Genomic DNA, 55,124 nt, shown 5'->3' on the forward strand with positions numbered 1-55,124 from the left:
TTGGAATTCCTCCCGATCCGTATATATATGCCAATATTTTAATCAATACCTATACTGTACAGGTAAACTATACCAAGAGAAAGCCTACTACTGTAAATCCGAATAAGCTTGATTTCTATCATATGATAGGGAATTCTACTTTACCAGCAGCGCAAGGTCTTGGTATTACTTCTGAGGATAGTTATACTATTTCTAAGGATCAGCCTTGGATTAGTATTTCAAGGGTTAGCGGTACTGGTAATACAAATGTGATTATAGGTGTTAATGTTCAAGCGCTTGTTCCTGGTACTTATAATGGTAATGTTCGGGTTCAGGATTCACTCACTACCTTTACTATACCCGTAAGTTTGGTGGTTGNGAGGATTTTTTGTTTGCTACCCCTAGTGAAATACGCTTGGAGCATACGCGGTATGGTTTTTTATCTTCACCAAGGAGTGTTTCTGTAAACGCATCAGGATCTTTTTCGATAGAAGCTACTTCTAGTTGGATGAATGTTAGTAGAAGCTCCGGAAATCAAAACACACTCAGTTTTGATGTAGAATTAAATGACAATGTAAATGCTTTGGGTATTGGAGTTTTTGTGTCTGAAGTAGTGCTTGTTCTGGGTAGTATTACAAAGAAAGTAAAGGTAGAAGTTGACATCACCCCATTTATAGAAGACCTTTTTGATCCTGATAAACTGTATTTTACAGATGATGAAAATACAATTAGGTTGGTGTCTAGTGCAGAAAAAACTCAGCTGTCGGTTATTGTCAAAGCATCCAACCAAAGTCAGTCCTATAGATTTAAATATGGCATCCCCTTTTTTAAAGGGATTAGTAGGACTCGCGTTGGAGGAGAGATACGAAAAATTATAGGCAAACTACCTAAAAACGACTTGGGAGAATTGATATCAAAAGCCTATATACCCTACACACCTTCATTTACAGACTTGGATATTACAGAGAATAAGATATTCAGTGACGAAATACTAAGGGGAGTACCCTTAAAAGACATTAGATTTATCAAAGGTATAACTCCTCCAGACGCCAAATTGACGAATCTTCCAGAGAAAATCTATATAACCAAAAAAGGAATCCTTTCTTTTTCGTTTTTNTACAATTAGTGGAGCCATTGAAAAAACTATTTCGGTTCAGTTAGAAAGGAACGACCTGTATTCGGTGTTAATTCCTTTGTCAGATTTGGAAGGATTATCAACTGGAGATGAATTTACCATGTCGGTTTCTGGTGTAGAGACCAATATCCAGATCAAACCGTCGGGTATAGATCATTGTATTGTCTTTTGGGAAAATATATGGGGATGTTGGGATACCTTCGAATGTACTGGACAAATACGATCTAGGAATAAGTACAGTTATACCTCAGATGAATATCGGTTAAACCGAAATAGTTTGATAAAGGAAATCTTGGAGATCGATACGATTGGAGAATTCACTATCGATACAGGATGGGTGTATAGTCAGGAGGAAGTACAGTATTTAGAATCAATGTTCATTTCTAGAAACATATGGTTACTTATCGATGGTAGGTTTATCCAGGTCAATACTAAAACCAGTTCCTTCGATCCTTATTTGACACGAAGGTTTAAAAAGTCGTTCAAACTAACCTTTGAAAAAACAATTCGATGATAGCATTTATAACTGATGATTGGCAGCTTGACCTGACAAGTCATAAACTCACTTTTATAGAAGAGAGCTCTTTGTTTTATAATTATTTTGTCAGTGGGTATTCTTTACCATTCTCTATAAAAATCTCCGATGAATTAGCATTAGAACTTGGATTTATTGATGAAGATAATATAACCGATTATAAGACTCGGTATGAGGGGTTTTTACAGCAAGATGGTAATTTCAGTGTAGCTATTTTGGAGTTAGATCAGTACGATGGGGAAAGGTTGTCCGGATCCTTTGTCTATGGGAATCAAACCTTACCTATATTAGATACAAAGTTATCCGATTTGCCTTGGCCAGTAATTAGTACTGATAATATAGAAAACCATGCAAAAAGTATAATTAATAAAGGGTTTCCCGAGGTTGGGTATAATTTCCCTATGATTATTGATACCGAATTCGATCAGAATACCAATTATGAAAAATTCGAGGGGATCTTTAATAGTTTTGATGGAACCAATTATGTACGAAATAACAAAACCATTGAGGATGGCGAAGAGATTATCTATAACAGGAATGTGATCACACCTTATCCATATATTCAGGAAATATTAAAAGTAGGATTTGAACATGCTGGATTGTCTTATGCAGGTGATTTTTTTAGTGATCCTATTAATAGTAAGCTTATTTGGGATACAGGGATGTTTTTAGAACAAACGTTTTCTCCGTTACCTCCCAGTTTTAGATTTGAACTAGCAAACCTTAACACACAAGTGGGTAACAATGTTGTATCGACCTATAAAAAGACATTGAATATTAACACTATAGGTAGTTATACTATAAAAGCTTATCTGAATTTTCCTAGTCATATAAAGGTGGAAAACTTTAAGATTGTAATGAAAGGAAAAACTATATACACAAACACTATAGGGAGATTGGATAAACTCATAAGTCTTAATATTGAAGAGATTACGGACTATGGCTTGTTAGAGTTACAGATGTNTATAAAAAGACATTGAATATTAACACTGTAGGTAGTTATACTATAAAAGCTTATCTGAATTTTCCTAGTCATATAAAGGTGGAAAACTTTAAGATTGTAATGAAAGGAAAAACTATATACACAAACACTATAGGGAGATTGGATAAACTCATAAGTCTTAACATTGAAGAGATTACGGACTATGGCCTGTTGGAATTACAGATGTCTTTGGTTAGATTTAATGTAACTGATTCTATAGAAGATATTTCACCTTATCATAATTTTACATTTTGGGCTAATGATGGTAGGTTAAATGTGTTTCCGGATTCCTTTAGTATTGCTGATGTTTTACCAGATATGACCTTTTCTGCTTTCCTGAACAAATTAAAAAATTGGTTAAACCTTGATATCGATTTTAAACATGATACGGTTACTATTGATTATGTAGAAGAAAAATTTGTGGAAACTTCTTTTAGGGATGAATCCCATTTAGAGGCTGATAGATATATTAAGAAATCAAACCAAAATAAAGCTTATGAACTAAAGGATTCAAAAGAAACTATATATATCACTAAGGATGGAGTGGTTAGTAACATATCCGAATACAAAAGCGAAAATGTAAATACCATTGATACTGGGGTAGATGTAATGAAAATTGAAAAGAAGAATTCTTTATTTACAGCCCGTAGGCGTGAAGGTTCTGATTTTAGAATTTTATTATATGATGGTTTAAAAAATGGTTTGCCTGTTACTGTGAGTGCAATTAATGAAATTGATTTTTCTATCGAAAATGTATACGAAAGATTATGGAAGAACTGGCTTAGATTTCGTGTTACTTCAGAGACGATAAAAGATAAATTTAGTTGTGACATTTATGAAAATCTAACCACAGAACTGGGAAGATATAAATACAACAAAACGCAACTCGTTAAGAAAATCAGTAAACGAAGGGTTAAGGAAAACAGGTGGGAGGTTAGTATTGAGAGTGAGACTCTAGGGTAATGGCTAATAGGATATGAGAACCTATGTTTTTATTATTTCCCAATGAGCTTTGTCTTTTACTTTCTGGGGAAACTTATCTTTGTAAACCGTGTCCATATCGTTACGCTCATGTCCCATTATTTCTCTAATGATATCTACGTCGATTCCTTTGAATTTTCCGATTGTTGCAAATGTATGTCGTGGCGATCTTGTTAAAATGGGATCATTTTTTGGTAGGGTTTCTAATTCGTATTTTTCAAAAACTCTCCTTAAATTTTCCCTGTGCTTTTGATAAAATACTCGATATCTTTTTTTATCCTTGTTCCACGGGAATAAAAATTCGGAATCTTCGGATTTATACTTATCAATTATATCTTGAGCTTTTTTAAAAATTTTGACGTCGAATTCCTCTGCTTTATCTCCAAGTTTAATCCTTTTAAAAAATGCTCTTTGTTTATTTATTTGATTTTTTTGTAAATAATATATGTCAATTAAATATTGGCCTCCAAGATAGAATTGCAATAAGGTTAAATCTATTGCTCTCTGATGAGTTTTAAACTTAGTATCAATTTTTTCTAGTTTTAAAATTGTTTTAGTATCTAAATAAACATTCTTAGCTCTACGACGTGAATGGGGAAGGTCTTTTACAACTCCCTCAAAGGGTCTTAAGTTCGGTATTGCATTAATACGACAGCATGAATTATACATGGTCTTTAACATTCCTATGTACGTTTTTATGCCAGAATTAGAAAACTTGTTGGATTTTCTGTATTCTTTGTATTTTTCTATTAATGAAGTGTTGATCTCATCTATATTACATGATCCTTTAAATATCTTGAAGTCATTTAGTACGCTTTGATAAACATAAGCGGTCCCATCTCTATTGATTGAATTTAAGTGGTCAATTTTCTTTTGACAAAAGTCAATGAAATTTATTTTTTTTTGGTCATTTTCATTAACTAGCAATGTAATAGCTTCTTTGACGTCATTTAGATTCATGAAATTAGAAGTTTGTGACTTAGCTTTGATCATGGATATTGTGACATATAAATTGTCATAATCTGGATGAGTTGGTAATGGAAATTTTTTATTATCATCCCAATCTTCTGGTATTGAAATTCCAATTTGTTTTCTATTTCGTTTACCTTTATGGCTTACATTAACTATTATAGGGTAAGTTCTAGATTTCTTGCGATCAGATGTATGTAGCCTTATTGTCGCTTTCATGAATACTTGCAATTTACTTGCAAATTTATGTAAAAAATAGCTTGTTTTTGACTATATTTGTGAAAACAACTACATATTAATAATTCGTTCTTCGAGTGAAGCCTTGTATTGTTAGTGTTTTCTGAATTGTTTGAATGCTGTAAAAGATTTATAGTATCTTAACGTAACATTAAAAAGTAAATTTTTTTAATGATTTTGTTATCAGTGTTTTAATCGGTTGTTTCAGAGAATACTTGCAAAATACTTGCAAAACTTGAATTCTAACTCTTAAAACAATGAAAAAGCAATTTATCAAAATTCTACTTAAATTAACCTTAATATTATCAGTTTTATTTATCTGCTCTTGTTCAGCACAACAAGAAGAAGAAATTGATCCAATATTAGAAGAATTGAAGATATCAGACTGTGATTATAGTTTGATATCCGGAACTGAAATTGTGAAGTCTAAAATTAAATTTCTATCCTCAACACAAATTTTTGATAGTGAAAACAAACAAGGAGTAGTTAGTGTCTTTTATGAGATTGAATATGATGGACAAGATTATAATTTAAATTTTCATACCGAGTCAAACATATTCGATAACTATTTAGGGTTTAGGAATTCTGATATTTCTAACCACGAAGTAGAGATTGGATTTTATTTCGAAGGTGTAGAAAAAATAATGATAGCCATAGCTAACAAAGTTGATCTGATTGAAAGCAAAAATTTAATTAAACCAGATTCTTTTATTGGATATACTTTTAGCATAGAAAATGTAAATCATGATTTACTAGAGAGTTTAAATGATAAAAAGCTTATTAAATTCTCAATTCATGAAGATATGTTTGGTATTTATTCTTCTTACCGCAAGGATGTGTCTAAAGAGATAAAATGCTTAACATATGCAAATAGATAAAAAAATGTATTTATGACGATTTACCAATCATCATCTTTTGAATTTATGTTCTCGATATTTTGTATAATCTCGGGTAATTTTTTGTTTATTTTTTTTATCCACCCCCTTTTGAATGACCCAGAACCTTCTAGAGGTGTGGTTCCGTTTTTATCTTTTAGCTTGAAGTTAGTTAAAACCAAGCGATATTTATTTGGTTTAAAATCGATCTTTACTTTATAAAAAATCTCAACTAAGGCAAAACCCATTACAAGGTGATTAGTAACACCAATACCCGAAATATTATTTTTGGATTCTGTGATTTCTGTTAGGTTTATTTTTTGAAATCTATTGTAAAACTGTTCAGCGATTTTTTCGTCCGTATGATTAACTACTTTTGAGAATTGAAAAAAATTGTTTTTTTCATTTAATTGTAATTTTTGCGAATAAATACTAATTGAAAATAGTAAAATTGATAGGCTAAGAGTAATTTTCATGTTAAATTAATTATTGTTGGTAGGGTAAAGATAATTTTTTAATAGAAAATTTTTAGTCGGTAGGTTATTATTTTTTTTACTTTTTTTTACAAGTATTTAACACTTAGTTATGAATTTATTACTAAATTTGAATAGTCCTACCTAGTTAAGATATTAGGGTTTACTTATGAATTTAAATATCTTAGAGCTTTAATATATTGCGGGTTTCCGTAGCAAAATGTAACAAATTTTCGATTAAATTTTGTGGTTTTTCCGCAGACGAGTAAAGGCAATTAATCTATATTTTTGTTAAAATTAAATATTGCAAACCACCACTATATGATATCAAGCTACTTATGAATTATGATCATTGACTATTTAATTTAAAAACTTGATTTTTTTGCGGTTTTTAGAGCTTATTTTTGTAAGAACCCTAAAAATTAATCAAGATGAAAAAAATAGCATTATTTTCTGTAGTAGTTTTAACATTATCATTTGTTAGTTGTGAAAATTCTAATATAAATGAAGAAACATCAGATTTGGAAGAATTGGAAATTTTTAATGTTGATCCAGACAAAATTCAGAGACCAGGTAGTCAAGGATGAAACGAGAAATAATGAAAATATAGGAGTAAAGATTTTTGCTTCATTTTTGGTAATCTTATCTGGGTTTATATTATTCGCAGATAAGGTTTCCAATTTTGGTTTGACTAATTCCTATGCTTTTCAAGATGTTCAAACTTTTATTTGGATTATTACCCAAACTTTATCTCCGTTAATTTTATGTCTTGGTGGTCTGCTGAGACCTTACAAGCTGTCTTATACCGCTCCTGTCTATATATATTTCATACAACTTTATTGGGTGTTTAACGCCAGTAAATTAGGTTTGGATGATGTGTTACTTCATGTATATGCTTTAGGTTTTACAATTATAGTTTTTATAGTTGTGTTACTTATTTCACTTTTATTTTCTTTTATCAAGTCTATGGATAGATTGCGAATTCATAACTTAACCACATCCCTTAGGAATTATATTGTTTTTATGTATAAAGATGCGGAGGAAAAGGATTTAATTCGTCCTGAAAAAAGTACAGATTTTAGAAGGATAAGATTGGAATTAACAGATAAGGCTATAGAAAATGAGTGATAGAAAATCAGATAAAATTGAAAAACTTAGAAAAGCAGCTTTTTTCCCTGAAGAGTTCATAGAGGGTTATGAAAAGGATTATGATGATTTTGCAAAAGAAGAAAGGCAGGAAAAGTCTATGTTAGAAAATAAATTTAGATCAAGATTGTTTGAGTTGTTTAATAATGGGTATAACCCTAAACATATTGAAAATATTATTTTAACACAGCTCGCACAAGAAGTTGAGTTAAAAACTATTTAGAAATTGTTTTTTCCCATTCTTGTCTAAATTTTTCTACAATGCTTGGTGTCATTTCATAGGCTTTTTTTGTTGCTATATTTTCAATTTTTTCTTTGAATAGCGGTTCTTCAATTAATTTTTCCCAATGCCTTAAACACTCTTCAGATAATTTATGAAGGCTTATTTTACCTTCTTGTTTGTTTTTTCTTAGCTTTTCTCCGATTCCTTCTTTGATCCAGGTTTTATTATATCCCCATTTTAAGGAGATTACTTCAATATAAATATCTCCAACATTTGCTTTTCCTCTTAGATTTCTAACAGTTGCTTCCGTTACGCCAATGGCATTACCAAACTCTTGGTTGCTTAACCCTAATTCGTTAACTATTGTATTTATTCGAAAATTTATGTTTTCCATATAACTAATGTTGTTAAAATATTCGATTAATTCGAAAATATTTTGATTAATTCGAAAAATATTCGATATTTGTTTCGTAATCACGAACAAACAATGCAAATATATACAAAGTTGTACAAATGAAGATACAGGATACTTTAAAACGGGTTTATGACGAACTACCACGAGAATTTAAAACCAGACCATCACAGATTTGTGATGTTAGTCCCGCTTATTTTAATAGAATCGTAAATGGCGAACCAAAGGGTAAAGATATTTATGTAGAGGCATTAGATGCGGTTATCCAAACAGGAGAAGAGTTTAAGGAGTGGGCAATAGATAAAGCAGATAGAATTATTAACTGTAAATCAAATGAAGAGTAGTATGAAAAAGAAAAAAATACTAGACAGAGATGCACAGGTAACAATGGGTGAGATCGAAGAGTTTTTTAGGGAAAACGATCTAATTGTTGCTCCAAGAGCAGAATTACAAACCGAGATTACAAAAAAGCAAACTGCATACTTGCGTAAGAAGTTTTTATCAATTCGCGAGGTGATGGATGGGAAGTTTTTTCCGCAAGTAAAAACTAGACAAACCATTGATAATTGGCTTAAAAAGGGCAAGCTTAAAGAAGGCCAGGATTGGTTCTTTGACAAAAAAGGCCGTAAAGTAATTCTTACTTCTTATTTAAAAAAAGAAATAAACATTTAAAACCCAAAATATGATTTTCGCAATTACAATAATGACACTAATACTAATAGGTCTTATGATTTTGGCCTTTCAAAAAGATCAATTTTATAAAAACGCAAAATTTTAAATATGGCAAAAGTAGAAACATTACAATCGCAATTAAACAGGGCAAAAGCCCAACTTGACCAGTTATGTACTTCTTATCATTTTACAGAAAGAGATGTGCAGGATCTTGCGCCACAAATGGCTTTAAAAATTAGAACGCTTCAAAAACAGTATAACCATGCAATTACAACTNTAATGACATTAATACTAATAGGCCTTATGATTTTGGTCTATCAAAAAGAACAATATCATAAAAACGTAAAATTCTAATTATGGAAACAATAGAAGATTTACAATCGCAATTAAACAGGGCAAAAGCCCAACTTGACCAGTTATGTACTTCTTATCATTTTACAGAAAGAGATGTGCAGGATCTTGCGCCACAAATGGCTTTAAAAATTAGAACGCTTCAAAAACAGTATAACCATGCAATTACAACTGGAGCTAAAAATACAGAAGTTGCAGAGGCGCTACCAGTCACTTAAACACTAATCAAAATAACATTAAGATGAAACGAAAGAAAAGTCACCAAGAAAAAAGTGTAATTCCTAAAGGAAAAGACGAAATGCTTAATGATTTTTTTGATTCGATGGATAGGACATTGAATCGAGTTCTTGTTTGGGTAATTGTTCTTTCTCTTTTGCAAGGGGTTTTTGCTTTTTTTCTGCATAAGTATCAAAAGACGAAACATGAATCAGAATTGATATTAAAACATTCACAAAAGTAGTTATGGTAATTATGATGTATATTTTTATTTTCCATTTAGCTTCAAACTTTTTTAGCTTGTTATCATACTCGAGATTTTCATCTTTAAGCATTTCCCGTTTTTGGTTTTTTGCTTGTTCTGATGATATATATTCCTGGTATTTAATCCATGAACCATATTCAGATAGTATATCTAAAGATTTATCAGAAAGTTTGTGTTTTGATTTACCAGACTGTACAAACAGTTCTTTTGAGATTAATAGATCTTTTGCTTTATACCTTTCATTACTGTCAAAATTGAATTCTCGTGTTAGAAAATCGGCAAGAAGTATTGAAGGATATTTAGAAGCGTATTCTAAGGTTTTTTCAATTTGTTCGTTGGTCATTTTATATTGTTTTAAGCATATAAAAATACTAAAACATATGGCAAAAAAAATTCATAAATATTATGCTACAACTAGAGCTAAAAATACAGAGGTTGCAGAGGAGGTACCAGTTATTAGTTCATAGGCCTCTTATTTTTCAAGAAGGTACTGAAGCTTTAGAAAAGGAACTTACACAGGCTATTGAATTATTGAATAGAGTAACGGAGATAAAGCAGGAGAAGAAACAACACAAACTAACAGTAGGAGAATTGCACAAAATTTTAAATGAAAATTATGAAAGACCAATTTAACGAAGATATAGATCCTTTGATTAAAGTTTATAAGCCTATCGAAAGACAGGAGATAATGCTTAGTAAAGCAGGATATAAAGTTGAGAAAGGCACTTTAATATACGATTCTAAACAATTCATCGAGGTGTATGATCCAAATGAGGATATTGTAGATGGGCTTTTAAGAAAAGTGGTTTTTATATTTGATGGTACTGGGACTATTTTTGAAAAACTTACCGTAACGGAAACCCCACTTAAGCCTGATTACACAAAAGAAAAAAAGATATTTTAAGATGGAAACAGTAGGTATAAAAATAGCATTTCAATTGATTGATCTTTTATGTTACTGCATTTTCTTTAAAGTAATTCTGGATCCAGTAATAGATTCATTATGTATTACAGGATCTATGAGGATTAAAACAGCGATTTTCTTATTTATAGTCATCTCGGGAGTTTCTGTCATCTTAAAATCTATTGATTTTTATAACGCTCTGGACGGTGTAACCTAGTCCTTTTTTAAACCTTACACATACTGTCATTTAGCACTACCTAATTCTGTTGGGCAAGATTTCTATTATCTAAAAACTAATTATAATGAGCAATAAATATGCATTTGCTGAAGCAATACTGGAGCAAACCAATGGTGGTCTGAATATTATCTTAGATTATTATTCTGATGCGAAGGAAGCTTCTTCTGGTAAACACAAAAAATTCAAAAGACGCGCGAACGAAAAAACAGCTTCAACCACCTTAAAAAAGGGAGACAACAATGTTTGGTTAGTTTGTGACTGGGGAGAATGGGATAAGCCTAAAAATGCTATTGGTGTTTGCATGTTTGAGGACAATCTTTCTTATGGGGAAGCCTGTAAAAAACTTGCTAAATTATATCATGTACAATATCAGGGGACTAAACATACTGCAAAACCTACATTTAAAAAGCGCCCTTTAAAAGCCAAGGAAAAAGAGGGCGAGTATTATTTTAAGTACAAAAAGAAAATTTCAGATTCAGCTTTAAAAATAATAGGTCCATTAATGACCAATGANGTGTTTGCATGTTTGAAGACAATCTTTCTTATGGGGAAGCCTGTAAAAAACTTGCTAAATTATATCATGTACAATATCAGGGGACTAAACATACTGCAAAACCTACATTTAAAAAGCGCCCTTTAAAAGCCAAGGAAAAAGAGGGCGAGTATTATTTTAAGTACAAAAAGAAAATTTCAGATTCAGCTTTAAAAATAATAGGTCCATTAATGACCAATGAAGTTGCAGAACGCTTCAATCTAAAATCTGTTGAATATTTCGCTTATGTGAAAAAAGAAGAAGTTGTTGAGACTTATGCAACAGATGACTATCCAATTTTTGTATTTGATTTTGGGGATTGGCAAAAGATATATCAGCCAAAATCCGCAGATAAATCCTATAGGTTTAGATATGCAGGAGGTCGTCCTGAAAACTTTCTGTTTGGATTATCAGATGCTAAAGCAGGTCATACATCACTTTTAAATGAGGAAGCGAAGAAAGATATCGATGATACTACAAGGAAATCTAATATTAAATTAGATCAGGTGGTTTTATGTAGTGGAGAGCGTGATGCTTTAAATATGGCTTCATTTGGTTATTACGTTGTTTGGAAGAATTCTGAGACTGCAATCCTCACCAAGCAACAATATAAGACATTAAAGGGATTAACAGAGGATCTATGTAATTTACCAGATATTGATTTCACAGGGGTTAAACAAGCCGTTAATTTGGGTCTGCAATATCTGGATATCAAAACGATTTGGCTACCTCAGTATTTATTAAAATCAAGGGACTGGAGGGGTAATCCAAAAAAAGACTTTAAAGATTTCATTGACCTTAAATTTAATTCAGAAAGACCAGGTTCTTTTAAAACGATTCTTAAAAAGTTAGTAGAGAATGCCCTACCCATGAAGTTTTGGGATGAAGTACCTAAATATGACGCTAAAGGGAATTATAAAGGCACAGAGTATTCTTATAATATAGTTCATGGAGAACATTTCTTAAAACACCAGGGATTTTATAGACTGGAGACTCCTAATGAAAAGGATGAATACAGGTATATCCATATAGATGGTAATGTTGTAAAAAAGGTCACCCCTAACAAGATTCAATATTATGTCAACTCTTTTTTGGAAGATCGGCAGATGAATATACCCTTAAGGAATATGGTTAAAAAAACACCATATCTAAATGAGAGTTATTTGTCTAAGCTTCCTTATATGGATATTGATTTTGTTGATTGTGACAGGAATACACAGTATTGGTTTTTTACTAAGTATGTTGCTGAAATAACAGCAGATACTGTTAAAATTCATAAGAAGGGTACAATAGACAAAATGGTATGGGAGGAGAAAGTAATTGATTTCCCAAAGGAGCTGTCACAAAGAAAATTTGAAGAAGCTTTTAATTCTCCACAGTTTAAAATTGAACTAGACAAAGGAGAAGAAGGGGATAATCACGATATCCAAATTTTAAAAAAGGACAGTAAATTTTTAAACTACTTAATTAACGTTAGTCGTATTCATTGGCGTAAAGATTTAGAAGATAGTTTTAAAGGGAAAAACCCAGAATTAGAAAAGGATTATTTCAAAAAACATCAATTCGATATTTCAGCCCCAAATCTTAATGAGGATGAAATCCACGAGCAAAAACTTCACTTGATTAATAAGATTTTTACCCTTGGCTATATGCTACATAAGTATAAAGACAAAAGCCGGGCTTGGCTAGCTTTAGGTATTGATAATAAGTTATCAGATATAGGGGAGAGTCATGGAGGATCAGGTAAGACCTTTATGTATGAGAGTGTAAACCAAATTATGTTAAACTCTTTTACAATACCAGGAAGAAAAAAGGAGGTTGTAGAATCAGAATTTATATATGGGGGTGTTACTAAGGATACTGATAATATTTTCATCGATGATGTTTTACCTGGATATGATTATGGTCGTATCTATACGGATGTATCCGGTCCTATGAGAGTTAATAACAAAGGAGTAAATGCATTCACATTGACTTTCCCTGAATCCCCAAAGATGAGTGCAACTTCTAATTTTACACCAAGGGATTATAACCACCCGTCTACAAAAAGAAGGCTTGTACTTACAGTACATAGCGATTACTATCATTTGAAAAAAAATAATGAATATAAACAAACAAGAACTATTGCTCACGATTTTGGTGGTATGCAAATGTTTATAGATTTCACAGAGCAGGATTATATGGATTTTTATGCATTTATGGCTCAGTGTGTATCCTTCTTTTTATCTACTAATAGAAAAATAGATCCACCAATGAATAATGTAATGAAACGAAACTCCATGGCCATAATGGGAGATCTGTTTAGGGAATGGGCTGAAGTATATTTTAGTCCGGAAAATGGTTTGTTAGATGCAGTTATAAGCAGAAACATAGCTTATGTAGCCTATAAAGATCATGGTGGCAAGAAGGGTCCTAAATCATTTAGAGATTCTGTAGAAGCTTTTTGCGAGTTTAAAGAATACATATTTGATCCGATCGAGGAACATATCCCAAGAAGTAGCGATGGTCGAATAATAAAAAAGATTGATGGCAAAACTCACGAATGTTTTTATATCAAGACAAGACTGGAGCCAATAAATCCAAAAGATTTTGAAGAACCTAATCATCCAGATTATGAAGGTGATACTCCGTACTAATACTATAGAAGTACAACGCCTGACCAGTAAGCTATTAAAACACGGAATTCGTGTGTTTATTGAGCATGTAGGTGGCAGGCCACGTGACCCTCAGTTTGTTATTTCCTTCGATAGGTTGATTGTACCAGGAGTATGGGGAAATAAACATTCGTTTGACAAAAAAGTGTACAAAGAAGAAACTGAAGATGCCTATGTGAAAACTGTTGAGCATTTATACCAAAAGGAAATTGTAGAACAGCGAAATAGAGATAGAAATGCGATTGAAAAAGATAAAAACCTTAAAAGGATGTAAGATTTATCACAATGGAAACCATGTCAAAACGGTTCCTGCCAAGTATTCCAATGTTATAACATTAAAACATATTATAAATCCAATTAAGAAGAGGCTGACAGCAGAAGAACGATTTAGATTAGAGGTTTCTCTTTTTGAGTTTACTCTTTCTTGTAAGGAAAAATATGTATATGACCTTATAAAGCGATCCATTCCACAAGCTGTTCAAAAGGTAGTGAATTATGAAGGTGTAATTCGTTTTGTATTGATTTATAAAAATAGCAAACGCATAAGAATTAGTAAATCCTTATACGATTTGTGTTCAAACAAATTAGAAGTTAACTATTCGAATTATTAAACCATTATACTATGAGACCTAGACCCACAATTATTTTTGGAAAAACCAAACCAGATCAAAAAGGAACGGGTAAATCTTTTTTAGCCAATAACTTTATGATGCTATATAACAATCCATTTTATATAAATGGTAGACGTGAGTATGATCCATTTTACTTTGATGGTCTTGATAGTACAAACGATGTGATTTATGTAGATGATGTTTCTAAGGATAACTTTAAGAGCATCAGTTCTCTACTTTTTAAACCTACAATAGTTGTAAAAAGGTTGGGAGGATGGCCTTTTGAAATTGATACACCCAAAATAGTGATAACCTTGGATGTTGATTATGGGTTTATCAAATCTTTGGATCCTCAAACCTATAAAGGATGTTCTTTTATTCAATGCTCAATCGAACGAGTTGAAGGAAGTACACTTTTTATAACTGATAAAATTTGCTTGTAAGATGAAAACACCAGTAGAGAATTTTCTTAATTCCATATATGCTGTTACCATACCAATGCTGCTTTTGATTCTTGCATTTTCAATAAAATTATCAGCATTGTTTTATACAGTTTTTGAGATACCTGTACTAGAATTAAAATTAGCTGCATCAATACTTTTAGCTGTTGCAGTGTCCTTGACGTTGTTGTCTGTAAGTGTAAATGCAAAGTTATTTGAAACTGATGCTTTCCCAATTGTATTTGCTATCTGTTCAGGAGTAATGTTATTGTTTGTTTTTAAGGTAATTAGTGTGGATGTTCTGCATTGGTCAGAATATGTAAAGCGAGGGTTTCTGTCCGCGTTTCTAGCGACAGTAGAATATGTGTATTCTAAACTGTTTGTAAAGAAATATCAGGAACATAAATTCAATGAAAGTCATCCGTTGGCAGATGAAAGACTAAATAAGGCTAGAGAAAGTCTAAAAAAGTCTGTGTTAGACTTAAATCAGACTAAACAAGACTTAGAAAGGTATAAAGCAGAACTAAAATGTCCTAAATGCCAAAAACAGCACGATACTTTTTCCAGAAGAAAGAACTGCAATCATAAAATTTTGGAGTTAACAGCACATTAAATCAAAGTAGAATTTAAAGAACCAATACCAGAATAAAATATTAACCCTTAAAACCTAAGTAATGAAAAAAGAAAACTACATCGAGAAAGACAAAACTATTACAACAGCATTTGTATTAATAACGGGGATTGGAATTATAGGACTCTTAGCAATTGCTTTTGATAATGTAAATGTTCTGTGGACGCTTAATATCGTTCCTAGCTGTGTTCAAATTATTAACAGAAAAAATAATTAATAGTACAACCGGAAGCTGAAAAGGTTACTTAGAGTAGGCAATATTTAACAAACAAACAAAATGAAAACTAAATTAAAAATTCTAACAGTTTTATCATTGCTTTTATTTTCATCATGCTACGATTTCAACAGAAAGCAAAATGAGCTAGATGCTGAGAGTAATGGAAAGGCAATTTTATTGGAAGCTGAATCTTCTAAAAAAGCAATGATTGAAGAGGCTAAGGCTAAAAATGAAGCTGCAACTTTGGAGGCAGAGGCAAAAATAAAGATTGCTAAAGCTGAAGCTCAAGCAGAGGTTGAACGAGCCAAAGGGGTTGCTGAAGCAAACAAGATCATAGGTGCTTCTTTAAAGGGAAATGATGCATACCTACGTTACTTATGGATTACCGGCTTGAAGGATGGTAAAGGGGAAAGAATTTATATACCTACAGAAGCAGGGTTACCAATTTTAGAGGCAAAATAAGATGAAAGCAACAGTATTTATCGTAATTGGAATACCTATAGCGGTCTTTATATACTTTGGTGTAATGGTAATTATAAGAGAATATTTCAAGAAATAAAAGCAAACAACATGAGTGGCCTAACCTACGAAATACAGAATAGAAAACTGCAATCATACAAGCACACTTTTGATTACAATTTTTGCAAACGAAAGTACAATGAGTATGCTCGAATGACTATAGAAGAATTCAAAGAGTGTTTGAAGGATCGTAATAAGCTAGGAGAGATAGGACATTTGACCGCATTCATACTTTGGGTAAAGAATAAGGAAAGACATGAATACAGGGATGCTTTAGGAGATCAAGGAATAATTCACTTGTTGTTTCATTGTGCAGAGAACAAACACCATGCGGATATACATGCAGAGTATATACATGAATTATTTAAAGAGGATATAAAATTAGTATAAACCAAACATTAAATATGGAAACATTAGAAATCAAAAAAGAAGCAGCATTAAAAGCTCATGAAAATGCATCAAGTAAAGGAAGAGAGCTCCTTGAAAATTTACTAGGAAAGAAGACTTTTCTAAAACAGGTAACTGAGCGTATCAAAACTATAAATGATATATTGGAAGATAACGGTATCACTCAGAAAGAACTCGATACAATGTTTGCCAATGCTCCTGAACATTTAAAATATCAGTACATAGGAGAATTATTATGTAAATCTTTAAATGAAGGATGGTTACCTGATTGGGATAATGGTGAATATGATAAATATTATCCTTGGTTTAAAATGAGTTCTTCGGGGTTTCGGTGCGACGACTACGATAGCTGGGGTACGTTTTCGCTTGTCGGCTCTCGCCTTTGCTTTAAATCTTCAGAATTAGCAAGATATGCCGGGGAACAATTTACTGATGTATATAGAAAATTTATGATAATCGAATAAAACAAAAACCAATGAAAAATTACCAAGATTTAAAAACGTTTGAAGGAGCTTGCAAAGTTGAAGGANTAACTGAGCGTATCAAAACTATAAATGATATATTGGAAGATAACGGTATCACTCAGAAAGAACTCGATACAATGTTTGCCAATGCTCCTGAACATTTAAAATATCAGTACATAGGAGAATTATTATGTAAATCTTTAAATGAAGGATGGTTACCTGATTGGGATAATGGTGAATATGATAAATATTATCCTTGGTTTAAAATGAGTTCTTCGGGGTTTCGGTACGACGACTACGATGGCTGGCATTCGTATTCGCTTGTCGGCTCTCGCCTTTGCTTTAAATCTTCAGAATTAGCAAGATATGCCGGGGAACAATTTACTGATGTATATAGAAAATTTATGATAATCGAATAAAACAAAAACCAATGAAAAATTACCAAGATTTAAAAACGTTTGAAGGAGCTTGCAAAGTTGAAGGATTAGATCCTAAAAAAGTGATTCCTGATTTCTCTTGTTACCCAGAAAAAGACAGAAAATCAATGATTGCACATGCAAAACTCGTGATCATAGTTAGAGCTGCTAACAGGCTAGCCAATGATGGTAAAGAATGGATGCCAGATTTCAGTAACTATAATGAAACAAAATATGAAGCTTGGTTTGATTTAGAGGAGGGTTCTTCGGGGTTTCGGTGCGCCGACTGCGTTCTCTGGGCTACGTATTCGTGTGTCGGCTCTCGCCTTTGCTTTATTTCAAGACAAGTATGTGAGTATGTAGCTAATGAATTTATCGAATTATACAAAGAATATTTCTTATAGAATTAAAGGTTGTGTGATGTGTTGAGCGGAGTTCTTCAGGGTTTCAGTACAACGACTACGATAACTGGAATACGNAGACAGAAAATCAATGATTGCACATGCAAAACTCGTGATCATAGTTAGAGCTGCTAACAGGCTAGCCAATGATGGTAAAGAATGGATGCCAGATTTCAGTAACTATAATGAAACAAAATATGAAGCTTGGTTTGATTTAGAGGAGGGTTCGTCGGGGTTTCGGTACGACGTCTTCGGTGTCTGGGCTACGTATTCGCTTGTCGGCTCTCGCCTTTGCTTTATTTCAAGACAAGTATGTGAGTATGTAGCTAATGAATTTATCGAATTATACAAAGAATATTTCTTATAGAATTAAAGGTTGTGTGATGTGTTGAGCGGAGTTCTTCAGGGTTTCAGTACAACGACTACGATAACTGGAATACGAATTCGAATGTCAGCTCTCACCTATGTAAAATATTAACATCACAAACCGTGCAAACATTGCAAAAAAATACAAACCATTGAAGGCGTTGGTACAAGAATGGAAAGCGACTTTTTTAAAGCAAAGAAATTTAGAAATGAAAGATTACGATAAATACATTGTTGCATTTTCAGGAGGTAAGGACTCAATAGCATGCTTTTTAAATCTATTAGATCAAGGAATACCAAAAGAAAAGATTGAGTTATGGCATCATTTAGTTGATGGAGCAAACGATATATTATTTGATTGGGAAGTGACTGAGGATTATTGTAGGCAATTCGCTAAACATTTCGGAGTTGAAATATTTTTTTCTTGGAAAGAAGGTGGCTTCAGAAAAGAAATGAACAGACAAGATTCATTAACATCTCCCACACATTTTGAAGTTCCTTTTACTGAGTATGATAATGAAACTGATTATTTGACTAATGATTTTGATTATCCTATTAGAAAAGTAGGAGGAACCAGAGGAAAGAAATCAACCAGAAGAAAGTTTCCTCAGATTGGAGCAGATTTAAAAACCAGGTGGTGTAGTGCTTATTTGAAAATAGACATATGCGCAACAGCAATAAGAAATCAAAAAAGGTTTAATGGTAAAAGCACTTTATTAATATCTGGTGAGCGAGGTGAAGAATCGGCAGCTAGAGCAAAGTATAATGTGCTTGAATCGGATAGAGCGGATTTGAGAAATGGGAAATGCCAGAGGTTAGTTGATAGAGCCAGACCAATAAGAGACTGGAAAGAAAATCAAGTATGGGAAATCATAGAAAGATATGGTGTAGTAGTTCACCCTTGTTATTATTTGGGTTTCAGTCGTTGCTCTTGTAAGTTCTGCATATTCGGAAATGCAGACCAATTTAAAACAGCTTTCTACATATCTCCAAACGAAGGAAAACAATTGATTGCCTATGAAAATAACTTCGGTTATACAATGAAAAGAAGTGAAACATTAGAACAATTTATTGAAAAAGGGGAAGTGTATAATAGTGTTAATAATGTGAATAAAGTATGGGCTACAAGTAAAATTTATTTAGGTGCTATAATTACAAAAAATTGGGTTTTACCTTCTGGAGCATATGGCGAAAGTTGTGGACCATCTTAGAAAAACAAATTAAATAAAACACTAAACAATTATAATTATGGAACATAATGTAATTTTAAAATTGAACAAAATAGTTTTCTGGTGGTATTATAAAAGAGTTCCAAAGTTTTTTCACAAATGGACTATTTTAAAAAGCATTAGATTGTTAGTCGATAATTATGAGCATCAAGAATTTGTTATAAAGGGCAATCGGGAAGTTATTTCAAATGCAATTAAAACTGAAAGAGATATGCAAAAACAGATATTTAATTTAAAAATGAAGTTGCAAGGTGTCTCTCAGGAAAAGATCGATCCTTTGAACAAGATGTTCGGAACTGATTTAAAAGGAATATCTAAGGAAGAAAGAGAAAATTAACCAATATTAATTTATATAAATAGTTATGGAGGAGTTTACAGGAACATATTACATATGTGATGAATGTTCACATATTTATGATTATGATGATTTATGCCCAGATTGCGGTAGTGGTTTTGTTACAGATTTAAATGCTAATGAAGTCAAGCAAAGAGCCTTAAATGAACCGGTAAGTGAGTACAGAAGATTACATGATATGCTCCTTAAACACGATGATTTATAAAGCATCAGCTAGTTATGAAATCAATAGGACAAGTAAAACAGGATTATATACCATTTGTTGAAGAATGGGAAAAAGAAGTTATGAAACTTCCGAAAAAAGTAATTGTAAGCCTTTTGCGGGATGCATTAAAAAATAAAGAATTAGACCTATGAAATTAACAGGAGAAGCAAAGAAAGAAAAATATAAAAACAGTTTAGTATGAATTTTGACAAAGAAATAGAGGATTTTGCCACACGATTTAGACTTGTTAAGGCAATGAACGAAGATGATATGGATACATTGAAATTCAGATTAAAAATGTTTGCAAATAATGTTAGACGCAAATCACAAAACGAAATATATAATAACATAAAGAAATGATGAGGAAAGCAATTGTAGTTATCTTAATTACTTTAATACTAAGCTCAATCTTATATTTATCATTAGGACATAGGTTATGCCTAAAAGACAATATTCTACCCATTGGGGCTAAAGTATATGACGAATATGAAGATTATAACTAAACTTTAAAACAAAATACTAAACAATAAGCGCCAAGAAATTATGTGTAAATTGTTAATTTTTCTTTAATTTATGATATTGTTATTTGATAAAAATGTTATACTTGTTAGAGTTAGCCATCATAAGGTTACTATAATTTATTGACCAACATTTAATACACAAATACTATATGAAATATCGAATACTATCAGATACATCAGAAAAAAAGCTAGAAGATAAAGTAAATACTTTTTTGGATGATGATTGGTTACCCGTAGGAGGAGTATCAGTATTGTTTTATGGAACCGAGCAGGGAGTTAGATATTCCCAATCTATTGTTAAGAGGAAATGAAGAAATTACAAAGCCAGTGGAATATAAAGAACTAGTTTTTTAGCGTACCTCATGCCACATCCAAAGCCCTGAGTTATCATTAAAATAATATAGAATATCATCACATTCAAAATTCTTATATCTATCAATTAGTTCTGTAAATATTTTTTTGGACGCTCGTTCACTTCTTTTACCAGAATATTTCTTAATACCATTAAAATAGGAGTATACTTTATTTTTAAGATATGCATACTTCTTCCCTGAATCATTTACTTTAATGTAAGACAGACCACAATACGCACGGTTTATCTTCTTTTCGATAAACTCTGGATTGACATCTATAGCGTTTTGAGATTTATTTAACATGTTATTAGGGATATTTCCCAAAATTAGGAATAATTCCAATTAACTTGAAATTATGTTAATAAGTTATTTCTGTATTGTTTTTGTGTATAAACCATATTTGTTTTGTGTAAATGACGATTAATCAGTATCTTTGAATTATAGTAATTAGAACATTGATTGTTCTCGGCAGGCTCTCCGGCTTAAATTAATTGGGGATGTTCAAACCCTAGTTTCAATAAGGGTCACGCACTCAACCAGAGTGTTTCAGTATTCAATATTATTTTATTGGGAGCTATTGTTATACAAAAGTATAAGGATAAAACCATTCCTCAATTATTAAAGGAAGCCAGAAAGGTATGTCATGCTTATATTAAAGCAAGAGACAGACAAGGGAATTATGCTACATGTATAAGTTGTCAAAACACATTTCTAGCAGATATTATGCAAGCCGGACATTACTTCAAGTCTGAGCTTTATTCCTGTGTACGATTTAATGAGCTTAATATAAATCTTCAATGTGAGCACTGCAACTGTTTTGAAGAGGGTAATCTAGTCATGTACGAACCTAATTTAATCAATAAGATAGGGATAGAAGCTTTCACAGATTTACAGGATACAGTTGAAGCGTATAGAAGATCTTTTTTTAAATGGGACAGATCCTCTTTGATAGATATCATAGACTATTATTCAACCAAATTAAAAGAAGTATCATGACAAAAAAACCTTTTAACAACATAAGTGAGTTTTTAATCATTGCAATATTGATAATGCTCTTAATAGAATTAATAATAGTACTTAGATCTGTTTGGTTAGGGTTAACTCCATTTGGAATTAGATTATTCATAACTCTTTTTGTTTTGATTGTAGTCTCAGTTTATGGTGTTAAGATAATTGAATATAAAGGAACCGATAAGGATTAAATAAATATGAACTGGATAAAAGAATTAATTGATTACCTAACAAATAGCTTTAAGTTCTGGGAAGTTATTAGTCCATGGGAGAGTGGATTAAGAATTAGACTAGGAAAACACATTAAGAAAATAGATTCGGGAATACACTTTAAGATTCCTTTCATTGATTCTATATATGTTCAAACTATTCGAATGAGGGTTGTAAGCTTAAGTCCTCAAACAATCACTACCAAGGACAATAAAACATTAACAATAAGTGCAGCCGTAGGGTACTCAATTGATTCAGTAGAGAAACTATACAATACACTTCATCAACCGCAAGTAACAATTGTAAATATCATAAAAGGAGAGATTTCAAAATACATATCTGAGAATGTATTATGGGATTGTACTCAAGAAAAAATAAATGAAGCAATATCTGATAGTTTAAAAATAGATCAATTTGGACTGAAATATCACTATGTAAAAATAATGAGCTATGCAGTTGTAAGGACATTTAGATTAATTCAGGATCAAGAATGGAACGATGAAGATATAACAATGGATAAAAGAGATTAATTATGCCAGCACCTAAAGGAAATCAGTTTTGGAAAAATGTAGACCCAGATAAAATAGGTAGACCACGTACATATGAAAACAAAGAAGAAATGATTCAAAGGATATCAGAGTATTTTAATTCATACATACCTGATGATACTGGCATAGCTAATCCTGTATTAGGTTTTAAACCAACGGTAACTGGTTTAGCCTTGTTTTTAGGTTTTGAAAATAGACAAAGTCTCTATGATTATAGAGATAATTATAAAGACTTCTCTGGCATAATAAAAAAAGCATTGACATATATAGAAATGAATTACGAAATGCTTTTGGAGTCTAAAGCATCTACAGGAGCAATATTCGCATTAAAGAATATGGGTTGGAGAGATAAAACAGAACTAAGTCATGAAGGAGGAGATCCAAAGAAACCATTACAAATAATAGGAATGAATGTCATTGACTCTAAATCTTGATGTACATGGTAACCAAAAGCAATTAGAATGTTGTAGGTATTGGAGTGATGATACCACAACAGATATAGTATACGGAGGTAGTAAAGGCTCTGGTAAGAGTTACCTCGGATGTTCTTTGATATTTAGTGATGCTTTAACCTATCCAGGTACACATTATTTCATTGCTAGGAAAAAGCTTAACGATTTAAGAAAATTTACCAAACCTTCTATTAAAGAAGTTTTTAAGCATTGGGGAATTGATGAAAGGTATTACAGGTTTGATGGCAATGATAATTTTTTCGAATTACATAATGGATCAATAGTTTATTTGTTAGAAGCAAAATATTTGCCAAGTGATAAAGAGTATGCAAGATTTGGTTCAATGCAAATGACAAGAGGTTGGATTGAGGAAGCGGGAGAATTTGAGGAAGACGCTAAGAATAATCTTGCTGCTTCTATTGGAAGATGGAAAAATGATGAGTATGGTTTAACAGGTAAGCTTTTACAGACATGTAACCCTGCTAAGAATTATTTGTATCGAGATTATTACAAGAAGTTTAAAGCAAATGTACTGGAAGAATGGAAGAAGTTCATACAAGCTCTACCACAGGATAATAAAAGACTTGCAAAGGGCTACTTAGACAACCTGAGAAGGATCTTAAACAAAAACCAAAGGGAAAGGTTGTTAAATGGGAATTGGGAGGCAGACGATGATCCAACGGCAATGTGTGATTATGATAACATTCTTTCAATTTTTGAGAATGATCATGTAGCAACTACCGGAAAGAAATATATCACTTGTGATGTAGCGAGGTTTGGGTCTGATAAAGCAAGGATAGGTGTATGGGATGGATGGGATTTAATTGAGGTTCATTCTTTTGATATTTCTAAAACCACAGAAATACAAGATTGTATAAAGGCAATGAGAGTGAAGCACGGAATACCTAAAATATATTCTATTGCTGATCAAGATGGAGTTGGAGGAGGAGTAGTTGACAACTGTAAGATATTAGGATTCACAAACAATTCAAGCCCTGTTGCTGTTAAAGGACAATCTGAGAATTATAAAAACCTTCAGGTACAATGCCTTTATATGTTAGCCAAGATGATTAACACATTTGAGTTTAATATATCGTGTGAATTATCAGGAAAAGACAAGGATGATATTATAGAAGAATTGGAACAGTTAAAAACGAATAACAAAGATTTAAATAAGCTTGATGTGATTTCCAAGGAAACAATTAAAAGTAATATAGGACGCTCTCCAGATTGGCGTGATATGTTTTTAATGAGAGCATATTTTGATTTACCGAGGAATATAGGGAGAACTAAAAGAGCAGCTTTATTATGACAGTGAAAGAGTTTTTAATGTTGGATGATATGAAGGAGTTAGAAAAGGTGAAAGCTATAAGAAAGTATGTAAAGCCTTCTAATAAGATTGGTAAGAAAGAAGGAAAGGAGCTTCTAAAAATAGCTTATAAAGATGTTAATAGAGTAAAGGATTTATATAAACAAAACAAGATTATTGAGCTAATCTATTTTTTAACAGATTGTGATGAGGATTATTTAATGTCTAGAGATTACAAGGAGTTTATCTATTTCTTAAGGTACGTTGATGATGAATTAAGTATGATACTCAAACTTGAAAATAAATTAAATAAAGCAGATGAAGGAGATGAATTATTAGTAATGAGATTAGAGCAAGCAGGGGCTAATGATTTAAATCAATTCGGAACATTAAATGCAATAGATAGCTTGGCGAATGGTGACTTACTGAAATGGAAATTGATAGAGGAGATGCCTTATGAAATGGTATATACAAAGTTGTTAATGAACAAAATACAGTCAAGAGTTCAAAGAAAGTATCAGGAAATAATGATTGAAGAACATAAATCAAATGGTAAAAACTAAAAAATTTAAAGTGTCACACACCTTGCTAAAAGAATCTTTTGAGATTGAAGGAACAGCTTATTTCATAGTGCCCGGTACAGGTGATTTGTTAATAGCTAATGGCACAAATAAGCGTAGGTATAGAAATGCAATAGGGAGTTTTAAAGTAGAAATAGTATGACAGATGTAGTTGGATTTTTTGAAACTAAAATTGATGAGGCCAATGTCTCGTTAAAGTGTGGTCGTTGTTGGGAATTTCATTATGGACGTAAAGACTATACTAATTTAATCAGGAAGAATTCAACGGATGATTGTTGTAATTACTTTTTGTTGGAATGGTTTAAGGTTAAGCAAATAAAAGAGTTTGATAAAGATTTCGGTACATCTGAGTTAAGCCATGATCTTATAAGTTTCAGAGCATTCTGCGGTGTGGATTCTGATTTCACTAGGCAAATGTATAGTGAAGTAGATAAGAATGATATTGAAGGCAGTAAGTGGAATGTATATATGAAACCTCTAATGGAGTGTTTAGAAGGTTTACTAGATGATAAGTTTTGTAGTACCATTTTCCCCGCTGGATTCTTAGATATCTCATATGAGCCAAAATACAATTATAAAGATCAAACTTTAGACGGGTTTGAAATAGTAGGAATGATAAGAAAGGATTATAAGTAATGGGATTTACATTTTTTAAGAATTTAGAACAAGGGAAGGTTGTTTGGTTAGATGCTGAAAGTATCTCTTATGATGATGAAAAGATAACTTGTTTTGATAGTGATCTAGAACTTATAGCTGTCTTTGACAAATCGTGGAATTGTTTTAAGGATGAAAGTAATTCATTTAAATAGATAGAAAAAGAATAATGCTAAGTCTAGAGCCCAAAATAAGAGAAATACTTGAAGAACTTGAACAAGAGTTCAAAGACAAACATGAATCTCTAGGGATGAAAGCTACCGGTGATTGGCTTGATTCATTTGATATTCAAAGTAGAATATCTGGAGGAACCATTTTAGCTAATGAATATACCGAGCAACTCGTTCAAGGAAGGAGTCCAGGTAAAATGCCACCGATTGACCCTATTGAAAAATGGGTTAATGTCAAGCTTGGAATATCAGGAAAAGAAGCCAGAGGTGTTGCCTTTGCTGTGGCTACAAAAATTAAGAATTCTGGTACAGATTGGTATCAACAAGGAGGTTCTGATTTAGTTGATGACGTGTTTACAGATCAAAGAAGACAGAAAATAATTGATGATTTAGGAACAGAGATAGGCGCGCAGGTAGCAGATAATCTAAGACGTGAAATAATAAAAGTATTCTCATGATTATAAAACAAAGTTTAGAGGCTAACATAATAGCAGCTCACATACCTAACAAAATAATATTCTCGAATGTTATAGGGAATTTGGTGTTTGACTGGACGATGGTTATGAAAACTTCTAGGTCAGGGCAATTTAAGTATAGTCCTGATCTAGATGGGGAAGTGACTGTGAACTTATTGGATATTACAAAGTTAATTTATGAGAGTATAGATAATTTCACTGACCCATTTGATTATACCACAACTACATTATTCAAAGAATCAGACGGCTATCACTACTCTAAGCTTAATATGACTTTCGAAGATGCAACCGAAACTCCGATAAATGTAAATGATATCGCTGTAGTAAATGGTGTGTTTCAGACGAAAGAATGTAGGATATATCCAGAATCAGTTGATGTTGAAATAGGGGAACCGCCAGTGGATGACGACCTATTGTTAAATTTTGATTTAAATGAAGTTGTAGTATGAGTTTACCAATATGGGAAGGATACCCACATACAACCACGGTTCTAAGAGCAAATGGATTAGAGAGAGTATTGGATTATGATCCGGTATTAAACCCAGTTCCTGATATGACTTACGCAACTGAGTTTAGAAAGCAGTGTTCAGGAGTATATGTAAAATGGTTAAATAGATATGGAGCTTATAAATATTGGTTATTTAGTAATGTGTTAAAAGAAAGTATTAAAACCAAGTCATTAGGAACTATTCAAAATGATTGGGATAATAGAATAATTGCATTTTCTGAAAAACATGAAATAGGAAAACAAAGCACTTTGAGTGTAGAAATATATGACAGGATAGAGTACAAATATATGCGTAAAGTTAAGGATGTATTAGAAAGTCCAGAGGTTTATATGTATATGGATCAGTTACCAGTAATTGACAGCGAACTATCAACTAGATATTGTGGTTGGATCAAAGTAATTGTTAAACAAGGGAACTATTCTCTAATAAATACTAAAAATAATACTGAGGAAATAAGACTAAAGATAGAATTGCCAAAATCTTATGTACAGACATTGATATGACAGAGATATTTTTTAATAATTATAAGCTTGATCTCGGTACATCTGTAGTTACAGAAAACCGTCAAATCAATTCTTTCTTTGATTTAAAGGATAGGCAAACTAATTATACCAACAAATTCAATTTACCCGAGACACCACGTAATAGAATTGCCATGGAGATGTTTGGGGCTATTGGTGAGACTTCAGATATACCTCAAAAAATTAATAATGTAAATGTATTTAGAAATGGTATTCCTACTATTCAGAATGGTAAAGGAATAGTAAAAAAAAGAAAGTATGGTAAAGGGTATGATCTAAATATTCAGTTTGGGAATTATTCTATTTATGATGCAATCGAGAACAAAGACTTATCGGATCTTGATTTTTCTTCAATAAATCATACATTCACAAGAGATACTATTGTTAATTCATGGAATAATACTTGGGAGAATGGATATATCTATACTATAGGTGACTTTGGTTTTGTGAACTCAAATAATAATGGTTCTCCAATCGATGCAAGGTATCAGGTGCCTTCTGTTTTCTTTAAGTGGATATGGGACAAGATATTTGAAGAATCGGGTTATACGTATACTTATGACGGGGATATAAACATTTTTGAAATAGAAGATTTCACAACTAGGGTTCATACCATAACTAATCCTAAAGAAAATATATTAGGACAAGTAACCAATTTCAAAGACCTATTATCCGGAATTTCTCAAAAGAGTTTTATTAAATCTGTTATCCAAGATTTTGGGTTAATGATGGATAAAGAAGATTTATCCTCTGAGTATAGATTTATTCTGGTTCAAGAATTTCTTTCATTCGATCAACCAACAGTTGATTTAAGCAGAAAATTTAATTCGGCATCCAGTGTTGATGCCAATCTAAAAGGATATGCAAAAGAAAATGTTTTAAAATACAATTATGATAACTCGGAAGATGAATTCTCCGATGGGGTTTTTGAGGTAAATAATGAAACATTAAAAGATCGTAAGACAATGTTCACTAGTCCTTTTAAAGTTCCTGAGCAATCAAGTATTAATGTTAATAGCTATAATCTGTTCACGTTTTCTCACTTCAATGCAACTAGAAACGATGATGGAACCATTAAGGAAGTAAAGTCCAAAAAAACAAAAGCATATGTGCACAACACAGTAAGAGCAAGTGGTCAAATTAGATATGATTTCGATGATGGATCACAGAAAACAGTTTTAACAAATGCGGCATATGCAGCATTTGTAGGCTTGACATATTCCGAGATTATATCTAAATGGTATAGCAACTTTGTAAATCTCTTGCAAAAACCTCGATTGTATGAAGCAACCATGACTTTTAATTCAATAGACTTGATACAGTTCGATTTCTTTAAGCAGGTATATATAAAACAATTAGGAGCTTATTTCTATATGAATAAAATAAAAGGATTTAAACCTGGAAAAGTCACGAAATGTGAACTTATAAAAATTAACAAGCCTGATAAACTAGGTGAATTCAGTGATGACTTTAATGAAGATTTTAATATTTAGATAATGGCAAAACAAGGGAGATCGGGGTTAAATGGATTAGTTAATTCACTAGTCCCAGACAATTTAATAAAATTTATTACAGCTTTCAGAATGAGAAATGTCCTAAAAGATTACAGGGATTCTCATTTCAATTTGACCGATGATGATATGTATGATGTAAACTTTAATAACCTAGGCACGGGGTTGACTTCTACAAACGCGGGTGATGCTATAATTGAGATCAATAATAAGGTTAGGCCATTTTTAGGAGGAGGGACTATTAGATTTGGAGATATTGGAGGGGAACCAAACGGAACTCCTATAGCAATTTTAGATGGAACTTTTACACAATGCACTGCCATTCAAGATGCAGGAGTCGACATAGGATCAATTTATGAAGTTCGAATGGAGGATATAGGAACTGATCAATATCAGGTACTTCCAACGATTATATACAATGGAAATTTTAACAACAAGGTCTATTTTGGAACTACTGGAGTTAAAACTGCGACTAAGTTTAACTTTTTTATGGGGGAAGCAAGGGCAACTGGAATTTCTCAAAATGTAGATCTAGAGTTGATCCTAATTAAAAAGTTTGGATAATGGCAAAAAAGATAAATCTTGTTGATTTTGAAATTGAAGGTATCGATAAAATAATATCAGATACAGGTGATTTGATTTCTGAGCAGAATAGGCTTAAGAAGTCTAATGCTGATTTAAAGAAAAACACCGAAGGACTTACCAATGCTACTGATGCTCAACGACAACGATATGTTCAGAACCAAATTGAAATTAAAAGGTTAAGTTCTGAAATAAGAACTAATAATAAAATTGTAGAAGCTCAAACTTCAGCACAGAAACTATTAGGTGATGCCTTGAATAGAAATGTTGATACAGAAGCTAAGGCGAGAGCTAGTAATGCTGAATTAATATCTATACGGAAAACTCTAAATAGGAATACGGAAGAGGGAAGAGAACAAATAGATAAGATCAATAAAAAGCTTGATGAGAATAATAAAATCATAAAAGAAAATGTATCTGAATATGAGCAACAAAAAATAGGAATTGGTGATTATACCAGTGCCATTAAAGATGCTTTCGGTCAAACAGCTGGATTTAATAAAATTCTAGGTACTCTTCAACAAACATTTAAAACACTAGCTCCATTAGGTCAGGCCATTAAATCAGATTTTAATTCATTAGCTGCAAGTTATCGACAAGGAGCGGCAGAAGCTCGGGCTCTGTCTGGAACACAAAGATTAGTTGCTCAATCTACCAACATTGTAAATACAGCATTAAAAGCTTTTAAAATTGCACTTATAAGTACAGGGATAGGCGCCATACTTGTTGCCGTAGGTGCTCTTATTGCTTTTTTAACTTCTACTCAGGAAGGGATCGACAAAGTAAATAGTGTTCTTATTCCATTAAGAGTAATTTTTGAATCATTAGTAGGGTTATTACAGAAAGTTGGGAAAGCATTATTTGAAGCATTCTCGAATCCTAAAGAAGTTCTTACAGATCTACTAGATTTTATAAAGAACCAGGTTATAAACCGATTTCAAGGATTAGCTAAAATAGTAAAAGGAGCACTCACATTTGATTTAAGCTCGATTAAGGAAGGTATAGCTCAAACTGAAAAAGCTAATAAGGTAATAATTGACGGAATAAAAGGAGCTGCTGATGCAGTTAGTAACACTGTAAAAGATGCTATATCAAGAGGTAAGCAAATTGCAGAATTAACGAAACAAATTGAAAATGCAGAGGTAAGAATAATCGGGGTAAGAGCTAATCTGAATGATCAGCTAAAACAACAGGAACAGATTGCTAAGGATATTACTTTATCTACAACCGAGAGGTTAGAGGCTACTGAGGAAGCCAGAAGACTAGCCAAAGCCATACAAGATGAAGAGAACAAAATTCTAGAACTCAAGATTCAGCAATTAGAATTAGAACAAAAATCAAATGATACAAGCCGTGAAGAACAAAAAGAACTAGAAGAACTAAGAGCCCAATTGGTACGTAATCAAACTCAGGAAAGACAAACAGAACTTAGATTTTTAGGAGCTAGAAACGCGATTTTAAAAGAACAAGAAGCGGCTAGGCAAAAAGCAATTGATAAAGCGATTAAGCAAAACCAAAATGAATTAAAACTATTCATAGCTACAGAAGGTAAGCGAGCTGAAAGTCTTCAAGAAAGACTAAAAGTTGCTGAGAAGATTGCAGAGGACGAGCTTGCTATTTCTAGAAGAAAACTAGAAACTGGTAGATTAAGCCAAATAGAATTTGAACTTGAAGTCTTAAGAATCAAAGAAGAGTTTCTAGAAAGACAGACCGAAGCAACAATAGAGAATCTGGAACAAGAACTTGAATTGTTTGAAGCGCAAAACCAATCTAGAATTGAACAAGGAGAACGGTTAACAGATGCTTTAGTTGAACAAGAGATTGAAAGGTTAAATGCTATTTATGAAGCAGAACAGGAAATACTAAAAGAACAAAGAGAAGCCGATCTTATTAGCGAGTTAGAATTTCTTACCGCTAAACAAGAATTAAAAAACAATTTCGATGCAGAGCAAGAAGAAATTAAATCTGATTTAGAAAACCAAAAAATAGAGGAGAGGTTAGCTAAGGAAGCTTTAGAATTTGAAGAAAGAATATTAAGTCTCGAGGAACGTAACGCCACTGAATTCGAATTACAACAAGCAAACTTAGAAAGACAACAAGAACTTGAACTTGCTAAAGCTAACAAAGAAATTCAAAACCAAGAATTACTTGAGAAAGCAAAAAGCAATATTGAAAGAAAGTATGCACTTAAAAATGCAGAAATTGAAGGAGCGCTTTCTAAAGCAAAGATCGATGCAAGGTTACAAGTTCTAAGTGCTGTAGGTCAGATTTTTGGAAAAGAAAGCGCTATAGGAAAAGCTACTGCGATTGCTGAAACAACCATAACTACTTTTCAATCAGCTACAAATGCATTTAATTCGTTAGCAGGAATCCCAGTAGTCGGTCCTACATTAGGAGCTGTTGCTGCCGGTGCTGCTGTGGCATCTGGATTAGCAAATGTGGCTAAAATTGTTGGTATAAATATTGGGGGTGCAGATGTTGCCGGAGGGCTTAGTTCATTATCTTCTGGAGTTCAAGCTGTAGGTGCAACTATTCCTAAAGGAGAGCAAGGAGGTTTACTAAAAGGAGCAAGACATTCTCAAGGAGGAATATTAATCGAGGCCGAAGATGGTGAAATGATAATGAAAAGGGAGGCGGTTAGTATGTTTTTACCACAGCTCCAACAAATGCAAATTGCGGCAGGTGGTAATCCTGGATTATTAGGACAACCTTTTGCACGTAATGGAGGGATTACTTCAAGATCGTTAACAAGAGAGTCTAATAACCTACAATCAACACAACAGTTAATAGAGGATAACATTCAAAACATTAAAGTTACCAATGTTGCAGAGGATACTATTGGAGTTTTTAATGATGGGATAGAAGTACAAAATCAAGCAGACTTATAATGAATAGGATAAAATCGGGAATCAAAAATATTGATAAGGTGGCTAAAGCTGTTACCAAGAGAGTTTTAAACATTGATTCAACAGAAGCGGAACGGAGACTTTCAATTTGTAATACATGTATGCATAGTATACCAGACAAAGTATTCGGAGGAGAGATGTGTGGAGCAAAAGATGAGAATGGAGAAATTTGTCTTTGCCCTATTAAGAATCTTATTTATTCAGACAAAATTTGTGTTTTAAAAAAATGGTGAAATACGATTTCATAAAAAAACTAGAAAGAGAAGGTATATTGAAAACCGCATTGAATATGGGTGTAGTGAGCTGTACTATTAATGCTCACAAAATAATATATGAGATGTACTTAAAAAATAAACAGTCAATTAAAAGCAAAATTTTATGCTATCAATTGACTGCTGAAGATTGTAAAGTAAGTAAAGAAACTGTTAAACGAGTGGTAACAGATTTCAGTAGAAGTATTTAGCTTTTTGGAACTAGGCGATATTCTAAAGTCACGAGTTTAAGTTCGCCTTTTACTTCTTTTCTAGTATTAATTTCTATTTCAAAACTACAAGATGAATTTGCAGATATATTAGCACAATCACCTTCTGTAAAATGTGAAACATAACCAACTGGATCACCTGGAAAACCTTCTTCTATAATATCTCCTTCCAATACTGAATCGTGTCCATGAAATCTATATTCAATTCCTTGAATATCATTATTTGAATTATTAAATATCGTTAAGCCTACAACTAAGGTGTTGTAGCTAAGATCAGGATTCTCAATAACTTTAAAAATTGGTTTGGATAATGTTATGGGTTCTACCCCTGAATCATCATCACTAGAACAACTAAATAAAATTAAAGCAAATAATAAAGTAAAGAATGGTTTCATGTTATTTTGGTTTTAAGTTTATAAAAAAAACATTTTTATTATTGAATTCAATGTGCTTTTACACATTGGACTGTGAAAATTTAAATCTCAAAGAGTGTAAATATGATAAAAAACTATCATATAAACAAATTATATTGATAAAATATTATCATTTAACTATTATTTGTATGATAATAAATTATCATATACCTTTGAAGAGTGGAACGAGTACAGCAAATAGCTAAGCTAAAAGGTAAGACCATGAATGATATTGCCAATCATATTGGTATTGCTCATCGTAGTTTATATTCTCGACTAAAATCTCCTAAACTCACAACATTGATACAAATAGCAGATTTTTTAAATGTGGATGTGATAGAACTTATAGAGCCAACTTCTGATTATGCACACTTTTATTCAGATGGAGAATGGTTAGGTGTAAGAAAGAAATAAAGCTTATAACATTTCGTTTAATTCATGCTCAAACTTTTGGTATTCATTACTATTATGAAGTTTCCTAAGTAGATACTGTTTTCTTAATTCTACAAAAATAGATTTCAATAGGTAATAAATTGACTTCATAAAGTAAATAAGTCCTTTACACAAAAAATATATCCCAATAAGGGCTATGATTCCACCTATTATCATGTTTCAAAGATAGAAAAAAAAGGTCAAATTACTGACCCATATTGTAAGACAATTGTAAATAATTTTGGGGTATGAGTATTGGAACAATCTACATAGTAGGAGATATTGGAAATCTAGATGGCAAGGGGATTACACTTGAAAGTGTAATAGCTCAAGTTAATGCTAATAAAGATGCTCCGGAATACTTAGTTAAAATTAAATCATTAGGAGGTAGCGTTGAAGTTGGGTTTGATATCCACAATTATCTTAAGTCTTTAGACAAACCTGTTACTACTCTTGCAATAGGTGAAGTTGCTAGCATTGCTTCTGTAATTTTTATGGCAGGTACTAAACGTATTATGCTACCAAATTCACATTTATTAATTCACAATCCTTGGTTACAACCACAAGGAGGTTATGAGGCTGATCACCTAATTACATTAGGAAATGATTTAAAGAAAACCGAAAGTGAATTAGTTGATTTCTATGCTAAACAAACAGGAAATACAAAAGAAGCGATCTCTCCACTTATGAGAGATGAAACCACTATAGACCCTAAAAGAGCAAAGGAATTAGGGTTTGCTACTGAAGTATTAGAAGTAAAAGCAGAGCCCTTTGCATATTTAACTCACAACAAAAAACAAAAAATGAATACTAAAAAAAAGAAATCATTTATTTCTCAGTTCATGGATGCTTTGAAAGATGAAGAAGTGTTAAACCTCGTAATCAAAACTGCAGATGGTTCAGATTTAGATTTTCCTGAGTTAGAAGATGGGGACACTATAATGTTAGGTGCTAAGGCTACTATTGATGGAGAAGATGCACAAGGGGAATATTTAATGGCTACAGGTCAAACTTTTGTGTTTGAGTCGGGAGAATTAACTGAAATCAAAGAGGAAGAAATGGAAGAAGAGGCGAGCTTTGATCCTGAAAAATTCAAACAAGAAGTGATTGAAGCGGTTTCAACAATTTTCAATAAGAAGATTGAAAAAGTTGAGGAAGAAAATAAATCTCTCAAAGAAACTATTGAGAAGAGAGAGAAAGTATTTGCGTCATTGAAGGCCTTGGCATCTAAGGAAGATGCAGATAAGAAGGGACAAGGGAAAAAGCCAGGTGAACATAAAAATAAAAAGCCCGTAAATGTTCTGGCTAACGGGATTGCTAACAGAAAAAATAAATAATTATGGCATTTAATATAGATGTACAGGTATTATTAGACTCAATTAATAAATTAAGTGATGCTGATAAGGTTTCATTTAATGAAATTATCTTTAAGGAATACATTCAAAGTGGTGATATTACGGAGTATCATGATATTATTACAGGTGTAAAGTGTAATTCACCGATCCCTTTTGGAGATTCAGAACAACCTTGGGATTTTATGCACAATGCAGCTCGTAGGGCTTCTGCCTGTGATAGCATCACTACTGAAGTTGGAGTTACTTTGTCTAAAAAGACATGGAATACAGCAGTATATACCAATGCAATTGAATTCTGTTATAAAGACATTGATTGCAAGCTTAAAGACTTCATGAACTCGGAGCGATGCAGTGACCCAGATCCTAACGGGACTCTATACTTAGATTTTTTAGTTGATTTAGTTGGACAAAATATTAGAAACTCTCATTGGACGAAAACTTATTTCTCCGGTATAACTTCAACTCATCCAGCTCTTAACGGGCATGATGGATTATTTGTTCAATACGTTGCTATTTCAAACTCTAGGCCTGAGCAAAGAATTACTATTGATGAAAATGCAGGCGCAACCTATGCCGATCAGAAACTTGGCTACACAACAGGGTATGATACTTATAACGCTATCCATGAGGCAATGGAGGACAGCGAAACGCTTAGAGAAAAAGGTGATACACCTATTAAATCCACTAGAGAACTTGCTACAAACTATTTAAGATGGTTACGTAAAGAAAAACAAGTTAATTGTTGTGAGCGTGATCCTCAAACGAATGTTTACACTCTTGAAGGATTAAATATTTATGGACGTCCAATAAAGGTAGTTAATGAATGGGATAAAATAATTAAAGCTGTTGATGGGGAGGGGAATCCAATTTTCCCAGAACTTAATAATGGAACTAGATACACGAATCCTCATAGAGCGGTTTGTACTTATAAATCTAATGAGCCAATAGGAACCTGTGATTCTGGTGAACTCTCTAACCTCGATATTGTATATAATCCGTATGACAAAAAAACGAAGGTAGAATCAGAGTATGATTTTGATGTAAAAGTTCTTAGGGATACGGACTTCATTTTAGCAATGTAAAAAAGGAGATATGTTAGATTGTAGCGAATTATGCGGTAAAATAGTAGCAGAACAAGTTATAGATTGTAATTCTATAATTGTAAAAGGAATTGAACAAGCTGTTCTGTTAATCAACCGCTGTGATATTGATAATTATTCTGTAGTGAAATCAGACACGGAGCACAAAGCAACTGCTATTAATTTAAAACCTGGTACTACAGGTTATTTAATTAAGGGGTTGAACGGAAAAAGCTTATTCAACGCATCTCACTCTATAAATGTGAATGACGATGCTCCAGACGATTGGAATCATACAGTGGCATTGAGAGGATGGAATCTTACTGAAGCCAATTTAGTTTATATAAGAAACCTTGGTAGAGGTGCAGATTTAGTTGCAATCACTTTGGATAAAACTGCTTCAGACGACTTAAATAAATACAAGGTATATGGCTTAGAAAACGGTTTGAAAATCGGTGAGTATTCGCAAAATACAGGTGAAAATAAAGGAGCATTTATCTATACATTGGCTAGTAAAGCTCCAGATTTCGAAACAGATCCTCCAGTAGTATGGTTGGAAGCTGATTTACCAGCTACGGATGCTAAATATCTAAACAAGTTAGCCGTAGCCGTAACTCCATAAATATGGAAAAACAAGAAATAATAAGATACTCGGCAAATCAAGTTAGGCAAAGCCCTGAGCTTTTTGCCGAGTTTCTTCGTCTATATGAGATAGAATTTGGGGTAAAACCAAATTGTGCGGGCTGTGCTTTTTCCAGCACCTTTTCAAAATGGAAAAAATCGTTTAATAAAATAATTCAAATGAAAAAACACGATAACACATTTAAGTTGAACCCAAAATATACTCAATTGTATGTTCCTGGTAATGGTGAGGTGATAACTTCTAATAGTGAAGATTCTTTAGTGATTGAATTTCTTACTCAAGAAGATGGTAAATATTTTGAATCTAGAAAATTGACTTTTTTCGAAGAGTTGCCTGAAGGTTTAACTGAGGAAGGGGAAATATTGGAAATCGAATCCTCAGAGGAGTTTTCTATTAGAATCAATGCTTTGATTGATAGTTATTATGAAGAAAACAGTGCTAGGATTCAGGAGCTTACTCTTGATGATCTTGAAACCTTTGAGATTTCAGACCTAGATACAGGTGAATTTGGTGATTTGATAACTGTTTATAATGATAACAAAATCCTTCTTGAGTCTGAATTTGTAGCTGTAAAATCGAATTTAAAATCTCAGGAAGAGAACCGATTAGAAGAAGCAGCGGCACGAGAAGCTGAAGCTGCTAAACAACAAGAAGAAGAACGTATTGCTGCAGCGAAGCAGTTAGAAATAGAAGAGGAAGAACGGAAAGCTGAAGAAGAGCGATTAGCAGAAGAATCTAAAAAATCTGAGGATCAAACCAAAGAAGTTAAGGCAGTCGAAGAGCCTAGTACAGAATTGAAAGTTGTAAAACCAAAAAAATCGACAAAAAACACCAACGTTAAAAAGAAGTAATAATTGGCAAGAGCTAAAATAATAGAGTTGTTTACACGTCTTTTTCCAGTAATGGAGAAAGACAACTCTATTTATTATAACGGGGAAGATAATAACTACCCTGAACGTATAGAAAGGTTAATTAATAACTCGGTTACCGCTAAGTTAGCAGCCAATAAGATGGCTGACTTTATTATTGGAAAAGGTTTTGAAGGTGATATCAACAAAGCAGTAATAAATACAAAAGGAGATACTTTTTATACCATTTTAAAAAAGATAGCAAGGTCAATAGCTTATCAAAAATCGTTCTTTCTACATATCAATTATAATATTGAAGGAGAACCAAATTATTTAGACGTAATTCCAGTAAAGAAAGGTAGAATTTCTAAAGAGGATGATTTTTTAAATAAAGGCAAAATTTGGGTTGCTAATAAATGGGAAATAACTAAGGGGTTTCCTAAGAAATCAAAAGAAAAAAAGAAATGGTATTACCCTTACAATCCAAATTTGGCAGTAATTAATGCTCAAAGAAATAAAGATTTTTATAAGTATAGTGATAATAAAAAGTTAGTTCTTACCACAAAGGAAAAGGTTGATTTAAAGATAGAAGGGTATAGAGGGCAAGTACTATTTGTAAATTTAGAGGATGAAAACATTTATGCAAATGCTTACATAGATCCTGCATATGAAGATGCAGATACCGAATACAGGATTTCAACATTCAGGAATGACAATATCCGAAATGGATTTATAGGCGCCACCGTAGCTACAGTTGCAGTTGATCCAGATGAAGATGAAGCAAAAATTACAGATGAGCAACTTAAATCATTATTAGGTGCTGAAAACTCTTCAAATATCTTAAAAGTAGAGGCTGAGGTTGATTCTAATGGAAAACTTAAAGAGGTCGTAAAATTTGAAACTGTAAAATCTGAGGTTGATACTAAGAGGTTTCAATATGATGAGCAAAAAACAGAGGAAAGACAATTAAACTGTTTTAATAATATCCCTAAGATATTGGTTAAGAATAGTGATTCATCCTTATTTGGAACTAGTGGGGAAGCTCTCAAAGTTGCACAGGAAATTTATAACCAAGAAACCGAAGAAGAAAGAAAAACTATAGAACAAACTTTAAATAAAATATTTAAAGGAGTTTATCCAGAATTCAAAATAAAAACAATTATCGATGGATCTACTGGTACAGAAGTCTGATTTTCAAAATATCACTCAAATAGCACATCATTGTGATTTTGAAGTGTTGGAGCAATATATCTTGGAGCGTCAGAATTTAGATTTAGTTAAGCTTTTAGGGAATTCTTTTTATGTTGATGTCATTGAAAATAGAGAGAATGTTGAGTACAAAGATTTGCTTGACGGCTCCAAATTTACAATAGAATGTGGAGGAAAAACTAAAACCCTAATTCACTTTGGGTTAAAGCGAGTGCTAATACATTATGCTTATGCAGCTTATATATATAGAAAGTCATTTGTAGATACACCATTTTCGGTGGTAGTGAAGCAAAGCGAAGATAGTATTCCGGTTTCTCCATCTGATTTGAAAGTAGTGCATGATGAAAATAGAAAGATGGCATATAGTTATTGGAAAATGACTCTAGAATATTTGTGTGCTAATGAAGACGAGTTTTCAAATTTTGATGAAACTTTATGTTCTGGTTGTACTGCTTGCAAGTGTAGTTGTGGTGGGAATGGATGTTCAAAGTGTAAAGGAGGTAAAACAGATGGTACAAGGAGAAACAAAGTTAAAGTAATCAAGAAGGATGACTAAGATAACATACGACAATAAAGTAGGAGTCAAACCAAAAACTGTAAGGAAAAATCAGGTTTGGGATGATGACATGAACGAGATCAAAGCGGTTGTCAACCAAAATGATGATAACGCTTTGTATCAAGGAGTGAATACATTAAAAAAATCTACTAAAATTCAGGTTACTCCAGACTTTGCAGTAAATATTAATGATGGAAAAGCAACATCTTTAATAGTTGGGGATGAACTAATACAAATAAATGGTAATATTAGAATTATACCAGATGGATTAATTCCTATGCCTGGAAATGCATTAGTTTATACTAATGCAGATGGAACTATTGGGCAAGCTGCTATGACAGGAGGAATGTCAGCTTATCAAGAATCATTTTTAGCAACTGATGCACAAACAAAAATAACACTATCAAGGAATATAGAATCGGCAATTCTAATTTTAAGTGTAGCGGGTGTTTCATTATCTCCTTCAGTAGATTATACGGTATTAAATAATGAGATTTCATTTAGCACACCTCTGGAGGTTGGAGAGAATGTTCTAGTAACATATTTTTTAAATTCAGGAACTGGCAGTGGGGGAAGCGGAGGAGCTGATACAAATATTACGTATAATGTTGATACAAGACAAATTTCATCAAGTACAGGAACAGGTTTTGTATTCCCTTTATCGAATAAAGACAATGCAGGTCTAATGCCAAATGGTTTCTATGAGGAATATACATTCTTTGGTTCATTACTTGATGTGGGTGGAGGTGCAACATATACTATTGGAGGCTCAAATGAGGGGCGAGCCATTAGAATAGGAAAGAAGGTTTCTTTTACCATGATCTTAACCGGAATAAATACGGTCGGAACCCCATCTAGTCAATTGCAAATAGAAGGTTTCCCTGAAACTTCAGTTATCAATGAGGTTCCTGATCAAGCAGGGATTGATGTTACTATTTTTTCAGGTTCAAATATTAACTTTTATTCTTTATCAGGAAATATGTCAAATGTATTTCCAGGGGGCGGTTCAAAGAGAAGGGTAGGCCTTGTTGGTCAGACATCTTTTGATAATTCTATAAGTTTAATTTCAGGAGTGACTTTTACCAATGGTGTAATTGGACTTTCTGGTTTTTACTTCATACCATAAAATTAAAAATAAATGACAAAAATAACCAAAAGATGGATCATTGAAGAACCAAAAAACACACCCGTAAATCCAATTGTTAATGGATACACCATAATGAATGCACTACCAGAAACTACAGCTTTTGCTGTTGGACATATTTTTTTTGGTATGAATGGCGATGAATTTGTAATGGGTCAGGTAATAGCATTACCCTTTGATATTAATGACAAAACTAAAGTGAAAATACACCTAAATAATATATAATGAAGAAAATAATTTTTATAGTAACTTTTTTAATGATATGTATTGGTTTTGCTCAAAAACCTATGGTTGATGTGATACGATTTGAAACGAGCTCTACAACTCCATCAGCCCCTAGTGCCGGATGGCTATATATGGATGATTCATATGGATTAAATATTTATAATGGTACAACATGGAATCCTTTAGGAGGTTTATCAGGAATTAACATCACTGATGGGACTAATACTTTAAATGGAGTATCTACTATTAATTTCACAGGCGCTACTATTTCTGGTACTTCACCGAATGGAATGGTAACTATTTCAGGAGGAGGAGGTTCTGGCACTGGACTGGAACTAAAAACAGAAAATGGAAATGATTTTTGGACATTAGTTGGAAGAGACCCCGCTAATTATGGTGATAGAGGTGCTTTTGCGATTGATTTTTCTTTTAGTAACAACCCTTCGACAACAAAAGGAGCTACGGGAGTAGGATCCGTTGCTTTTGGTACAAGTGATTCACCTGGTTTATTATCATTCGCGGCTAATGGAGATAATAATTCAGGAGGAGATTATTCAGCTTCTTTTAATTCTGATACAGATTCATCAGGTTATGCTAGTTTTTCGGCCGGAGAAGGGACTTCAGCACCTTCATATGCTGAGTTTTCTATAGGCTCTTTTCCGATTGTATATACTCCAATATCTACAACTGCTATTGAATCCACAGATAGGATTTTTAATGTGGCAAATGGAACGTCTTCAAATCCGAAAAATGCTTTTACCATTTTCAAAAATGGATCTGTAATTTTATATCCTGTTTCTAAATCTTCAATTACAAATGCTCAATCTGGAATGATTATTTTTGATTCTGATGAAGCAAATAAAATGAAATACTATGACGGTACGAACTGGAGAGAGATAACAACAACAGTTGATTAAATAATTAAAACCTACTTCATGAATACAATATTATTTATTATAAAGAAATTCATTTATAAAAATCTACTAAGTATACATAGCGGAACTGTATTAGCTAAGGTTAAATCAACTTTTTATTTATCTTTAATTACTTCACCATTTGGGTTTCTTGGAGAAAAGATAATGGAATGGTTTTCTATTAATTTTGTTTATGTACTGTTCGTGATGGGGGCTATAATAGTTGATCATATTCTCGGATCATATATTCACGCATTTGTAAAACGAGATTTCTCAATGAAAGAAAACATCAAGGGATTTGTTCTGAAATGTTTGCTTGTTATTGCTGTTGGGTATCTAATAGAAGGTTTTAAGCATATTCTAGGTGGTGGTAATTTTATCACGGATTATTTTAGTGTAATTAGTAGATTAATGGTTTTTGTATACCCAGCAGGTTCTGCTTTAATGAATTGTTCTATCATTACTAACGGAAAATTCCCTCCTACATCTTGGATCAGCAAAATAACCAAGTTCAATAAAGATATGAACCTTGATGCCTTTAAAAATGCAAAAGGATAAATCTAAGCGTGTTATTCTTTTAAGGCATTGGAGCGATGGTAATCAAACAACTGGTTCTTTACTTGTGGTTAATGAAGAAGGTCAACCGATATTTGGATCATTGTGTATAGAACGTGGTGATCGAAATAACAAGAAAAATGTTAGTAGAATTCCTTCAGGAACTTATCCTTTAGTACTTGAGTATTCACCAAAATTCGAAATGAACCTTTGGGAAATAAAAAATGTTCCCAATCGATCAGAATGTAAAATACATTCGGCTAATTTTTGGGATCAACTTAATGGTTGTATTGCCCCAGGTATTAATCTAACTGATATTGACAAAGACGGGTATTACGATGTAACTTATAGTTCGAATACTACCAAGATGTTTCATAAGGCCCTTAAAAATTTAAAAGAAACTACTATTACCATAATTGATGAGATAGTATATTAAATTTTCATTTTTTTTGATTAGTGAAAATCATATCTAACACCTTTTGGTGCTCTTTGTCAATTACTTCATAAGGTAGTTTTCTTTGATATTTATAGGTAACTCCTTCAGGTTTGTGGCCCTGAATTTGCATAATTACCAATGTATCAATTAATAATTCGCCTGCAAGTGAACGGTAAATATATCTTGGAGATTTAGTTCTAATACGTTCTTTAAATTCAAGCTTATCAGACACTCGATTTAAGATTTTCCCAATATTATTTCTAAACTCAATATAATGGCCTGATGCTAAGTCAGGAATGAAGGAAAATACGTTCTCTTGAGTTTTGTCTCCATATTTGTCAATAACATATAAAGCAAAATCGGATAGCATATTGTCAACTAATGATCCTCCTTTTGGTTTATTCCTGTTTTTATATCTTCTGAATGAGATTCTATTTCTGTCGATATCTTTCCATTTTAAATACGCAATATCAGCAAAATCAAATCCACCTATCGCAATTTGAAAAAGCCACAATTCTACTGCTCTTATACAGGATAAAGCATTTTTTTTGGTTATCCCTTTATTATTAGACAATTTAACCCCTTCAGAAACAAATAATTTATAACTATCTATAAATTGGAATAACTTTTTAATATCGTCAATTGGGATATTTATTACCTCTTTTGTTGTTTCATTATTGATCAGGCCTAGAAATGGATTATCTTTTTTTATGTTTAAAGATTCTCTTTTCTGAGCTTCTTTATAGACTGCACGAATTTTTTTAAGATAAAAGTTAACACCCCCAGCTCCTTGTTTTGTGTTCATTTTTTTAAATCTTATGAATTTTTGAAGCCATTCATAATCAATATTGTTTATCAGAATATCATCTTCTTCTGTATAGGTAAGAAAGTATTTAACCTGTATTTTAGTTTCTTCGTATGCTTTTATGGATTTGGATAAGTCCTTAAGTTCTTTTATACGAATATCAAAAAACTCTAGTAGTTTTATTCCTGAATCATTTTGTATTTGTTGTATACGCTGTTTGAGTAAGAATATTTCTAATTCAGGATTATTGTCAAGGCCTTTTTGAATAACCTCAATAGAGGAATCAAGATCTAATTTTAATTTATTACAGTACTCAACTTCTTTTTCTAGGTTAGTCAACCTATTTGCTATTTCGGAATCTATTTTTAGTGTTTTACTATTCTGATATTTTTTTAATCCAATATATTTGTATCTACGTTTTGAGTAAACTTCAATCTTAATAGCATATCCCTTAGAAGTTTTCCTTTTAGTTTCTACAATTATATTGGCTTCTATCATACTTTAAAAGTGTCGAACATTTGTCTAACAAATCTAGTATTTTTTGGTATAAATTGGTTAGAAATGGACAAAATACTTAAGATTTATTGTCGAAAGAAACTGTCTAAAAACAAGGAAACCTACTGAAAATCAGTAGGTTTTGCCTTGTGAGCCCGATAGGATTCGAACCTATGACCGCCTCCTTAGAAGGGAGGTGCTCTATCCAGCTGAGCTACGAGCCCGTAACTCTGTAAAAGTCGGGGTGGCAGGATTCGAACCTGCGACCTCCGCGTCCCAAACGCGGCGCGATAACCGGGCTACGCTACACCCCGAAAATAAAAGTGCGGAGAGACCGGGACTCGAACCCGGGCGACACTTGCGCGTCGACAGATTAGCAATCTGCTCCATTACCACTCTGGCACCTCTCCTTATTCTTTTATGAACGTCGCATTATTGTTTCAAATGCGGATGCAAATGTAGCTTTTATGAATCTACAATGCAACATTTTTTTACCATATTTTTCTATTTGATTATTGCACGTTTTTAAAAAGTTGAAAATCAGTTTTTTCAGAAGAAATAAATTAGCTTACATTTTGATTTACGAGTTGAAGAATCCTTAAATACTTCTTTTATATATTTGTAAACTATTGACCTATACATTATGTTATGAATATGAACAAAAACAATATAGGAATGAATATGAAATGCTTTTTGGTATTTTTAGTATTTGTTTCTTCATATACTTTTGCCCAAAAGCCTATTCTTTTAGAAGATTTTACATTTAAATTAGGAGAGAAGTATAAAAGAATACGAAGTCTTAATACGTATCATGTAGCTTCTGGTAATCGGCTTGCCTCTATTAAAAAGGGACGTAATTCGATGACAATACAACGATATTCTCTTGATAACCTAAAAGAAGATGTAAAGAAACGACAAGTTGTAGAAGATAAAGGTGATTTTGAAACTGTGATGGAATTGGGAGGGAAAGCAGTTGTGTTTTATTCTATTAATGACAAAGCATATGCTCAAAAAGTTTCACTTACTGGTATAGTGGTAGAAAAACCAATCCAACTTGTAAATGATAGAGAAAATATTAATAGAGATTTTGGTTTTAAGAGCACATATGGGTTTGATGCCGGAGGAAGGATAAATAAGTTTGCTTTTAAAAAGTCTGCAGATGGTAAAAACCTCTTGGTCTTATTTCGTATAGAAACAGGCTCGAATAAAGCTGATAAAATAGGAATTGCTGTGTATAGTGATGCTTTAAATCTTCTTTGGAAAAGAAAAGTAACATTACCTTATCCCTCTAACAGAATCCAAAATGAAGATTTTGCTATAGGTAATGATGGACATTTTTATATGACTGCTTCAATTTTTAATGCAGAATCAGATGATAAAGATAAATTAGAAAACACATATCATACAGAAGTTTTTAAAATCACTCAGGATGGAAGCGAGGTTATTAAAAGTAAACTTGATATTTCTGGAAAATCAATAACTGATGCGGCTATAGAAGTAGATGACTCCGGGAAAATAAAAATCTCTGGTTTCTATGCGAATAGAGGTAATAAAAATGAGATTTCGGGTGTTTTTTCTGCGACACTGACTGATAATGGGACCGTAGGGTCTGTTATAAAGTCTGACATCCCTGAGGAAAATTTACAAGCTCTAATACTTAAAAGAGAAGAAAGGATAAATGAAGGAACTCAAAAAGACAATGATATGAAAGATCTTGAAAACCTTAGAGTTAATGATGTTGTTTTTAATGCAGATGGGAGTACAGTTTTATTTGGAGAACAACGCTTTGTAGAATCTTTTACAACATCGAGTTCGTCGGGATCAAGAACTACGTATAGATATTATTATAGAGATATTTTTGCTTTCAAACTCGATTCTAATGGTAGTATGATATGGATGCATAAATTACCAAAATATCAAATGGGAACAGTGAGTAAAAGGAGTATGTCATATAAGAACTTTATGCACGGAGGAAAACATTATTTATTCTATATTGACGATTTTACTAATCTAAAACGTTCATTTGATGAAACTCCAACACGATATTTTGATGGGAAGAAAGAGTTTATTTATCTAACATCTTATGTTATCGATGATACTACTGGAGAGACTACTAAAGAAGCTATCTTAACAGGAAGTGATGTTAGAAATTCTAGATTAGATGTTTTAGAAATTACTAAAGCTGCTACTTTGCCTAATAAAGATATGATTCTTGAAGCGTATGATGGGAAAAAGAATAATTTATTAGTCAAAATATCGATAGCAAAATAATAAGTAGACTACTTTTTGGTTATACCTTCGAACAAGTGTTTTTTTCTTTTTATAATACTATATAGTTAATGAAAATTATTTCCGCATTATTCCTGTTTTTCTTTATGACTACTGATGTCATTCGTATTGAAGATATACGAGATTCTTACAAAACCTGTACTGTTTCTAAAGAGAAAGCAGATCAGTTTTATGAATTGACAGAGAAAGCACTACAAAATGACGGTGCTATTTATCAGGGATATCATGGAGCCGCCTTAGCATTAAAAGCTTCTTTTTCCTGGAACCCTTTTAATAAGTTGTCTTATTTTAATAAATCAAAGAAAGTAATCGATAAATCAATTGAATTAGAACCTGATAATATAGAACTAAGAATGATTAGGTTAAGTATACAATCTAATGCGCCCAAATTAGCAGGATACTATAAGAATATTGAAGAAGATAGGGACTTTATGTTGGCTAATATTGATAAAGTTAATAATGAAGGTTTAAAAGCGTATTTAAAAGGTTTTATTGAGCATTCTGATGTCTTTTCAAACTCTAATTAGTCGCGTGATACTTTTTTACAATGAATCATGATTTTTTTATTTGTATGATCTGTGGTGAAAAATAAATAATCATCACCTCCATCTTTAATTTTTAACTTTTTTCTCAATAAAGCCACACTTTCTGGAAAGTTCCGCGTAGTTACATTAGCTTTTGTAATTCCTGATTTTGCTATTACTTTTTTCTGATAGAGATATACAATAAGAATTTCAAAACTCCTTCCGGGAAAATCGATGATTTTTTCAGAAGTATAAAGATGAGAGTGATTATGAAGCTTTTTTAATCCCAATGTATTGCCAATAATTAGAAAACCACCACTTTTTAGAATAGCGGCATTGGGTTCATAAAGATAAGATTTAGGAGCGCTTAGGTTTAATGGTTGTTTGATCTCTTCATTCTGAAAAAAAGAAAACTCTTGGTTGCCAGATTTTTGAATATTAACGGTGATCATTCCAATTTCACCAGTATAACCCTTATTTAGAATCCATATCAATTCCTTAACTTCATTATCTACAGCCACAATATGAATTTCCTTAACATATTGTAATGCTTTAATTCCGGTATGAATATCTAATAGCGGCGAGGTTTTTATCATGATATTAGAACTCTTGCCAAATAAAAGTTCTAAGTTATTAGGTACATTAGGAAGACAATCTTCAAGAAAAAATACTTTTCCTTTACTATCATGTCGTCTTGAAGGATCAATATATATCCAATCTACAGTACTCTGATTTTTAAGAATTTCTAATCCATCTCCATGTATAGTAGTAATATTATTTACCTCTAATATCTTAAAGTTATGTGTAGTGATTTCACTTAATGAAGCATTGAGTTCACAGTGAATTACTTTTTTAATTCTTTTTGCGAAATAATAATCATCGACTCCAAACCCGCCGGTAAGGTCAATCAGAGTTTTTCCCGAAATGAGGTTACTTTTATATAGTGCTGTGGCTTCAGAAGAAGTTTGTTCGAGGTTTAAGGTTGGGGGATAATATATTCCACTTTTGGTATGCCACAAAGGTAATTTTCTTTTGGTCTTACGATTTCCTTGAATTTGCTGTGCTAATTCTTGGATGGTAATATCTTTAAATGGACTTCCGCTTAAAATTAGTATACTTAAATCAATAGAACTATTGGATTTCTCCAGGATAAACTCTTGAACCTCTTTATGTAAAATTTTAGTATTCAATGCTTTTTACTTCTGACTGCGATTTACAAATCCTTGGTCAATGTTTTTACAATCTTATATTCTGAAAGGAATTCTTTGGCAATTACTTTTATAGCAGTATAAAATGGAACCGCAACAATAAGTCCTCCTATTCCAAAAAGCAGTCCAAAAATAAGAATGGCTAAAAAGATTTCCAGAGGATGAGATTTTACACTATTTCCAAAAATTAATGGTTGATTAAGGAAATTATCTATCAATTGAATAATGAGGTATCCTATGAGAATGTAAGTCAGTTTAGGTAAGATTATGGTTTGAAAATCTAATCCCAGATTACTGGTAATCGCCAAAATGAGTACAAATATGCCTCCGAATAAGGGACCTATGTATGGAATTAAATTAAAAATAGCTGCAATGAGTGCCACAGCAATAGCATTATTAACACCAAATATTAGTAATAATATAGTGTATAAAATAAATAGAATACTAACCTGTAGTAGTAATCCAACAAAATATCGAGAAAGTAAATCTTTGATTTTGGTAAAAGCTCTCATGAACTTGTTTTCATCTTCTTTTTTTGCAAAAACTAATAAACTATTCTCCAGAAGTTGACTATCTTTTAATAGGAAAAATGAAATAAATAAAACAGAGAACAACCCTATCAAAACAGCTCCAAAACCACTTAAAAATGAATTTATAGCATTTGGTATTATTTTAAGATCAAAAAACTGCATTAAATCAGTTTGTTTAATCAATTCTACAACATTTAATTTATCTACTTTAAGGTAATCACTTACATCTTGATTAAGTCTGTCGAGGTCTTGCCCAACTTTATTGATATCAATTTCTCCTATTAATTGCCCTTGTTCACTTATGATAGGAACGAATAGCATGAAAATACTTAAAAACAACCCTATGGTAATGAATAGTGTTACAACTACAGCCAGAGTGTTGTTAAACTTCAGTTTTCTTTTAAGAAATAATACAAATGGTCTTCCCATTAAAGAAATTACTCCCGCAAAGGCAACATAGATGAGAACGGATTGTATTTTATATAGAAACCATAGTAATCCCAAAATACCAACAATAATTGCTACTGCTCTTAAAATACCATATGCGATTGTTTTTGAATTCATCTATCTAAATTGTTTTATATCTGTTAGAATTAATCCGAATCGATGATACTATCCATCGATATCTCCAATAGCATAACTACCATTGATATTTAAAAATGCAAAATAGAAGATTTTTGGCGTTTCTTTGGTATTGAAAGTTAATTTCCAAACATACCATTTACCTTCAGATTCTTCTTGCGTAATAAACTCGGAAAACTCATAGTCATCATATTTTTGGAATTCTTGAATACGATGACATATATTTTGCACGCGCTCTAACTCTTCTTTGTTTTTAGAATTGCAAGTGTCTTTCCATTTTCTCTTACTATCCTTACCTCTATAAACAATGTAAGGAGCTAATTGATCACACTTATTTTGTTTACATAATTCAAAAATAGTCAATAATGTCTTTTTTACAGTTTCTTGTTTATCTGTATCTTGAGCGTGAGATTTTATAGGTAGTATTAAAACAAGTAAGATGATAACTGATATTTTTATTGAATTTGAAATCATATGAATAAGGTTAATTAATCTTTAGGTATTATTGATGCTATATAAAAATACTTCTTTTTAGGTTTAATAATGATATGATAACTTTTGTGTAATTTCATAAAGTGCAATTCCTGTTGCTGTAGCAACATTCATACTACTATTGTTACCGTACATATTGATATGAATACTCTGTTTGACCTTGGTGAGAATTTGATCAGAAACACCAAAATTTTCTTCCCCTATAATCAAGGCTATTTTTTCATTAGCTTCAATTTTATATTCTGAAACAGGAATACTGTTATCTGTAATTTCAAGAGCTAGTAATGTATATCCATTAGATGTAAATTGTTCTATTGTACTAAGAATATTTTCAACTTGATGATAAGGGATAATTTCATGAGTAGCTCTTGCTGTGCGTTGCATTCGTTTACTAATAACCGATATACCTTCTCCACAAAAATAAATTTGTTCGATACCAAAACTATCTGCTATTCTAAAAAGGCTACCAATATTAGCAGGAGAATTTACTTGATCGCAAATAAGAGTAATAGGGAATTGATTTTTTATAAATCCCGAACTGTGATGATGGAGTTGTTCTGCCATTAATTGTTAGTTCTCAAAAGCGTATTTAATAATATTTGCTCCCATTTTAAGAGCTTTTGTTCGAACTTCTTCTGGATCATTGTGAACTTCGGGATTTTCCCAACCATCCCCAAGATCACTCTCAAAAGTAAAAAGAAGTATTAATCGGTTTTCATGAATAATCCCTAAGGCCTGAGGCCGTTTTCCATCATGTTCATGGATTTTGGGTAGCCCTTGAGGGAAATCATATTTAGAAGAAAAAACGGGGTGTGTACTGGGTAATTCTACTAATTTTTTATCTGGAAATATTTTGACAAGCTCTTTTCGAACATAAGGCTCCATACCATAATTGTCATCAATATGTAAAAAACCACCACTCAATAAATAATTTTTAAGATTTTCGGCATCTTGTTCTGTGAAAAAGACATTACCATGACCAGTCATATGAATATAAGGATACTGAAAAATATCAACACTTTCTGGTTTTACCGTTATAGGTTTAGCATTAATTGTGGTATTTATATTTTGATTACAAAACCGAATCAGGTTAGGTAGTGCAGTGGGATTGCTATACCAATCGCCACCACCTTTATATTGTAAGATGGCAATATCCTGACAGCAAACCGTTGCCGAAATCAAAAGAAAGAAAAGAGATACCGTAAGTTTCCCCATAATAATCGTCTAAAAATAAGACCTAAAAGTACTAAAATTATGGAGATGATAAAACAACTTATGATGGTATTAATACTTATTGTATCGGTAGGTGTTAATGCACAGGATATTGATAAAACACCAATTGTATTAGAATTATTTACTTCTCAAGGGTGCAGTAGTTGCCCTCCGGCAGATAAACTACTTGATGAAATAAAAAAACAATATAAGAATCAGAATGTATTTGTATTGTCGTATCATGTGGATTATTGGAATAGGTTAGGTTGGAAAGATCCATTTAGTTCACCTTTATTCAGCGATTATCAAAGAGAATATGCTTTACAATTTAATAGTAGATCTATTTATACTCCGCAATTAGTAATTAATGGTAGTGAACATTTTACAGGCTCAAATCGTATAAAGGCTGATCAGGCTTTAAAAAAATATTCAAGTTTAAAAGCAAATACAGAAATTGTTTTAAGTGATGTGAAGAAGGAAACTGCTAGTATAACTTTGGATTATAAGGTTAATGGAGGCGTATTTGATAATATAACATTGGCTTTAGTTGTTTCTGAACGAATAACAGATATTTCGAGAGGAGAAAATCGGAACCGTACTTTAAAGAATACGAATATTGTTGCAGGTCGTATTATAAAAAATGCAGATTCTGGAAATATATCAATTACGATCCCAGAATGGATTTCAGAAAAGGATGAACTTGCAGTTATTGCCTATACCCAAGATAAATCATTGAAGACCACAGGAGCTACTAGAATAGAAATATTGTAAAAATGTTGGATTCTAATTTGTAAGAGGAATAACAATTCCTTTGTTTATAGATTATGTTTATTATTATTCTGAGACAGATCAGAATCCATTTTTAATGAAGCCACAATAGTACTATTGTGGCTTTTTTATATAATAGTTTTAATAATTCTAGTTCATTCTGAGTATTTTAGTAAAAGGATTATTTGATGGAGAATGATTAATATAAAAGTTTTGAAAAATGGAAATACAGGATATAGATAATTTTTTGAAATATTATTCGAGAATAAAAGGACGTACTAAGGCACTATTTGAATATATACCAGAAGATAAAATTGAATGGACTATTAAGGAAGGAAAATTCACAATAGGAGATATTATTAGACATTTGGCACTCACAGAACGATTTATGTATTTAGAAAACATTCAGTTAAAGCCAAGTTTATATACAGGATGTGGAGAAGATTTTGCAAAAGGATATCAAAATACGATTAACCTTTATACTGAATTAAATATAGCATCAAATAAAATCATTTCAGAATTAGATAGAAAGTCATTACAACAAAAATGTGAGACACCAGGAGGTCATAAAATCACAATCTGGAAGTTGCTTAGAGCGATGGTGGAGCATGAAATTCACCATAGAGGCGTTCTATATACTTATCTTGCATTATTAAATATAAAGACACCTCCAATATTTGGATTATCCTCTGAGGAGGTAATACAACATTCAAAAAAACAGTAATCTTAATAGTTGTAGAGTACACTAAATCTTATTTAAGTAAATAAGGCTTCCTGTATTAAGAGTTTTAAAGAAAAAACTTTATTAGAGTCCAATATTTTATATAGTTTTTTTTAAAAATATTTGCGTAACCGAATGATTACATATATATATGTAACCGATCAGTTACATAATAAGATGAGAAGAGATGTTTTTCAGGCGATAGCCGATCCAGTTAGGAGAGATATTATAGAATTAGTTTCAAATGATACATTAACAGTGAATGAAGTAGCTGAGAAATTTGAAATTAGCAGGCCTGCAATTTCAAAACATATTAGAATTCTAAATGAATGTGGAATCATTGAAATTAGCCAAAAGGGTAGAGAACGATACTGCCAGATTCAACCAAAAAATTTAATTCCAGCTTTTTTATGGATAGAGCAATATAAGAGTCTATGGGAAGATAAAATTGACTCATTTGAAAATTACTTAATGAAATTACAAACTAAAAACAAAGAGAATGAATAATCAGAATGATGCAAAAAATCGTACAGTAACAATAGAACGAGTTTTTAATGTGCCGATATCTTTGGTATGGGAAGCATGGACTCAGCCAGAGCATATAGCCGTTTGGTGGAGTCCAAAAGGAATGGAAACTAAAGTGATAGAACACGATTTTAGGGTTGGTGGAAATTGGAAATATACCATGGAGATGCCAGATGGAAATGAATTTATAGCAGATGGAGTGTATTCTGTGATTCTGAAGTTTAAAGAAATACGTTCGTCTGCAAACTTCAAACCAATGACAGAAGGTGTAGAGATACAGGCATTGTTTGAAGAAAATGGGGATAAAACCAATTTCACCTTTAATATTATTCATGCAACAGAGGAGTACCGCATTCAACAAGAAAAGATGGGAATCTTAAATGGCTGGGGCTCTGTTTTTGAAAGGCTTGAAGAGCATCTTAAAGTTACTTCTAACTAACCTGACATCATTTAGAAATATTAGGATTCATATAAGTATTCAATTAACCTTTTAAAAAAATAAACATATATGAAAACAATGACTTGTAATCAATTGAATGGAGCTTGTGATATAGAATTTCATGCAGATACCTTTAATGAAATAGCCGAAATGAGTAAAAAACATGCTATGGAAATGTTCCAAAAAGGAGATGAGGCTCATCTTGCCGCTATGCATAAAATGCAGGAACTAATGAAATCACCTGACGCAATGAAAGAATGGTTCGAAAATAAAAGAAAAGAATTTGACAGCTTGCCTTAGAAATGATAGTGATAGTAAATAAACGTATTACTAATAGAATATTAATACCTAAAAAAGAGTAAGCAATAAGGGCTTACTCTTTTTTTCATTATTTTTAATCGATCACAGTAATTAACAGAAAGAGTAAAAAGAAAGTTTTTATATAGTATATCATAATGAACTATGTTTGTAATTATAATGTCATGATAGTATTTATTGGCAATTTATAAAACTCAAAAGAACTTCAGTTATTTATTAAAAGGCCAAAATGGTATTGAAAGCTATGAATTCACTTTTTTATGGTGATGACAATCGATTTAGAGCACCATGGAGGATATTACTATTTAGTATACTACTATTACTTTCTGTTTTACCTTTGATATGGGTGAAAAATTCTGTTTTGCAGTTTTTTGGAGCTGTTGTTATTTTGATTGTTGGGTTATACTTAAACGCAAAATATTTAGATAAAAGAAATTTTTCAGAATATGGTATTGTATTTAAGAAAAATACTATTATTTATTTCCTTACAGGAATTATTATAGGAATAACTTCTGTTGCTATATTATTAGGAATAGGTAGTTTAATTGGTGCGTTGTCTATAACAGAGTTTTCAACCCGTCTAAATATTGTAGCGTTATTGTTTTTTGGCGTTAAAATGTTTTTTGTAAGTATTTGGGAAGAAACATTTTTTAGAGGATACCTCTTTACCAATTTTAATGAAGGATTTCAAAGTAGTATTCTTTCAAAAAATCAATCTCTTATAGTTGCTCTATTATTATCCTCAGTATTATTTGGCTTGGCACATTTTAATAATGGCAATGCTTCATTTCTTTCTATTTTTTATCTTTCTATAAATGGGATTGTTTGGTGCGTTCCCTTTATAATTACAAAAAACTTAGGCTTGTCAATAGGATTACATATGTCATGGAATTTTGCTCAATCCAAGTTATTTGGTTTTACAATGAGCGGAAATAGATCTGAGGAATCTTTTATTAAAATTAAAAATATAGGTACCGATCTATGGACAGGGGGCGAGTATGGTCCTGAAGCAGGGCTTTTGGGGCTTATTGGGTTTGCTCTAATGCTTGTTTTGTCATTGATGTATTTAAAGATTAATCGTATAAAAATCATATAATATTTTCTTTCCTTTCCTAAGAGATCCTGTATGTTTCTATAAAGTTATCTAAAGAATTCATTTCTCAAATAACTATTTTATTTCATTGATCGACCATGCAATAGTTAAAAAAATCGATTTAAAATAGTATGTTCAATAATAATTCATAGTTTTGTAAATGACTGACCAGTCAGTCAGTATTTGATTCTAAATAACTATGAATAAAAAAGACCAAATTGTTGATGCTGCTACAAAACTCTTTTCAGAAAGAGGTTTTGAAAATACTCCAATTTCTTTAGTTTGTGAAAAAGCCAATGTTTCTAAGGGGCTTATTTTTCATCATTTTAAAACAAAAAATGATTTATTAAGAGAAATATTTTCAAAAACAACCCAACTAATAGTAGAGATTAGCAATTCTAAACAAACGCACAATACGGCTCAAGAAAAATTACTCGAATTAATAGAATCATTTTTCACACAATTAGAATTAGACAAA

Annotated in this window: 76 protein-coding genes and 3 tRNA genes (1 of these 79 running past the window's edge); 64 read left to right on the top strand and 15 right to left on the bottom strand. The window is 32.1% G+C overall.

The genetic code is table 11. From position 1 onward, the window contains the following. The first annotated feature begins 122 nt into the window (after positions 1-122). The 3 genes from FOF46_RS32690 (at position 123) to FOF46_RS23365 (ending at position 3,594) form a co-directional block, all read left to right on the top strand. Complete coding sequence (locus FOF46_RS32690) at positions 123-446, top strand: BACON domain-containing protein (protein WP_478209725.1); 324 nt, start codon at positions 123-125, stop codon at positions 444-446. Between the two features lie 726 nt (positions 447-1,172). Further along, positions 1,173-1,628 (top strand): hypothetical protein, encoded by a 456-nt coding sequence (locus tag FOF46_RS23355; RefSeq protein WP_143918129.1) that lies wholly within the window; start codon positions 1,173-1,175, stop codon positions 1,626-1,628. Positions 1,629-2,691: 1,063 nt separating this feature from the next. After that, on the top strand, positions 2,692-3,594 hold the full coding sequence (locus FOF46_RS23365; RefSeq protein WP_167571925.1) for a hypothetical protein: 903 nt from the start codon (positions 2,692-2,694) through the stop codon (positions 3,592-3,594). 21 nt (positions 3,595-3,615) lie between these two features. On the opposite strand, the gene FOF46_RS23370 is transcribed toward FOF46_RS23365, so the two are convergent. Next, positions 3,616-4,800 carry a tyrosine-type recombinase/integrase gene (locus tag FOF46_RS23370; protein WP_143918132.1) on the bottom strand — a complete coding sequence of 395 codons (1,185 nt, stop codon included), beginning with the start codon at positions 4,798-4,800 and terminating at the stop codon, positions 3,616-3,618. Positions 4,801-5,075: 275 nt separating this feature from the next. On the opposite strand from FOF46_RS23370, the gene FOF46_RS23375 reads away from it, so the two are divergent. Beyond that, a complete protein-coding gene (locus tag FOF46_RS23375; protein WP_143918133.1) occupies positions 5,076-5,696 on the top strand; it encodes a hypothetical protein in 621 nt (206 codons plus the stop codon). Positions 5,697-5,716: 20 nt separating this feature from the next. Here the strand turns inward: FOF46_RS23375 and FOF46_RS23380 are convergent, their stop codons facing one another. Then, positions 5,717-6,169, bottom strand: coding sequence for a hypothetical protein (locus FOF46_RS23380; protein ID WP_143918134.1), 453 nt, complete (start codon positions 6,167-6,169; stop codon positions 5,717-5,719). Positions 6,170-6,670: 501 nt separating this feature from the next. Between FOF46_RS23380 and FOF46_RS23385 the strand changes: the two genes are divergently transcribed. Both FOF46_RS23385 and FOF46_RS23390 read left to right on the top strand, forming a co-directional pair. Beyond that, positions 6,671-7,294, top strand: coding sequence for a hypothetical protein (locus FOF46_RS23385; RefSeq protein ID WP_143918135.1), 624 nt, complete (start codon positions 6,671-6,673; stop codon positions 7,292-7,294). Beyond that, positions 7,287-7,535 (top strand): hypothetical protein, encoded by a 249-nt coding sequence (locus tag FOF46_RS23390; RefSeq protein WP_143918136.1) that lies wholly within the window; start codon positions 7,287-7,289, stop codon positions 7,533-7,535. The genes FOF46_RS23385 and FOF46_RS23390 overlap by 8 nt, the downstream gene beginning before the upstream one ends. Here FOF46_RS23390 and FOF46_RS23395 read toward each other — a convergent pair. Next, on the bottom strand, positions 7,528-7,929 hold the full coding sequence (locus tag FOF46_RS23395; RefSeq protein ID WP_143918137.1) for a hypothetical protein: 402 nt from the start codon (positions 7,927-7,929) through the stop codon (positions 7,528-7,530). The two genes, FOF46_RS23390 and FOF46_RS23395, sit on opposite strands and share 8 nt — an antisense overlap. 119 nt (positions 7,930-8,048) lie before the next feature. On the opposite strand from FOF46_RS23395, the gene FOF46_RS23400 reads away from it, so the two are divergent. The 3 genes from FOF46_RS23400 to FOF46_RS23415 all read left to right on the top strand — a co-directional run bounded on the left by FOF46_RS23400 (position 8,049) and on the right by FOF46_RS23415 (position 9,188). Further along, complete coding sequence (locus tag FOF46_RS23400) at positions 8,049-8,291, top strand: hypothetical protein (RefSeq protein WP_143918138.1); 243 nt, start codon at positions 8,049-8,051, stop codon at positions 8,289-8,291. 1 nt (position 8,292) lies between these two features. After that, positions 8,293-8,619, top strand: coding sequence for a hypothetical protein (locus tag FOF46_RS23405; protein WP_143918139.1), 327 nt, complete (start codon positions 8,293-8,295; stop codon positions 8,617-8,619). Between the two features lie 356 nt (positions 8,620-8,975). Beyond that, entirely contained in the window at positions 8,976-9,188 is a 213-nt protein-coding gene (locus FOF46_RS23415) for a hypothetical protein (RefSeq protein ID WP_143918141.1), read from the top strand. 84 nt (positions 9,189-9,272) lie between these two features. On the opposite strand, the gene FOF46_RS23420 is transcribed toward FOF46_RS23415, so the two are convergent. Next, positions 9,273-9,794, bottom strand: a complete 522-nt coding sequence (locus FOF46_RS23420; protein WP_143918142.1) for a hypothetical protein — start codon at positions 9,792-9,794, stop codon at positions 9,273-9,275. 92 nt (positions 9,795-9,886) lie between these two features. Between FOF46_RS23420 and FOF46_RS23425 the strand changes: the two genes are divergently transcribed. From FOF46_RS23425 to FOF46_RS23515, 19 genes are all read left to right on the top strand, one after another. Then, entirely contained in the window at positions 9,887-10,084 is a 198-nt protein-coding gene (locus FOF46_RS23425) for a hypothetical protein (protein ID WP_143918143.1), read from the top strand. Then, positions 10,068-10,355 (top strand): hypothetical protein, encoded by a 288-nt coding sequence (locus FOF46_RS23430; protein WP_143918144.1) that lies wholly within the window; start codon positions 10,068-10,070, stop codon positions 10,353-10,355. Before FOF46_RS23425 ends, FOF46_RS23430 begins: the two co-directional genes overlap by 17 nt. A gap of 1 nt (position 10,356) precedes the next feature. Continuing rightward, entirely contained in the window at positions 10,357-10,572 is a 216-nt protein-coding gene (locus tag FOF46_RS23435; RefSeq protein ID WP_143918145.1) for a hypothetical protein, read from the top strand. A 543-nt stretch (positions 10,573-11,115) separates the two neighbouring features. After that, the gene (locus FOF46_RS23445) at positions 11,116-13,761 is read left to right on the top strand and encodes a hypothetical protein (RefSeq protein ID WP_143918147.1); all 2,646 of its coding nucleotides are present in this window, start codon (positions 11,116-11,118) and stop codon (positions 13,759-13,761) included. Next, entirely contained in the window at positions 13,739-14,053 is a 315-nt protein-coding gene (locus FOF46_RS23450; protein ID WP_143918148.1) for a hypothetical protein, read from the top strand. Before FOF46_RS23445 ends, FOF46_RS23450 begins: the two co-directional genes overlap by 23 nt. Continuing rightward, positions 14,022-14,390: a hypothetical protein gene (locus FOF46_RS23455; RefSeq protein ID WP_208746814.1), complete on the top strand. Its 369-nt coding sequence runs from the start codon at positions 14,022-14,024 to the stop codon at positions 14,388-14,390. The genes FOF46_RS23450 and FOF46_RS23455 overlap by 32 nt, the downstream gene beginning before the upstream one ends. A gap of 11 nt (positions 14,391-14,401) precedes the next feature. Further along, positions 14,402-14,833 (top strand): hypothetical protein, encoded by a 432-nt coding sequence (locus FOF46_RS23460; RefSeq protein ID WP_143918150.1) that lies wholly within the window; start codon positions 14,402-14,404, stop codon positions 14,831-14,833. A 1-nt stretch (position 14,834) separates the two neighbouring features. After that, positions 14,835-15,443 (top strand): hypothetical protein, encoded by a 609-nt coding sequence (locus FOF46_RS23465; RefSeq protein ID WP_143918151.1) that lies wholly within the window; start codon positions 14,835-14,837, stop codon positions 15,441-15,443. A 61-nt stretch (positions 15,444-15,504) separates the two neighbouring features. Beyond that, positions 15,505-15,678 carry a hypothetical protein gene (locus tag FOF46_RS31740; protein WP_167571926.1) on the top strand — a complete coding sequence of 58 codons (174 nt, stop codon included), beginning with the start codon at positions 15,505-15,507 and terminating at the stop codon, positions 15,676-15,678. 60 nt (positions 15,679-15,738) lie between these two features. Next, positions 15,739-16,140 carry an SPFH domain-containing protein gene (locus FOF46_RS23470; RefSeq protein ID WP_143918152.1) on the top strand — a complete coding sequence of 134 codons (402 nt, stop codon included), beginning with the start codon at positions 15,739-15,741 and terminating at the stop codon, positions 16,138-16,140. A gap of 108 nt (positions 16,141-16,248) precedes the next feature. Beyond that, entirely contained in the window at positions 16,249-16,587 is a 339-nt protein-coding gene (locus tag FOF46_RS23475) for a hypothetical protein (protein WP_143918153.1), read from the top strand. A gap of 14 nt (positions 16,588-16,601) precedes the next feature. Then, positions 16,602-17,069, top strand: coding sequence for a hypothetical protein (locus tag FOF46_RS23480; protein ID WP_143918154.1), 468 nt, complete (start codon positions 16,602-16,604; stop codon positions 17,067-17,069). A 430-nt stretch (positions 17,070-17,499) separates the two neighbouring features. Further along, the gene (locus tag FOF46_RS23490) at positions 17,500-17,889 is read left to right on the top strand and encodes a hypothetical protein (RefSeq protein ID WP_143918156.1); all 390 of its coding nucleotides are present in this window, start codon (positions 17,500-17,502) and stop codon (positions 17,887-17,889) included. A 109-nt stretch (positions 17,890-17,998) separates the two neighbouring features. Further along, on the top strand, positions 17,999-18,253 hold the full coding sequence (locus FOF46_RS23495) for a hypothetical protein (RefSeq protein WP_143918157.1): 255 nt from the start codon (positions 17,999-18,001) through the stop codon (positions 18,251-18,253). A gap of 208 nt (positions 18,254-18,461) precedes the next feature. Then, positions 18,462-19,463, top strand: a complete 1,002-nt coding sequence (locus FOF46_RS23500) for a phosphoadenosine phosphosulfate reductase domain-containing protein (protein WP_143918158.1) — start codon at positions 18,462-18,464, stop codon at positions 19,461-19,463. Between the two features lie 37 nt (positions 19,464-19,500). Beyond that, on the top strand, positions 19,501-19,818 hold the full coding sequence (locus tag FOF46_RS23505) for a hypothetical protein (protein WP_143918159.1): 318 nt from the start codon (positions 19,501-19,503) through the stop codon (positions 19,816-19,818). 25 nt (positions 19,819-19,843) lie between these two features. Further along, complete coding sequence (locus FOF46_RS23510) at positions 19,844-20,041, top strand: hypothetical protein (protein WP_143918160.1); 198 nt, start codon at positions 19,844-19,846, stop codon at positions 20,039-20,041. 14 nt (positions 20,042-20,055) lie between these two features. Beyond that, positions 20,056-20,193 carry a hypothetical protein gene (locus FOF46_RS31745; protein WP_167571927.1) on the top strand — a complete coding sequence of 46 codons (138 nt, stop codon included), beginning with the start codon at positions 20,056-20,058 and terminating at the stop codon, positions 20,191-20,193. Positions 20,194-20,711: 518 nt separating this feature from the next. Beyond that, a complete protein-coding gene (locus tag FOF46_RS23515) occupies positions 20,712-20,873 on the top strand; it encodes a DUF1737 domain-containing protein (protein WP_143918161.1) in 162 nt (53 codons plus the stop codon). A gap of 39 nt (positions 20,874-20,912) precedes the next feature. On the opposite strand, the gene FOF46_RS23520 is transcribed toward FOF46_RS23515, so the two are convergent. Further along, positions 20,913-21,218, bottom strand: coding sequence for a hypothetical protein (locus tag FOF46_RS23520; protein WP_143918162.1), 306 nt, complete (start codon positions 21,216-21,218; stop codon positions 20,913-20,915). A gap of 264 nt (positions 21,219-21,482) precedes the next feature. Here FOF46_RS23520 and FOF46_RS23525 point away from each other — a divergent pair, with 264 nt between their 5' ends. From FOF46_RS23525 to FOF46_RS23585, 15 genes are all read left to right on the top strand, one after another. Beyond that, entirely contained in the window at positions 21,483-21,911 is a 429-nt protein-coding gene (locus tag FOF46_RS23525; RefSeq protein ID WP_167571928.1) for a recombination protein NinG, read from the top strand. Continuing rightward, complete coding sequence (locus FOF46_RS23530) at positions 21,908-22,117, top strand: hypothetical protein (protein ID WP_143918164.1); 210 nt, start codon at positions 21,908-21,910, stop codon at positions 22,115-22,117. The genes FOF46_RS23525 and FOF46_RS23530 overlap by 4 nt, the downstream gene beginning before the upstream one ends. A gap of 6 nt (positions 22,118-22,123) precedes the next feature. Continuing rightward, on the top strand, positions 22,124-22,666 hold the full coding sequence (locus FOF46_RS23535) for an SPFH domain-containing protein (RefSeq protein WP_143918165.1): 543 nt from the start codon (positions 22,124-22,126) through the stop codon (positions 22,664-22,666). Positions 22,667-22,668: 2 nt separating this feature from the next. Beyond that, entirely contained in the window at positions 22,669-23,118 is a 450-nt protein-coding gene (locus FOF46_RS23540; RefSeq protein WP_143918166.1) for a terminase small subunit, read from the top strand. Then, positions 23,096-24,448, top strand: coding sequence for a phage terminase large subunit (locus FOF46_RS23545; protein ID WP_143918167.1), 1,353 nt, complete (start codon positions 23,096-23,098; stop codon positions 24,446-24,448). The genes FOF46_RS23540 and FOF46_RS23545 overlap by 23 nt, the downstream gene beginning before the upstream one ends. After that, positions 24,445-25,008 (top strand): hypothetical protein, encoded by a 564-nt coding sequence (locus FOF46_RS23550; RefSeq protein WP_143918168.1) that lies wholly within the window; start codon positions 24,445-24,447, stop codon positions 25,006-25,008. Before FOF46_RS23545 ends, FOF46_RS23550 begins: the two co-directional genes overlap by 4 nt. Positions 25,009-25,018: 10 nt before the next feature. Then, positions 25,019-25,168 (top strand): hypothetical protein, encoded by a 150-nt coding sequence (locus FOF46_RS31750; RefSeq protein WP_167571929.1) that lies wholly within the window; start codon positions 25,019-25,021, stop codon positions 25,166-25,168. Continuing rightward, positions 25,165-25,662: a hypothetical protein gene (locus FOF46_RS23555; RefSeq protein WP_143918169.1), complete on the top strand. Its 498-nt coding sequence runs from the start codon at positions 25,165-25,167 to the stop codon at positions 25,660-25,662. The genes FOF46_RS31750 and FOF46_RS23555 overlap by 4 nt, the downstream gene beginning before the upstream one ends. Beyond that, positions 25,662-25,835: a hypothetical protein gene (locus FOF46_RS31755; RefSeq protein WP_167571930.1), complete on the top strand. Its 174-nt coding sequence runs from the start codon at positions 25,662-25,664 to the stop codon at positions 25,833-25,835. Before FOF46_RS23555 ends, FOF46_RS31755 begins: the two co-directional genes overlap by 1 nt. A gap of 14 nt (positions 25,836-25,849) precedes the next feature. Further along, complete coding sequence (locus FOF46_RS23560; protein ID WP_143918170.1) at positions 25,850-26,308, top strand: hypothetical protein; 459 nt, start codon at positions 25,850-25,852, stop codon at positions 26,306-26,308. A gap of 104 nt (positions 26,309-26,412) precedes the next feature. Further along, a complete protein-coding gene (locus FOF46_RS23565) occupies positions 26,413-26,775 on the top strand; it encodes a hypothetical protein (protein ID WP_143918171.1) in 363 nt (120 codons plus the stop codon). Next, a complete protein-coding gene (locus FOF46_RS23570; RefSeq protein ID WP_143918172.1) occupies positions 26,772-27,338 on the top strand; it encodes a hypothetical protein in 567 nt (188 codons plus the stop codon). Before FOF46_RS23565 ends, FOF46_RS23570 begins: the two co-directional genes overlap by 4 nt. After that, positions 27,335-28,849: a hypothetical protein gene (locus FOF46_RS23575; RefSeq protein ID WP_143918173.1), complete on the top strand. Its 1,515-nt coding sequence runs from the start codon at positions 27,335-27,337 to the stop codon at positions 28,847-28,849. Before FOF46_RS23570 ends, FOF46_RS23575 begins: the two co-directional genes overlap by 4 nt. Before the next feature lie 3 nt (positions 28,850-28,852). Then, positions 28,853-29,431, top strand: a complete 579-nt coding sequence (locus tag FOF46_RS23580; RefSeq protein WP_143918174.1) for a hypothetical protein — start codon at positions 28,853-28,855, stop codon at positions 29,429-29,431. After that, a complete protein-coding gene (locus tag FOF46_RS23585; RefSeq protein WP_143918175.1) occupies positions 29,431-32,337 on the top strand; it encodes a coiled-coil domain-containing protein in 2,907 nt (968 codons plus the stop codon). The genes FOF46_RS23580 and FOF46_RS23585 overlap by 1 nt, the downstream gene beginning before the upstream one ends. Before the next feature lie 477 nt (positions 32,338-32,814). Here the strand turns inward: FOF46_RS23585 and FOF46_RS23595 are convergent, their stop codons facing one another. Next, entirely contained in the window at positions 32,815-33,231 is a 417-nt protein-coding gene (locus tag FOF46_RS23595) for a hypothetical protein (protein WP_143918177.1), read from the bottom strand. Positions 33,232-33,429: 198 nt separating this feature from the next. On the opposite strand from FOF46_RS23595, the gene FOF46_RS23600 reads away from it, so the two are divergent. The 12 genes from FOF46_RS23600 (at position 33,430) to FOF46_RS23655 (ending at position 42,645) form a co-directional block, all read left to right on the top strand. Further along, a complete protein-coding gene (locus FOF46_RS23600; RefSeq protein WP_244299729.1) occupies positions 33,430-33,663 on the top strand; it encodes a helix-turn-helix domain-containing protein in 234 nt (77 codons plus the stop codon). 266 nt (positions 33,664-33,929) lie between these two features. Continuing rightward, on the top strand, positions 33,930-35,018 hold the full coding sequence (locus tag FOF46_RS23605) for a Clp protease ClpP (RefSeq protein ID WP_143918178.1): 1,089 nt from the start codon (positions 33,930-33,932) through the stop codon (positions 35,016-35,018). Between the two features lie 2 nt (positions 35,019-35,020). Then, positions 35,021-36,118 carry a hypothetical protein gene (locus tag FOF46_RS23610; RefSeq protein WP_143918179.1) on the top strand — a complete coding sequence of 366 codons (1,098 nt, stop codon included), beginning with the start codon at positions 35,021-35,023 and terminating at the stop codon, positions 36,116-36,118. Positions 36,119-36,128: 10 nt separating this feature from the next. Then, positions 36,129-36,737, top strand: a complete 609-nt coding sequence (locus FOF46_RS23615; RefSeq protein WP_143918180.1) for a hypothetical protein — start codon at positions 36,129-36,131, stop codon at positions 36,735-36,737. Positions 36,738-36,739: 2 nt separating this feature from the next. Then, complete coding sequence (locus tag FOF46_RS23620) at positions 36,740-37,609, top strand: hypothetical protein (RefSeq protein ID WP_143918181.1); 870 nt, start codon at positions 36,740-36,742, stop codon at positions 37,607-37,609. Positions 37,610-37,612: 3 nt separating this feature from the next. Beyond that, a complete protein-coding gene (locus FOF46_RS23625; protein WP_143918182.1) occupies positions 37,613-38,797 on the top strand; it encodes a hypothetical protein in 1,185 nt (394 codons plus the stop codon). Further along, a complete protein-coding gene (locus FOF46_RS23630; protein ID WP_143918183.1) occupies positions 38,772-39,371 on the top strand; it encodes a DUF6712 family protein in 600 nt (199 codons plus the stop codon). Before FOF46_RS23625 ends, FOF46_RS23630 begins: the two co-directional genes overlap by 26 nt. Beyond that, on the top strand, positions 39,364-40,497 hold the full coding sequence (locus FOF46_RS23635) for a hypothetical protein (protein WP_143918184.1): 1,134 nt from the start codon (positions 39,364-39,366) through the stop codon (positions 40,495-40,497). The genes FOF46_RS23630 and FOF46_RS23635 overlap by 8 nt, the downstream gene beginning before the upstream one ends. A 12-nt stretch (positions 40,498-40,509) precedes the next feature. Next, positions 40,510-40,740, top strand: coding sequence for a hypothetical protein (locus FOF46_RS23640; protein ID WP_143918185.1), 231 nt, complete (start codon positions 40,510-40,512; stop codon positions 40,738-40,740). Then, positions 40,740-41,657, top strand: coding sequence for a hypothetical protein (locus tag FOF46_RS23645; protein ID WP_143918186.1), 918 nt, complete (start codon positions 40,740-40,742; stop codon positions 41,655-41,657). The genes FOF46_RS23640 and FOF46_RS23645 overlap by 1 nt, the downstream gene beginning before the upstream one ends. 18 nt (positions 41,658-41,675) lie before the next feature. Next, on the top strand, positions 41,676-42,212 hold the full coding sequence (locus FOF46_RS23650; RefSeq protein WP_143918187.1) for a hypothetical protein: 537 nt from the start codon (positions 41,676-41,678) through the stop codon (positions 42,210-42,212). After that, positions 42,199-42,645, top strand: coding sequence for a DUF5675 family protein (locus FOF46_RS23655; RefSeq protein ID WP_143918188.1), 447 nt, complete (start codon positions 42,199-42,201; stop codon positions 42,643-42,645). Before FOF46_RS23650 ends, FOF46_RS23655 begins: the two co-directional genes overlap by 14 nt. A gap of 4 nt (positions 42,646-42,649) precedes the next feature. On the opposite strand, the gene FOF46_RS23660 is transcribed toward FOF46_RS23655, so the two are convergent. The 4 genes from FOF46_RS23660 to FOF46_RS23675 all read right to left on the bottom strand — a co-directional run bounded on the left by FOF46_RS23660 (position 42,650) and on the right by FOF46_RS23675 (position 44,355). Continuing rightward, a complete protein-coding gene (locus FOF46_RS23660; protein WP_143918189.1) occupies positions 42,650-43,948 on the bottom strand; it encodes a phage integrase SAM-like domain-containing protein in 1,299 nt (432 codons plus the stop codon). Between the two features lie 147 nt (positions 43,949-44,095). Further along, positions 44,096-44,169 (bottom strand) — tRNA-Arg (locus FOF46_RS23665). 15 nt (positions 44,170-44,184) lie between these two features. After that, a tRNA-Pro gene (locus FOF46_RS23670) sits at positions 44,185-44,259 on the bottom strand. 12 nt (positions 44,260-44,271) lie between these two features. After that, positions 44,272-44,355 (bottom strand) — tRNA-Ser (locus FOF46_RS23675). Positions 44,356-44,620: 265 nt separating this feature from the next. On the opposite strand from FOF46_RS23675, the gene FOF46_RS23680 reads away from it, so the two are divergent. Then, entirely contained in the window at positions 44,621-46,216 is a 1,596-nt protein-coding gene (locus FOF46_RS23680) for a hypothetical protein (RefSeq protein ID WP_143918190.1), read from the top strand. A gap of 68 nt (positions 46,217-46,284) precedes the next feature. After that, the gene (locus FOF46_RS23685; protein WP_143918191.1) at positions 46,285-46,761 is read left to right on the top strand and encodes a hypothetical protein; all 477 of its coding nucleotides are present in this window, start codon (positions 46,285-46,287) and stop codon (positions 46,759-46,761) included. Here FOF46_RS23685 and FOF46_RS23690 read toward each other — a convergent pair. From FOF46_RS23690 to FOF46_RS23710, 5 genes are all read right to left on the bottom strand, one after another. Then, on the bottom strand, positions 46,758-47,948 hold the full coding sequence (locus tag FOF46_RS23690; RefSeq protein ID WP_143918192.1) for a class I SAM-dependent methyltransferase: 1,191 nt from the start codon (positions 47,946-47,948) through the stop codon (positions 46,758-46,760). The genes FOF46_RS23685 and FOF46_RS23690 overlap by 4 nt on opposite strands. Before the next feature lie 23 nt (positions 47,949-47,971). Further along, entirely contained in the window at positions 47,972-49,060 is a 1,089-nt protein-coding gene (locus tag FOF46_RS23695; RefSeq protein ID WP_109438319.1) for an AI-2E family transporter, read from the bottom strand. A 48-nt stretch (positions 49,061-49,108) separates the two neighbouring features. Beyond that, on the bottom strand, positions 49,109-49,552 hold the full coding sequence (locus FOF46_RS23700) for a hypothetical protein (protein WP_143918193.1): 444 nt from the start codon (positions 49,550-49,552) through the stop codon (positions 49,109-49,111). Between the two features lie 63 nt (positions 49,553-49,615). After that, positions 49,616-50,134 (bottom strand): TrmH family RNA methyltransferase, encoded by a 519-nt coding sequence (locus FOF46_RS23705; RefSeq protein ID WP_143918194.1) that lies wholly within the window; start codon positions 50,132-50,134, stop codon positions 49,616-49,618. 6 nt (positions 50,135-50,140) lie between these two features. Beyond that, positions 50,141-50,785 carry a DUF4159 domain-containing protein gene (locus FOF46_RS23710; protein ID WP_143918195.1) on the bottom strand — a complete coding sequence of 215 codons (645 nt, stop codon included), beginning with the start codon at positions 50,783-50,785 and terminating at the stop codon, positions 50,141-50,143. Between the two features lie 39 nt (positions 50,786-50,824). On the opposite strand from FOF46_RS23710, the gene FOF46_RS23715 reads away from it, so the two are divergent. From FOF46_RS23715 to FOF46_RS23745, 7 genes are all read left to right on the top strand, one after another. Next, the gene (locus FOF46_RS23715) at positions 50,825-51,553 is read left to right on the top strand and encodes a DUF1223 domain-containing protein (protein ID WP_143918196.1); all 729 of its coding nucleotides are present in this window, start codon (positions 50,825-50,827) and stop codon (positions 51,551-51,553) included. A 217-nt stretch (positions 51,554-51,770) separates the two neighbouring features. After that, entirely contained in the window at positions 51,771-52,274 is a 504-nt protein-coding gene (locus FOF46_RS23720) for a DinB family protein (RefSeq protein WP_143918197.1), read from the top strand. Positions 52,275-52,406: 132 nt separating this feature from the next. After that, positions 52,407-52,778, top strand: coding sequence for an ArsR/SmtB family transcription factor (locus FOF46_RS23725; protein ID WP_244299731.1), 372 nt, complete (start codon positions 52,407-52,409; stop codon positions 52,776-52,778). Then, positions 52,771-53,235, top strand: coding sequence for an SRPBCC family protein (locus FOF46_RS23730; RefSeq protein ID WP_109438325.1), 465 nt, complete (start codon positions 52,771-52,773; stop codon positions 53,233-53,235). The genes FOF46_RS23725 and FOF46_RS23730 overlap by 8 nt, the downstream gene beginning before the upstream one ends. A 69-nt stretch (positions 53,236-53,304) precedes the next feature. After that, positions 53,305-53,535, top strand: a complete 231-nt coding sequence (locus FOF46_RS23735) for a DUF1059 domain-containing protein (RefSeq protein WP_143918198.1) — start codon at positions 53,305-53,307, stop codon at positions 53,533-53,535. A gap of 262 nt (positions 53,536-53,797) precedes the next feature. Beyond that, the gene (locus tag FOF46_RS23740; protein ID WP_167571932.1) at positions 53,798-54,649 is read left to right on the top strand and encodes a CPBP family intramembrane glutamic endopeptidase; all 852 of its coding nucleotides are present in this window, start codon (positions 53,798-53,800) and stop codon (positions 54,647-54,649) included. A 196-nt stretch (positions 54,650-54,845) separates the two neighbouring features. After that, positions 54,846-55,124, top strand: the 5' portion of a protein-coding gene (locus FOF46_RS23745) for a TetR/AcrR family transcriptional regulator (protein ID WP_109438328.1). 261 nt of this gene lie beyond the right edge of the window; only the first 279 of its 540 coding nucleotides appear in the window; its start codon is at positions 54,846-54,848; its stop codon lies off the right edge, out of view.

The organism is Aquimarina algiphila (genome assembly GCF_007489275.1).
Taxonomy (GTDB): domain Bacteria; phylum Bacteroidota; class Bacteroidia; order Flavobacteriales; family Flavobacteriaceae; genus Aquimarina; species Aquimarina algiphila.

Excerpts from the sequence above, each read along its gene's own strand:
- FOF46_RS23370 (WP_143918132.1), bottom strand. The coding sequence starts at position 4,800 with ATGAAAGCGACAATAAGGCTACATACATCTGATCGCAAGAAATCTAGA.
- FOF46_RS23375 (WP_143918133.1), top strand. The coding sequence starts at position 5,076 with ATGAAAAAGCAATTTATCAAAATTCTACTTAAATTAACCTTAATATTA.
- FOF46_RS23380 (WP_143918134.1), bottom strand. The coding sequence starts at position 6,169 with ATGAAAATTACTCTTAGCCTATCAATTTTACTATTTTCAATTAGTATT.
- FOF46_RS23385 (WP_143918135.1), top strand. The coding sequence starts at position 6,671 with ATGAAGAAACATCAGATTTGGAAGAATTGGAAATTTTTAATGTTGATC.
- FOF46_RS23390 (WP_143918136.1), top strand. The coding sequence starts at position 7,287 with ATGAGTGATAGAAAATCAGATAAAATTGAAAAACTTAGAAAAGCAGCT.
- FOF46_RS23395 (WP_143918137.1), bottom strand. The coding sequence starts at position 7,929 with ATGGAAAACATAAATTTTCGAATAAATACAATAGTTAACGAATTAGGG.
- FOF46_RS23400 (WP_143918138.1), top strand. The coding sequence starts at position 8,049 with ATGAAGATACAGGATACTTTAAAACGGGTTTATGACGAACTACCACGA.
- FOF46_RS23405 (WP_143918139.1), top strand. The coding sequence starts at position 8,293 with ATGAAAAAGAAAAAAATACTAGACAGAGATGCACAGGTAACAATGGGT.
- FOF46_RS23415 (WP_143918141.1), top strand. The coding sequence starts at position 8,976 with ATGGAAACAATAGAAGATTTACAATCGCAATTAAACAGGGCAAAAGCC.
- FOF46_RS23420 (WP_143918142.1), bottom strand. The coding sequence starts at position 9,794 with ATGACCAACGAACAAATTGAAAAAACCTTAGAATACGCTTCTAAATAT.
- FOF46_RS23430 (WP_143918144.1), top strand. The coding sequence starts at position 10,068 with ATGAAAGACCAATTTAACGAAGATATAGATCCTTTGATTAAAGTTTAT.
- FOF46_RS23435 (WP_143918145.1), top strand. The coding sequence starts at position 10,357 with ATGGAAACAGTAGGTATAAAAATAGCATTTCAATTGATTGATCTTTTA.
- FOF46_RS23445 (WP_143918147.1), top strand. The coding sequence starts at position 11,116 with ATGTTTGAAGACAATCTTTCTTATGGGGAAGCCTGTAAAAAACTTGCT.
- FOF46_RS23450 (WP_143918148.1), top strand. The coding sequence starts at position 13,739 with ATGAAGGTGATACTCCGTACTAATACTATAGAAGTACAACGCCTGACC.
- FOF46_RS23460 (WP_143918150.1), top strand. The coding sequence starts at position 14,402 with ATGAGACCTAGACCCACAATTATTTTTGGAAAAACCAAACCAGATCAA.
- FOF46_RS23465 (WP_143918151.1), top strand. The coding sequence starts at position 14,835 with ATGAAAACACCAGTAGAGAATTTTCTTAATTCCATATATGCTGTTACC.
- FOF46_RS31740 (WP_167571926.1), top strand. The coding sequence starts at position 15,505 with ATGAAAAAAGAAAACTACATCGAGAAAGACAAAACTATTACAACAGCA.
- FOF46_RS23470 (WP_143918152.1), top strand. The coding sequence starts at position 15,739 with ATGAAAACTAAATTAAAAATTCTAACAGTTTTATCATTGCTTTTATTT.
- FOF46_RS23475 (WP_143918153.1), top strand. The coding sequence starts at position 16,249 with ATGAGTGGCCTAACCTACGAAATACAGAATAGAAAACTGCAATCATAC.
- FOF46_RS23480 (WP_143918154.1), top strand. The coding sequence starts at position 16,602 with ATGGAAACATTAGAAATCAAAAAAGAAGCAGCATTAAAAGCTCATGAA.
- FOF46_RS23490 (WP_143918156.1), top strand. The coding sequence starts at position 17,500 with ATGAAAAATTACCAAGATTTAAAAACGTTTGAAGGAGCTTGCAAAGTT.
- FOF46_RS23500 (WP_143918158.1), top strand. The coding sequence starts at position 18,462 with ATGAAAGATTACGATAAATACATTGTTGCATTTTCAGGAGGTAAGGAC.
- FOF46_RS23505 (WP_143918159.1), top strand. The coding sequence starts at position 19,501 with ATGGAACATAATGTAATTTTAAAATTGAACAAAATAGTTTTCTGGTGG.
- FOF46_RS23510 (WP_143918160.1), top strand. The coding sequence starts at position 19,844 with ATGGAGGAGTTTACAGGAACATATTACATATGTGATGAATGTTCACAT.
- FOF46_RS31745 (WP_167571927.1), top strand. The coding sequence starts at position 20,056 with ATGAAATCAATAGGACAAGTAAAACAGGATTATATACCATTTGTTGAA.
- FOF46_RS23515 (WP_143918161.1), top strand. The coding sequence starts at position 20,712 with ATGAAATATCGAATACTATCAGATACATCAGAAAAAAAGCTAGAAGAT.
- FOF46_RS23520 (WP_143918162.1), bottom strand. The coding sequence starts at position 21,218 with ATGTTAAATAAATCTCAAAACGCTATAGATGTCAATCCAGAGTTTATC.
- FOF46_RS23530 (WP_143918164.1), top strand. The coding sequence starts at position 21,908 with ATGACAAAAAAACCTTTTAACAACATAAGTGAGTTTTTAATCATTGCA.
- FOF46_RS23535 (WP_143918165.1), top strand. The coding sequence starts at position 22,124 with ATGAACTGGATAAAAGAATTAATTGATTACCTAACAAATAGCTTTAAG.
- FOF46_RS23540 (WP_143918166.1), top strand. The coding sequence starts at position 22,669 with ATGCCAGCACCTAAAGGAAATCAGTTTTGGAAAAATGTAGACCCAGAT.
- FOF46_RS23545 (WP_143918167.1), top strand. The coding sequence starts at position 23,096 with ATGTCATTGACTCTAAATCTTGATGTACATGGTAACCAAAAGCAATTA.
- FOF46_RS23550 (WP_143918168.1), top strand. The coding sequence starts at position 24,445 with ATGACAGTGAAAGAGTTTTTAATGTTGGATGATATGAAGGAGTTAGAA.
- FOF46_RS23555 (WP_143918169.1), top strand. The coding sequence starts at position 25,165 with ATGACAGATGTAGTTGGATTTTTTGAAACTAAAATTGATGAGGCCAAT.
- FOF46_RS31755 (WP_167571930.1), top strand. The coding sequence starts at position 25,662 with ATGGGATTTACATTTTTTAAGAATTTAGAACAAGGGAAGGTTGTTTGG.
- FOF46_RS23560 (WP_143918170.1), top strand. The coding sequence starts at position 25,850 with ATGCTAAGTCTAGAGCCCAAAATAAGAGAAATACTTGAAGAACTTGAA.
- FOF46_RS23565 (WP_143918171.1), top strand. The coding sequence starts at position 26,413 with ATGAAAACTTCTAGGTCAGGGCAATTTAAGTATAGTCCTGATCTAGAT.
- FOF46_RS23570 (WP_143918172.1), top strand. The coding sequence starts at position 26,772 with ATGAGTTTACCAATATGGGAAGGATACCCACATACAACCACGGTTCTA.
- FOF46_RS23575 (WP_143918173.1), top strand. The coding sequence starts at position 27,335 with ATGACAGAGATATTTTTTAATAATTATAAGCTTGATCTCGGTACATCT.
- FOF46_RS23580 (WP_143918174.1), top strand. The coding sequence starts at position 28,853 with ATGGCAAAACAAGGGAGATCGGGGTTAAATGGATTAGTTAATTCACTA.
- FOF46_RS23585 (WP_143918175.1), top strand. The coding sequence starts at position 29,431 with ATGGCAAAAAAGATAAATCTTGTTGATTTTGAAATTGAAGGTATCGAT.
- FOF46_RS23595 (WP_143918177.1), bottom strand. The coding sequence starts at position 33,231 with ATGAAACCATTCTTTACTTTATTATTTGCTTTAATTTTATTTAGTTGT.
- FOF46_RS23605 (WP_143918178.1), top strand. The coding sequence starts at position 33,930 with ATGAGTATTGGAACAATCTACATAGTAGGAGATATTGGAAATCTAGAT.
- FOF46_RS23610 (WP_143918179.1), top strand. The coding sequence starts at position 35,021 with ATGGCATTTAATATAGATGTACAGGTATTATTAGACTCAATTAATAAA.
- FOF46_RS23615 (WP_143918180.1), top strand. The coding sequence starts at position 36,129 with ATGTTAGATTGTAGCGAATTATGCGGTAAAATAGTAGCAGAACAAGTT.
- FOF46_RS23620 (WP_143918181.1), top strand. The coding sequence starts at position 36,740 with ATGGAAAAACAAGAAATAATAAGATACTCGGCAAATCAAGTTAGGCAA.
- FOF46_RS23630 (WP_143918183.1), top strand. The coding sequence starts at position 38,772 with ATGGATCTACTGGTACAGAAGTCTGATTTTCAAAATATCACTCAAATA.
- FOF46_RS23635 (WP_143918184.1), top strand. The coding sequence starts at position 39,364 with ATGACTAAGATAACATACGACAATAAAGTAGGAGTCAAACCAAAAACT.
- FOF46_RS23640 (WP_143918185.1), top strand. The coding sequence starts at position 40,510 with ATGACAAAAATAACCAAAAGATGGATCATTGAAGAACCAAAAAACACA.
- FOF46_RS23645 (WP_143918186.1), top strand. The coding sequence starts at position 40,740 with ATGAAGAAAATAATTTTTATAGTAACTTTTTTAATGATATGTATTGGT.
- FOF46_RS23650 (WP_143918187.1), top strand. The coding sequence starts at position 41,676 with ATGAATACAATATTATTTATTATAAAGAAATTCATTTATAAAAATCTA.
- FOF46_RS23655 (WP_143918188.1), top strand. The coding sequence starts at position 42,199 with ATGCAAAAGGATAAATCTAAGCGTGTTATTCTTTTAAGGCATTGGAGC.
- FOF46_RS23660 (WP_143918189.1), bottom strand. The coding sequence starts at position 43,948 with ATGATAGAAGCCAATATAATTGTAGAAACTAAAAGGAAAACTTCTAAG.
- FOF46_RS23680 (WP_143918190.1), top strand. The coding sequence starts at position 44,621 with ATGAATATGAAATGCTTTTTGGTATTTTTAGTATTTGTTTCTTCATAT.
- FOF46_RS23685 (WP_143918191.1), top strand. The coding sequence starts at position 46,285 with ATGAAAATTATTTCCGCATTATTCCTGTTTTTCTTTATGACTACTGAT.
- FOF46_RS23695 (WP_109438319.1), bottom strand. The coding sequence starts at position 49,060 with ATGAATTCAAAAACAATCGCATATGGTATTTTAAGAGCAGTAGCAATT.
- FOF46_RS23700 (WP_143918193.1), bottom strand. The coding sequence starts at position 49,552 with ATGATTTCAAATTCAATAAAAATATCAGTTATCATCTTACTTGTTTTA.
- FOF46_RS23705 (WP_143918194.1), bottom strand. The coding sequence starts at position 50,134 with ATGGCAGAACAACTCCATCATCACAGTTCGGGATTTATAAAAAATCAA.
- FOF46_RS23710 (WP_143918195.1), bottom strand. The coding sequence starts at position 50,785 with ATGGGGAAACTTACGGTATCTCTTTTCTTTCTTTTGATTTCGGCAACG.
- FOF46_RS23715 (WP_143918196.1), top strand. The coding sequence starts at position 50,825 with ATGGAGATGATAAAACAACTTATGATGGTATTAATACTTATTGTATCG.
- FOF46_RS23720 (WP_143918197.1), top strand. The coding sequence starts at position 51,771 with ATGGAAATACAGGATATAGATAATTTTTTGAAATATTATTCGAGAATA.
- FOF46_RS23725 (WP_244299731.1), top strand. The coding sequence starts at position 52,407 with ATGATTACATATATATATGTAACCGATCAGTTACATAATAAGATGAGA.
- FOF46_RS23730 (WP_109438325.1), top strand. The coding sequence starts at position 52,771 with ATGAATAATCAGAATGATGCAAAAAATCGTACAGTAACAATAGAACGA.
- FOF46_RS23735 (WP_143918198.1), top strand. The coding sequence starts at position 53,305 with ATGAAAACAATGACTTGTAATCAATTGAATGGAGCTTGTGATATAGAA.
- FOF46_RS23740 (WP_167571932.1), top strand. The coding sequence starts at position 53,798 with ATGAATTCACTTTTTTATGGTGATGACAATCGATTTAGAGCACCATGG.